Consider the following 56,240-nt stretch of genomic DNA (forward strand, 5'->3'; position numbering starts at 1 on the left):
GGATTGCCACGTCGTTCCTCCTCGCAATGACGCTCGTAGATAATTTTCGCCCCCGGCATCCCTCTCTTCGACTGCGGCTCCTTCTCTCCACGCGTCATTGCGAACGCAGTGTGGCAATCGCCGAGTAGCAGGGCCGCTCTGTAAGTAGGGGATTGCCACGTCGTTCCTCCTCGCAATGACGCTCGTAGAAAATTTCTGCCCCCTCTTTACGCCGCAGGTGAAGAGAGGGATGTCGAGCGAAGCGATGACAGGTGAGTCGATTATGCGCTATGCAAACCAGGTAGGCTTTCAATCCCAAACCAACTTTCACATTTATATCCTAAATTTGCCGCACAATAAATCCGAATTCGAACATCCAAATCCGAAATATAAAACATGTCAACAATCCTCATCAAATCAGCAACTGTAGTAAACGAAGGCCGGCAATATGTAACTGATATCCTGGTAAAAGATGGTTTTATTGAACGGATAGATTCAAACATTGATACTCCTGCCGATGAGGTGATCAATGCCGAGGGGCTGCACCTGCTACCCGGTTGTATCGACGACCAGGTGCACTTTCGCGAGCCGGGCTTAACACACAAGGCCAATATTTATTCAGAGTCGCGCGCGGCAGTAGCCGGGGGTATCACCTCCTTTATGGAAATGCCTAACACCGTACCCAACACCTTAACACAAACTTTACTGGAAGATAAATATGAGATAGCTTCGCGCAACTCGCTGGCTAACTACTCATTTTTTATGGGTGCATCCAACGATAACCTCGACGAAGTACTGCGTACCGACGCGGCCAATGTGTGTGGGGTGAAAGTATTCATGGGTTCATCAACCGGGAATATGCTGGTGGATAATCCGCGTACGCTGGATAACCTGTTTGCGCAATCGCCCATGCTGATAGCCGTGCATTGTGAGGATGAGGCCACCATCAAAAGCAACCTCAACCATTACAAACAGCTGCTGGGCGATAACCTGCCGGTGAAGCTGCACCCCAAGATCAGGAGCGCCGAGGCTTGCTACTTATCGTCATCACTGGCGGTGGAGCTGGCCAAGAAGCATAACACCAGGCTGCACATCCTGCATATTTCCACCGCGCTGGAAACGCATCTTTTCACCAATAAAATCCCGCTGAAAGATAAACGCATTACCGCCGAAGCCTGCATACATCACCTGTGGTTTAGCGATGCTGATTATGATACCAAAGGCAACTTTATTAAGTGGAACCCGGCTGTAAAAACAGCCCAGGATCGTGATGCTGTTTTAGAAGCCGTGCTCGACGGTCGCATAGATGTGATCGCTACCGACCATGCCCCGCATACGCTGGAAGAAAAGGAGCAGCCCTATCTGCAGGCACCATCCGGCGGGCCACTGGTTCAACATGCCTTACCCGCCATGCTGGAGCTGTATCATCATGATAAAATAAGCCTGGAACAGATAGCCGAAAAAATGGCGCATAACGTGGCTACCCTTTTCCGGATTGATAAGCGCGGCTTCATCCGCGAAGGCTACTGGGCCGACCTGGTACTGTTGAATTTGAATAAACCCTGGAACGTGAACAAAAGCAATATCTTATACCATTGTGGCTGGAGCCCTTTTGAAGGAACCACCTTTCGCTCGCAAATTGCCTATACTTTGGTATCGGGCAATATAGCTTACAGCAATGGAAGCTTAACTGAAGGTAAAGCTGGTAAACGTTTGAATTTTAATTATTAATAAAATTTATATTTTTCAAATACAGAACTTTCTGTAGAGGAAATAGGAAATAAAATACAAAATCCGTCATTGCGAGGAGGAACGACGTGCAATCCCCTACTTACAGAGAGGCTCTGCAAATCGGGGATTGCCACACTCCGTTCGCAATGACGCGTTGAGGTAAATTCCGGGTTCAGGTTACCTACTCCACCGCTACATAGATCTCAACCCGTGCATCTTCCTGGTTGCAGCCACTGCAACCGTATACGTCAAAATCGGCGGTGTACTTACGGTTAAGCGGTTTGTTCCAGATGTATTGCCAGGTTTCGGCTACGCGATTGGGCAACCAGCTTTTAGCCGTGAATTTCACATAGGTACCGGGGGCTACCGCCAGACTTACCAATCCCTCCGGAACATTATCCAGCGAATTTACCTTGCAGCCCAGTACCGCGGTATACGGCCCGGTATGGTCTGTTTCGTAATCTGTGTAAATACAATGCACCTCGTCGCTTACCCGGTCTTTGATCTGTGGTAAAATGTTATCGTCCATAAAGCGGCACCAGAGGTCGCCAATGTCTTTAGCCGCCTGTCCGCCCTGATTGGTTGTACGTGTGGAAATTCCCAGCAAAAAGAACCCAATCACATCTATCTTGTCCATAATTCTAATTATCACTATTTGTTATACCGGTATATAATTAATTTTATACCAAATTTTTATAACGTTTATATAAATTATTTATTTAATAAATAATTACTCGATCATTTTGCGTAATCCGTCAAAAACACCTTTCCAATTTTGCGCCGAATGCTCTTTGGCGGCTTCGTCTTTGATATTATCCTGGGTGATGGCGAGGGTGGTTACACCATCTTTTTCACTCAGGCTGTAGGTAATATCGGCATAATTTTCGGGTTTATCTTCGGTGCCGCCCATGCTGCTCCAGTAATTATATTTCACATATCTGCCCGGGTCTATCTCCAGTATGGTACCGTGATCGCGGTAGGCCTTGCCATCCCATTCGCCGCTGAATACAATAGGCTCCCCTACCCTCCAGCTCGATTCCAGTTTGGTGCCAAAAAAGTATTCTTTTACCATTTCCGGATCGGTAAGCCCCTGCCATACTTTGGCCATAGGCGCTTTAAATGTTAGCTCGATGCTTAATGTTAAATTCTTCATGATGTGAGTTTTTAATGGTTTATATCACCTCTCTTTCAGAGATGGCGGTCTTTATCATTTGCTTTTTGATCAGTTCAAAATCATGTTCGCCTATTTCCAGGAAACCAAAACGAAAGGGGTAACCCCATGATTTTTTGTTGATGATAAAATTAAGCTCATCAACCAGCGGGATGATGGGCGCCTCGGTGCTTTCATAAAACCTGATATTGCGGCGCCAGGGTATAAAATCATCAAACATTTTATGCTGATAGATCTCCTCGTCAGCGGCCTGCCCGATAGCTGTAAAAGCCTTGCAAGGCTCGGTACCGTTCATGGTTTGTTTAGGCGAATAAAATAACACCCAATCACCGGCATGTACCCTTTTTAGTGCAGCCTGCTTACCATGATTGGCCTGCATAAATCCGCCGGCTATGCCACGGGCTATATGATCTTTTGATGCTACAGTTATCCAGTACTTCATAATTAGTGAATTAATGATTTAGCGAATTAGTGATTTCATGCCTTTGTAAAAAACCACAAAAACACGACCATAAAGCCAAGTAAAGCCTTGACGTCACAAGATCTGTTCTCTTTTTCAACTCAGAATTTAAGACTTTCGACTAACGACTTTAACCTGATGGTTAGGCAAAGTAAATACGGGGGAATGACAACCTTATGTCAACAGGAAAAGTTAACGTTTAATTATTTTTTTGAACAATGGCCGCGGCTATGGTTTTAACCTGATCAATGAGTTCCTGGGGTTTTACAATTTCGGCACAATCGCCATACATCATAAACCAACGGGCAAAGCCCTCGATAGACCGCGTCAGGAAAGTCATCTCGATCTTATTGCCTACCACTTTATCGGATACAAAACCGCTGTAATATTTTTGGTAATCCAGATGGCGGGCTATCTCTTTATCTACCCGGATCAGCACCGTTTCCAGTTGCTTTTCTTTGGCCGTTTGTTCAATATAGGCTTTCAGGGTAGGATGCTTGCTATGGTTGTAAAAGGCATCGGCTATCACCGCCTTGCGCATCCTGTCGACCCGGAAATCGCGGTAATCATCACGTAAGCGGCAAAAGGCGATCAGGTGCCAGAAACCATCCGCAAAAAAAATACCTACCGGCTCTACATTTCTTTTGGTGGCCTCCTGGCTATGTGCAGCAAAATAGTCGAGCGTGAGCAGTTTTTTTTGCGCGATGCTATCCAGTATGGTCTGGATATGATCAGTATTGGCCGAGGGCTTGTGGTACTTGTTTTTCAAAACCTCTATGCTGCCATCCAGGTTTTCGAGCATATCCTTTTCAGCCGTTTTCAGAATAGCCCGTACCTTATACATGGCCGACTGATGATGCTTCATGGTGCTGGTATCCGTCATCTTCTCCACAAACTTTTCGGCGGTTAAAAAGGCGGTGGCTTCCTCGCGGGTAAACATTACGGGAGGCAAGCGGTAGCCATCCATAATGGAATATCCCACACCGGCCTCTCCCATGAGCGGGATGCCCGCTTCTTCCAGCGTTTTCACATCGCGGTAAACCGTACGCAGGCTGATATTAAAGCGCTCGGCAATATCAGAAGCTTTTACTACCCTGCGCGATTGGAGCTGTATTAAAATAGCCGAAATACGGTCGATGCGGTTCATAACTTCAAATTAAGCAAAAAACAAGCTACCTTTGATAGAATAATTCACTAAAAGAATCAAGATATAAGAATCAAGAGTCAAGATCGAACCAAAAGAAGCAATCATCCTTAGTTTTTTTCTTGATTCTTATATCTTGATTCTTATATCTATTTTAAAACCATGGCCAACCCTACAGATGATAAGATCATAACCCTCGAAACCTATTACGATGTAATGCTGGCACACCTTATGCGCACCAAGCTGGAAGATAATGGTATCCCCTGCTTTATTGCCGACGAAAATACCATAGGTGCCAATCCTTTTTATAACCAGGCTATTGGCGGCGTAAAGCTTAAGGTTTTTGAACGCGACCTGGAGCGCTGCCGCGAGATCCTGGCCACCGAAGGTGATCTGCATGACCAGGACCATATAGAAATTGATGAAGAAACCAATAACATGATCATCTGCCCGTTTTGTGCCTCAACAAACATCGGCCCGGCAGATCCGGGTAAGTTTTCTACTTTCCTTTCTGCTGTTTTTCCATTTTATAATACCAAAGCCTGGCATTGTTTTAATTGCCAGCAGGATTTTGAATAGGGGCTGGATCGGGGTGCGGGTGCGAGAGCATGGGGGGTAGGTGTGTATGAATGGTGACAGATTAGGGCTATAATACTCTTATCTGGAATATAACTTCCGCACCCGATCCGCGCAACACGATCACGATCCCCAATCCCACACCCGACTCTCGCACCCCGATCCTCGAATCAGCCTCCCGCTCTCACACTTCACTCTCGATCTCCGCATCCGGCTCCCGCACCTCGATCCTCGATCCCCGGCTCCCACACCTCACTCCCGCACTCGCTCCCACTCTCCACACGTACCCAAGTTTTTTATATATTAGCAGCATGTACAACCGTCGTAAGTTTATCAAAATGTCGGCCGCGGGCGCTTCGCTTGCCGCATTATCCAACTCCGCTGTAGCTAAAGCCATTTCGTCAACCACCGATACCAGTTTACCCGTGGTAATATCTACCTGGGATTTTGGTATCATCGCCAATAAAGGGGCCTGGAAAGTGCTTTCGGCCGGCGGTCGCGCGCTGGATGCCATTGAGGCCGGTGCACGCATCCCCGAAGAACAGGATATTACCAACCATACGGTTGGTCGTACGGGTTTGCCCGATCGCGATGGCCATGTAACGCTGGATTCCTGCATTATGGACGAGAACGGCAATTGCGGTTCGGTAGCCGCTATGGAAAACATAGCCCACCCAATTTCGGTAGCCCGTTTGGTGATGGAAAAAACCCCTCACGTGATGCTTGTAGGCGAAGGTGCCACCCAATTTGCGGTGGAGCAGGGCATGAAAAAAGAAAAACTATTGACGCCGGAGTCTGAAAAGATCTGGAAAGAATGGCTTAAAACAGCCAAATACAGTCCGGTAATGAATATCGAGAACGGTAAAAAACCGGGCGATAAATACAATCACGATACCATCGGCATGCTGGCTATTGATGCCAAGGGCAATATATCTGGCGGATGTACCACCAGCGGCATGGCCTTTAAACTGCATGGCCGTGTGGGCGATAGTCCCATCATTGGCGCGGGTTTATATGTAGATAATGAAGTAGGCGGCGCCACCTCAACCGGTGTAGGCGAAGAGGTGATCCGCAATGTGGGTAGCTTTTTAGTGGTGGAGCTGATGCGCCAGGGCTATTCGCCCGAGGATGCCTGTAAAGAGGCCGTTAAACGCATCATCAAAAAGAAACCCGAAACCGCCAAGCAGATCCAGGTAGGCTTTTTAGCTATCAACAAAAAAGGCGAATACGGTGCATACGCCATACAAAGCGGCTTTTCCTTCGCGGTTTGCAACGCGCAGCAACAGGATTTGCTGATTAAAGGAAAGAGCTTTTATTGATTTGATAGTTCATGGTTCATAGTTCATGGTTCATGGTAGGAAATTTATCCGTAGTTCATGGATCATAGTAAATTTAAGCCGGTCAGGGGTACTCCAGGTACTATGAACCATGATCTATGAACCATCAACTATGGACTATAATACACGACTAACGATAATCTTAACCAACTATGATTAAACCCGTTACTCTTGAAGTTTGCGCTAATTCGGTAACATCGGCACTGGCAGCCCAGGAGGGCGGCGCTGTGCGGGTAGAGCTTTGCGAAAATTTAAAAGAAGGTGGTACCACTCCCTCGCATGGGCAAATACTAATGGCCCGCAGCTTACTGCACATTAAATTATATGTATTGATCCGGCCGCGGGGCGGCGATTTTCTGTATTCCGACCTGGAATATCAGATCATGATGGCCGATATCCGGTATTGTATCGACGCAGGCTGCGATGGCGTAGTGATCGGCATACTGAATGCCGACGGCTCTATCGATACCGAACGCTGCCTGGAAATGGTACGCCTGGCACGCCAATGGGGCTTAGGTGTTACCTTTCACCGTGCTTTTGATATGTGCGCCAACCTGGATAAAGCACTTGAAGAGATCATCGAAATGGGCTGCGAACGCATCCTTACTTCGGGCGGTAAAAGCACCGCCATGGAGGGCGCTACGGTGATCAATCACCTGGTACAAAAAGCGGCGGGTCGTATCAGCATTATGCCGGGCAGCGGTGTAAGCGAGGCCAACGTGGCCGATCTGGTACACTTTACCGGCGTAACCGAAGTACATTCATCGGCACGCACCAGCGTACAAAGCAAAATGCAATACAAAAACGACCATATCCTGATGAGCAACGAACCCGGCGATGAATACAGCATTGACCTCACCAGCGTTGACAGGGTAAAAAAACTGGTAGAGCTGGCCAATAGCTGAGGGGATGGAATCATGAGGTTAGAGGCAAGAATTAAGATAAAAATATCACTGTCCTTGCGCTCATTGGAAGACATAAGCCCGTTGTCATTTCGAACGAGGAACGAGGAGAAATTTTATAAAATTTGTAGTTAAAGCTTTGCATCGCGTATAAGATTTCTCTTTCGCACAACGCTCAACCCTGTCCCTGCTCTATCGAAATGGCTTTTTTATATTTTTTTGAAATCAAACGAAGCATTTCCAATTCCTTCCCCACGGGAAGGGCGCGATCAGCATAAGCCTAAAGGCAGGGAGGGGTTTAACCGCTTGCAAAGAAACCCCTTCCTCCCCTTCCCAAGGGAAGGAATCGCACAGGCTCTGGCTTCTTCTTCAAACCCAAAAATGCTTTTTTCAGTTCCCCTCTTGAGAGGGGGCGCGTAAGTTTGTGTAATGGCAGGGGTGTGTTCATGAAGCGAAAAAACCCCCGCTCCCGCGAGTTTTCAACTCGTGGGTTACATGGCTCAGCTTTCAGCTGATTGGCCAAAGGAAGCTGAAAGCTTCAAACATGCATCCCACGGGATACACTACGTTAATCCCGCAGTAGCGAAAAGGGGAATCACACAAAGCACTGGCTTTTCCTCAATCACTAATTCACTAACTCACTAATCCACTAATTAAAAAAACGTCACCGGTAAAACCAATTCTATCCTATTCCTGCCCGTGCCGCCGAAAAAGTCATCATCCAATAACCTGCTGTACCTGATGCCAAACGAGATGCTGTTCTGATTAAAGAATTTGGTATCAAAAAACACTCCAGCTCCGGTCGACCGGAAGTTTTGTTTAAAGCTGGCGCCATTAGTAAAAAAGTTATCGGAAGTGGCCCGGGTATAGTCAAAAAACAGCTGTCCCCGTAAACGCAGCAGGTATACGATGTTGCCAAAACCAGCGTCGGGATAGGCAAAAGGAAAATGGTAATTAAGCCCAACCTTATTCATATCATCCAGGCTTTCGGCAGTGTAACCCTTACTGAATGGGAAATCGTTCGAGAAACCGATCACGTTATTCTTGCCTTTTTGCTGATGCGCTACATTGACTACGAAGCTGTGATTGGTTGCCAGTCCCGGGAAATAGAACGAACCCTGCGCCAGCAATTGGGTGGCCGCCCCGCCTGATACCCCGGCTTTATAATTGAGGCTGATGCTTTGTGCCAGCATGGGGTATATATTTTGCCTGGCCACCAAACCCTGGTTGCTGAAGGAGATATAATTGTTCAGATAAGCATAATCCCTGTCCTTGAACCGAACGGCATTACCCTGCTGAAAGCGTGTTTGGTTATAATACAGGTCGCTGCCAAAAGTAAGGCCGGTAGTATGCTTGCCCGCGCTGAAGTTGAGCGGAACTTGGAGCCCACCATGTATGGATGTTTCATTCCAGTACACATAGCTGCCCTTATAAAACTGACGGCGATCAAGCGTGTAATCAACCCCGGCAGATATATAAGGATATAAAGCGCCATAGATGGCCTCGAAGCCAAATTGCTTATAGCCCTCGTTACGGTTATAATCAAAGGATATCTGCGACTGGAAAGTATTCAGCACGTTTTCGCCGGTAATAGCGAAGGAATAATTCGGGTCGCTGATGTTGGGGATGATGCTGTGGAAATTAAACAAACCATGCCCTTTGGAATAAGGTGTAACCGGCAGCGGCTTATCCACCACCTCGGCCAGCATATCGGCCGATGAATCGCGGCCCAACGCGCTAATCCCCATCGCAGGCAAATGACGTACATACTGCGGACCGGCATCAATCCATTTCAGTTCCTTTTTGTTCACCTCGTTAATCTGGTAGCCAAACGCGGTAAAACCAACCCAGGCCAGTTTGCTATTACCTACCGCAGGCTGATAATGACCTATGCCGGTATCATGACCGGTAGGCAGCAACTCATAGCATTGGTTATTCTTTAGTTTCAATACAAACAGGCGATCGTTCACATCCTCGGTTTGGGTAAAGTATACATCGTCATTTTTAACCGTGGTAAAACCAATAGGGCGATAACTGAAAGGCACCAGGAATTTAGCGCTCCCGGTGGCGATATCGATTAGCGCCAGCGTCATTTTACCCTGCGGGTCACGTACCGCGGCAATCAGCTTGTCATCGCCATAAAATTGCGGGTAGGTATAAAACAAATGCTGCGGATTGGGCAATACTTTGATCAGTTCGCCATCGGTGTTTAACAAATGCAGCTCGCTTGCCCCCGAAGTAGCCACCTGCGACACAACAATACGTTTACCATCGGGACTAAAAGCGGGCGAAAAATATTTTGTTTTTCGGGTGATGCGATGCTCCTTGCCGCTGGCAATATCCAGGATCATCAACTCGCTGTAATTGCGGTAACCCCAGCGCGCATCCGGGCGGTAAGTGGCATAAACCACCTTGCCGTCATGATAATTAAAGTAATTATCTAACGATGACGACCGCGTGCTGATCTTGCGCTCCCGGTTACCCGTACGGATCACAAAAGCCGGGATATGATCATACGGGCTTTTCATGTAAATGAGCGTACTATCATTAATATAGGCGGGATACTCCCTGTCGGCATCAAAATGTTTGGCTTTGGTGGCTGGCGTTTTATCATCATCCTTAAACACCTCTTTAAAATGATTGAGCCCGTTATTGGTAAAAGTTTTAAAATCAGTACCGGTGTATTTATTGATGGCCCGTTGAAAAGGATAAAATCCTCCTTTAAAAGCTGCGGCATCATGCGTTACCTTTTTCCAGAGGTTATCGCCATATTTTTCGCGCCCGTAAGATACCAGCATATAACCCAGTGGGTAATGATCGGGCGTATAATCAAGGTACGATCCATTACGCAGCTTCATGAAGCTGTAATCACGGTCGGCCGCCCAAAGGGCCCGGTAGCCATTAAAAAACCAGGGCAGCCGCCCACGGCCCTGTCCGCTTACATGAGTTTCGTTAAATACGGCATCACCCTCAAAAAACCAGTTGGGTACGCTCAGGTCGTTGCCCAGTGCCTGCCCGCCTTCACCAAAAAGAATATGCAGCACATGCGAAACACCCACATTAAAATTATTATACTGCTGCACGTGCCTAAACTCGTGAATGGCCAACTGTTGTGCCCAGGGCAAACTGCCAATATCAAAGCTATTTTGCTCGGGCGTTAAAAAAAATTCGCTCCTAAAAGGCGCTAACCCCACATAGCCATTGGCAATAGTGGTTTGGTTTTGCAGCACAATGCTTACCTGCTTTTGCTTAGCGCCAATGGTAGGCTTAATAAGCCCGTTCATTTGTTGTATGATGTTAGCCACCCTCAACCCCGCCGAATCCATCCCCGTCGGGAAAATAATGCGCGCCGCCGGCGTATTTACCTGCTTCCACTTGATCGATGGCGGATTGCCCCCAAACTCCTGCGAGCGGGCAACAGTAGCGGTAAATAATAGCGCAGGCAGCAGTAATATTTGTAAGTTTTTTTTAACGGCGGGGTAGTTTTTCATAGGTTGGCTCAAAGTAAGCACAATTTGCAATTTAAACAACAGCCTCACCCCAACCCTCCCCAAAGGAGAGGGAGCTAAAAATCTGCATTTGTCATCCTGAGCGCAGCGATGGATCTGTCTTAACCATGATTCATTTGCGCTTTTGTCTTGATTCTTGTCTCTTGGTTCTCGCCTCCAAATAATGGCGTTACCTTCGGCCCGCGCTATCCGCTCATACGCCACCAGGCCTTAGCCATGGGCCGGTATCCGCTGCTATGGCTAACGCTTTTTTAATTATTGAATTAGTGAATTAGTGATTTCTGAACCTTGATTTTTCGGATTAAAGGATTACATGATTTCTTTTATTTTCTCCGTCAGCAGATAAGCTTCGGGCGAAAGCGGACAGAACAATGGTGGCCCGGCGCGGTTGCAAGGGCATAGCGAACCTTACCCGAAGCCTGGGTAATGTGAGCGAACGAAGTGGAGGTAAGGTTTAGCAGTCCGTGGTTCTGCCCGGTTTGCAGAGCAAGGGCCATGTGCGGCAAAGAAGCATTTCTGCTGACAGCCTTTTTGGTTACTTGTGGCGACAAACGGCGAAGCCTTCTTGAGTACCAAAAAAAACAAACCACAACGAAAAACGTGACTGGCCCTCCCGCGGCCAAGAGCGAGTATACGATAAGCCAAGTCTTTTGACGTCAATTTTATCCCTCCAAAAAAAATCGTTATATTTGTATACACCACAGCCCGGTTTCCCGAAATAAAGAGGAACCGGGCTGTTTATTTAACGGAAAAACAAGCCCAAAAATCAATAGTTTTTCATTTAGTTATTTGAAAATCAATAATCTAATACTTTTTAAAGTTTCAAAAACACGTCAAAAAACGCGCTAAAATTTGTTAAAAAGTGTTAAAATGAGGTTTTTTTGATCAATTTTAAGCTCTTTTCACCCCGTTTTGAGCAGAAATTTGTTAAAATTTAAGGTTTAAAAAGTTTTTTGGCACCACTATTTATTTTCCTAAAAATAATTTAAAATGTTTTTAACACTCAATCGTCTTTATCTTTAAAGGAGTGAAAAAAATTGATAACCGCCATAATGCCCGACGATAAGAACAGCCAAATTATACATACCATTAAAGCGTATGGTAAAAGCCTGTTGGGTTTTATTCGCCGGAGGGTAAAGAACGATGCCGATGCCGAAGACATTCTGCAGGATGTCTGGTACCAGTTTAGTTCGGTGATCAATTCAGAACCTATTGAACAAACCAGCGCCTGGCTTTACCGGGTAGCCCGCAATAAAATAACCGATAAGCATAAAAAAAAGACGGAAACCCTGCTGGATGATATGCTTACCGGCGGCGAGGAAGATGAAGAGGGCACAGCCGATTTTAAGGCTATCCTGTTCACCGAAACCAGCACCCCCGAAACGGAATACCTGCGCAACCTGTTTTGGGACCAGCTATTTATTGCGCTTAACGAGCTGCCCAACGAGCAAAAAGATGTATTTGTATGGCACGAACTGGACGACATGTCGTTCCAGGAAATTGCCGACATCACAGGCGAAAAAATGCAAACCCTGGTATCGCGCAAACGATACGCGGTGCTGCATCTGCGTAAACGCTTACAACAGTTGTATAAAGAAATAACAGAATATTAAAGGGTGACGTGTATAATACCCGTCGCACAAAAAAATTAAAGATTAAGAAAATGAGAAAAGTATTTTATAGAGGGCGTTTTATATTTATCCCACTGGCAGTCGCCGCCTTCCTGTCGCTCATCAGCTTTGTAGTGATGCAGTTGTGGAACAATTTATTACCCGATATTTTACACCTGGGTACTATTACCTTCTGGCAAGCCATGGGCATATTTATTCTATGTAAACTATTGTTTGGCTTTGGCAAAGGAGGTGGACGCCCTGGCTGGGGTGGCGGTGGCGGATTTATGAAAGCCCGCATGGCCGAACGCTTTAAAAATATGAGCCCCGAGCAACAGGAGAAATTCAAAGCCAAAATGCGCGACCGTATGTGCAACTGGAATGATCGCGGCGGCCCGGGCTTTGGAAAATTTGACAGTGAATGGAACGACTTTAAAACTGAAGAGGAAAAGAAGTAAATGGTGAATAGTAGTGAGTAGTGAGTGATCTCAAATTGATAGAAAACAATTTACATCCATTCACTACTCACCACTTACTAATCCACTAAATCAATAATTCAATAATTAAAAAAGATGGATGTACTGGTATTTTCAACAAGCGTTAAGGAACAAAAACAGGTAAGCAAAGTAGGTACCTTGCTTACCAAAATTCCGGCTATCGCTCAATGGAGTTTTGATCTGGAAGACTGTGATAATATATTGCGAATAGTAGCCAGCGGCATATCTCCCAAATACGTTGAAACGCTTTTGCAAAAGGCAGGCATCCAGTGCCAGGAACTTACCTACTGAATAACTCAATCATGACAAACGCACAGGAACGAAAGGTTATCCGGTGGATACATATTATTCTGAGCATTCCGGTAGTTGGTTATATCTACGGTCCTGTAGCTTCACTTCCCCATGCTTCAGCAGCGGTTAAATGGATCTTTTTTCCAGTAATTGTATTGTCGGGCTTTTGGTTGTGGAAGGGGCATTGGTTTAAAAAACAGCTTAAAAAACTTTAAGATCCCTATTTCGACTTTGCCGGGCTATTGATCTCTATCCAATATCCGTCAGGATCCTGAAAATAAAGTTGCAGTACACCATCAGGCCGTAAAGTTGGTTCCTTGCTATCACCCTTCCAGTTACCATAAGGAATATGTAACTCATCAAGCTTTTTGGCAAACTCTTTAACGGAGCCTACAGCAAAGCAAAGATGCTCGGTGATGTCATGTTTATAGCTGCAATTACCTTGTATAGCATGTAGTTTTACATGATTACCCAGGCTGTACCATTGGTGCAGGGTATCGGCAAAAGGATTGGGTACCTTTTGCAGGTGCATTACCTCGGTATAAAAGGCGGTACTTTTTTTAAGGTCGCGTACGCAAATGGCAATATGGTCAACTACCGGGGCAGCGTCCGTTGCGGTTTGAGCCTGGCAAAAACAAGGTAAAATAAATGTTGCCAGCAAGATTGCCCATTTTAACCTATCTGCTATAATGCCACTTAAATTCAGAAAAATGTTCATGTGAAGTTTTGGTTTTAGAGCCTAAAGATATAGGTTTAAACGAAGTGACGGCTAAAGTCAGCAAATTGTTACTTAGCAGGATACCTGAGGATTAAAATCACGACAGGGTACATAATACACAGAATTGTTGCGGTTCCAGTCCTCTATATCGATCAACCCGGAGCGGGTCTGATAATGCCTGTCGTCATTAGGACATTTAACCACATACAAGCCCGCCTCGGCAGCCTTGATCACCGGCCGTGCCCCGCATACCTTGCAAAGTTTGCAGTGGATAGATTTAGGTATGGTCAAATAGACATTCATAGCGTTTTTACAGGCAATATCCTGATGCAGTTACGTTCGTACTCTAATTTACAGCATAAAATGGATTATAGTGGAAAGCATTTTATTCATTTATTTGACTATTGCAATTACGCTTTGTTGAAATGTGTTTGGGCATCACTTTCTTTTATTATATTTAAAATCATTTAAACTTTATGCAACCCTCCTTAGAACAATTAGCGATTACCTATAAGAACCTACCCGCCGATAAACTTATACGTCTGGCAGTTACCGATGCAGCCGGCTTAAGACCGGAGGCCCTTGAATTACTAAAAGCCGAAATAAAAGGCCGTGGACTGGATGATGGTATTCTCCGGGGTATAGATGTGCAGCTAAATCATATAGATGACAGCCAGTTAAATAACTACCTTGCCCTTGTACGTAATCAGGCCTGCCCTACCTGCGGTGATCAATCGCAACAACTTAATGCAGTTTTAAGCACTACTGTTATTAGCGCTATTATATTCACACACTACAAAAAAGCATTTTCAATTGGCTGCCCTACTTGTTTAAAAAGGGCAAATCAGAAGGCGACTTTAAAAACAGCGTTGTTAGGCTGGTGGGGGCTTCCCTGGGGAATTATACGTACGCCCCAGGCTTTGATATCTAACACAAAGACCAACAAACGAATAAATACAGGCGAACCCACACCTATTTTGGTGGACTTTATAAAGAATAATATCGGTATTATTGAAAGCATCAAAAACAACGATCAATCTTTACAGGTTATGCTAACTAACCTGAACAACAAACAGCATTACAATAAATAGCACATCATCAAACATGGAGCAAACCGCCACCCAATACCAAGCCGGTAAACCTGCAAGCATTTACGCAGCAGGTGCAGGATTAGTTGTATGGTTTGCATTGATCTTACAGTTTAGTATATCGGTACCAGCTTATATACAAACAGGTCATAGCTGGGCAGGTGCTATTATACAAATACTTAGTTTTTTCACTATTCAAAGTAATCTGCTGGCTGGTGTTTGTTTGTGGGCCTTATTATTACAACCATCAAACACGCTGTACATTTTTTTTTCAAGAGGGTATGTTATAGCTGGTATCTGTCTGTATATCATCATAGTTGGTCTGGTATACAATATCATACTGCGCAGCCTATGGCACCCCGCCGGTTTATTTAAGTTGGCCGATGAGCTACTGCACTCTGTAAATCCATTATTATTTGTTATTTACTGGTTGTTTTTTACACAGAAGACAAAGCTAAAGTGGACACAGTCGGTAAACTGGCTTTTGTTCCCATTTATATACCTCATATATACACTTAGCCGCGGAGCAATAACGCGGTCTTATCCATACCCTTTTATTGATGTGGTTAAACTGGGATATGGCCGGGTGCTTATTAATTCTGTAGTACTATTAATTGTTTTTTTAGCACTTGGTCTCCTGCTCATTTTTGTAACCCGGCTGTTCAAACGTCGTATATGAACCAATACTCACCAAGTAACATTAGTATGACTAAAGCCTGATATTTAAACATTTACAGATTGGGAGTGTTGATTTTATAACACCTATTTAAAACGTAAGTATTATGAAAACTTCCATATCCAGGTCTATAGCGCTGCTTATATTAGCGGCAATGGCCTTTACCAGTTGTTCGGCTGAATATCGTGAAAGAAGAAGGCACCGCCATGATCATGATGTAGTTCATGAACGTGTTATTTACAGAAACTAATGATATATGTATAAAAAGGAGAAGCCCGGCTTGATAGCCGGGCTTCTCCTTTTTATGGTGTATTAACTTTTAAAATTTATATTAAAATATGGGTGTTTAATCGTTCCATAGATAATTTTTATGTACCGATTTAGCCAGTTTATTTTGGATAAAAAAATCTTCTTTTTGTAAACACTCATTGGTGTGTATATCTTCGTCGGCGTTAATTTTTATTACGCTGCCTGCTACTTGTTCAACTATACTTGATAAAGTATGTACTTCGTTGTCGGGGATCTGAATTGTTAATATGGCCATAATAGTAGATGTTTGATGTTGATGTTTGATATTCAAAAATATGCAATTGCTATTTAGGCAATGTTTAAAAAAAGTAAAATTAGAGCCATAATTTGATGACAATTTTACATTTTTTGCATTTTATAACTCAAACGTTCCATCCAAGGCATGTATTATGTTTGCTGCAACTTTGTTACCCTTCTTTAACAATTTTTAACAACAAATTACTCCTTACCCGTGGTAACCAGCACCCAATCAACAAATACTTTGGCCTGGCCAGCTTTTATCTTGTCAACGGTACTTGCAGACATCCCATAATAGGGTTTGGTAACCTTATTATATCCGCCCGGATATCCTCCACCCAAAGCAAAATTAAGGATGATGAACTTTTTGTTATCAAAAGCCCAGCGGCCATATTTTTCGACCATAGATTTAGTCACAGTATAAGTTACTTTACCGTCAACTTTAAACACCAGGCTGGATGGACTCCAGTCAACAGAATAAATATGCCATTGCGTAACATCTGTACCACCCTCAAAATGTGCCCGATAAGCCAACGGCGTATTACCAAAATAGTTGGGACCGTGTAAGGCATGGCTCACCCAACTGGAATCTCCCACGGTTTCCATCATATCTATCTCACCGCAATCGGGCCATTTACCATTACCCAATGCCCAAAATGCAGGCCATAAGCCGGCGCCGGCGGTCATTTTCATCCGTGCCGAAGCAGTACCATAGGTAAATTCCATTTTGCTTCGTGTATTTATCCGGCCCGATATAAAATCATACTTTTTTTGCTCCTTGCTGGTAAAACCGGGTTTGTACAAGGCTTTAAGCACTAATGCTCCGTTCACCGCTCCCTCCGCATCCTTCCCTTTTACCATGTATATAGTAGCAGCCGAATCAACATAAGCTTGTTGTTCGTCATTTACGGTATGGCCGGTAACCTCCACATTCCATTTGCTCCTGTTGAGACTTTGTTCATTAAAATCCTCAAAAAATACAGTGTCAGTTTTAATTTGCTGGGCGTTGGCGTGCAAGGCCATCGACAGGCCGGCCAATAGTAGATAATATAATTTCATTATGCTGTTTAATTAAGGCTAAAATACTGAGTTAGATTCAAGAGACAAGGATCAGGAGTCAAGAAAAAAATATTAGTTTTTGGTAATGTCATTGTATTGATTCTTGGCTTTTGCTTTTTGATTCTAATACTTTGGCCCTTAATTCTTGATTCCAATCCACTTCTTTTTTTAAATTGCAGGCTTATACCTATTTATATGCACGGCAGCGGTTTCTTAAAAGTATTTCTTATTATTTCGGCCATCAGTTTGTTGTTCGATTGGTATATTTTTTCCGGCCTTAAAACACTAAGCTCCGATTGGCAATCGCCGCTATGGCGTAACATTATGCTGTTTGGCTACCTGTTCATTGCAGTTGGTGTTGTCGCTTTATTCCTCATCGGTTTTGGCAGTTTTAGCACGGCCAACGGTATGCGCCCCTTTCATGAGTGGATACTGAGTTTGTTTCTCACATTCTTTATAACCAAGCTTGTATTTGTTATAGTTTTATCCCTGGGCGATCTGGGGCGGTTTATTATTGGCCTGTTTAACCTTGCCAGCCGTTCTGGTCGTGAACCTGCATTCCCTGCCCGTCGTAAATTTATCAGTGAAATAGCCGTGCTGGTTGCCGCAATCCCCTTCTCGTCTATGTTTTATGCCATGTTTAAGGGTAAATATGACTATAAACTTCACCGCACCACGCTTTACTTTGACGATCTGCCGGATGCTTTTAATGGCTTTACGATAACCCAGCTATCAGACATCCACTCTGGTAGTTTTGACAATACCGAAGCCATGCAGCGGGGTATTGATATGGCCAAAGCTCAAAAAAGCGACTTATTTGTTTTTACCGGCGATCTGGTTAATAATGCTGCCTTTGAAATTGAACCTTACATTGACCGTTTTAGCCAGATCAAGGCGCCGTACGGCCAATTTTCGATACTGGGAAATCACGATTATGGCGATTATATCCACTGGGATAGTGAGCAGGCGAAAGCTGCCAATCTGGATAAATTAAAACAACATCACCATACGCTAGGTTATCGCCTGCTATTGGACGAGAATGTAACCATCGAAAAAGATGGTCAAAAAATATCGCTCATTGGCATACAAAACTGGGGGCGCGGTTTTATACAGATCGGCGATCTGAACAAAGCGCTGCGAGGTGTACCCAAAGATGCTTTCAAGATATTATTGTCTCATGACCCAACGCATTGGGAAGAACAGGTTAGATATAACGAAACCAATATTCACCTCACCCTTTCCGGTCATACCCACGGAGCGCAGTTTGGTGTCGAAATTCCGGGATTTAGATGGAGCCCTGTAAAATACCGCTATCTGGATTGGGCAGGCCTTGCAAACGAAAAAGACCGGTATTTGTATGTAAACCGTGGTTTTGGCTTCCTGGCATTCTCGGGCCGATTGGGCATATGGCCGGAAGTTACCGTTATTGAATTGCGAAAAAAGGCATAGGCAAATCCGACGCTATTTCTTACCGGGCCGGGACATACTTTTAATGGCCCCTATTATCAAAGATATACCTAAACGCATCTAAACCTGGTTAAAAAAAAGACAAAGGCATCAAAATATAATAGCTAAATATTATTAGCTACTCGATAAAACCTTCGGTGAAAACACCGTGTTACAACACGCAAAAATACGGTGTTTTCACGGATTGACTCGTGATCATATATTTCAGAGTTTTAATAAATCAAACCCTGATATTATTTAACGATGCCCTTACAAATAACCGGAGTGAACAGCACGATTGGTGAGTATGATAATCCTTACCTGGCTATTAACTCATTAGTGTGGATAGACGACTACACTCAAAATCGCGGAATTACCACAAGAGATGTGCTTTTTGACTGGATCAATGACAATGGTACAGCCTATGTTTTAGACGAAGAAGGGAATAAAGCCAAACTACTTACTGCAACCACCAAAAGTGGCTACAAGTATGTAAAAACAGCTTTTGATGAAACAAAACCTGATAAGTTGCTAAAACTGCTGGCTACAAAATAGTAAAATACCTTAACCTTATCGTACTTGCACCCGTCACTCAACAATGATGGGTGTTTGTTTTTTATGGGCATCCCGAATTCCATGATTCCAGCCCCTTTCTTCTTCAATAAATTATCACTACTACATACCGCAAGTTTCGGGTTTAATACCCAGCTTCAACAGCATAATTTTGAATAAAATAACAAAATACAATTGCTTATTTATTCGATGTTTTTCAAAATAAAAGTCGGATACGCTCATGTTTACCCGCTATTAAATCCGTTTAAGCTAAACTTTTAGCAGACACTTTAAGTGTAATTCACATTTGAACGGTCAAAATACACGTTTAAACACTAAATAGATACTTTTGTCGAATTAAATTCATTTTTTAATTATTATATTGAATTTAATTCATAAATTATATAACATTACAGAATGAACAGTGAAACAGAAATAATTTTAGATAAAACAGACCTGCACATTTTACGCCTGATGCAGGAAAATGCCCGAATATCAAATGCCGATATGGCCCGCGAATTGGGCATGGCGCCATCGGGCGTGCTGGAGCGGGTGAAAAAGCTGGAGCAAAAAAACGTGATCCAACAATATACTACCCGTATTAATCCAGCTGCCTTACAGCAAAAACTGCTGGCCTTTGTATTTATGAAAGCAGCCGACGGACCAGGTTATAGCGGCGCGACGCTGGAGCTTGCCAAAATACCCGAAGTACAAGAAGTGCATCATGTGGCTGGCGATGATTGCTGCCTGGTAAAGGTTCGCACTTACGATTCTGCTTCATTGATGAGCATTATGCGTAACCAGTTTAGCAAAATACCCAACATCATCAGTACTCGCACCACCATAGTGCTGGAAACAGTAAAAGAAGAACAACAGTTAGTTATACCCGAAAAATAAATATCATCATGGCCTTAACACCTCAAAAATCCGCATCACCATTAATGGTTATCATCGCCTTTGCAACAGTTTATATTGTTTGGGGCTCGACGTACTTTTTTATAAAAATGGCTGTCGATGGGTTTCCACCGTTGCTGTTAGGCGCCCTTCGATTTCTTACTGCCGGCGTTTTGCTATTAACCTGGTGTAAAATTAAAGGCGAACAAATCTTTATTAAACGCAATATTGTTCACGCTGCTGTTACCGGCTTTTTACTGCTGGTAATAGGTAACGGCGCCGTGATCTGGGTTGAACAAACACTCCCCAGCGCCATGGTGGCCATTATGGTATCATCGGCACCTATTTGGTTTGTACTGTTCGACAAACAAAACTGGCGTGTAAATTTCAAAAGCACATCTACCATTGTTGGTTTAATCATAGGCTTTGCCGGTGTTATTTTATTATTCAGCGAGCAAATACGCGGCTTGTTTGATTCTTCCACCGGGCTTGCCAAATTGCCGGGAATGTTATTATTACTCATAGGTGCCATGTCATGGGCGTCGGGATCATTGTATTCCAAATATCATAACACACAGGGATCGGCTTCGGTAAATACTGCCTGGCAGATGCTGGCCGCTGGTTTTATATTTTTACCATCGAGCTTTTTAAATCACGAAGTGCAAAACCTGCAATGGCAAAACATTCCAAGCCATAGCTGGCTGGCTCTACTTTACCTGATAATTTTTGGTTCAATAGCCGCGTTTAGCGCTTATGTATGGCTTTTGCAGGTTCGCCCTGCAACGCAGGTAAGTACTTATGCTTATGTAAACCCTGTTATAGCGGTTATACTCGGGGTGGTGTTTGCGCACGAAAGCATAACACTTTTACAGGTAGTTGGCTTGGTGATCATCCTGGGCAGCGTATTGCTCATCAACCTCAGCAAATACCGCAAAGAGAAACAGGCTAAGTTGGAACTGGCATAAACTGAGAGAGTCAAGAAATAAGAATCAAGAGTCAAGAAAAAACAAATGAGGTGATCTAATACCCCCTCTTGATTCCTGATTCTTATTTCTTGCTTCTCTTTTACCCCTCCCATTTCCCAAATTCAAAGTACTTATTGATATTGATACTAACCTTACTCCCTTTGGGATATTTGCCCCTATCGTAATTGGTTACCCGCAGGATAACGCCCTCGCGTTCAATAATTAGCTCCTCATAAAAACCTTTGAACAATACCTGCGTCACCAGCCATTTACTGCCCAAACCACCTATCCTGACGTGTTCGGCATAGATAACCACTACTCCGCGCCTGCTTTTGATACCGCAAACCTTGGCCTGGGTTGATGTAAGCTGACTGCAACTAGCCAGTATCTGCGAGGTATATAGTAACTTAGGCGAATGATACAATTGCTCCGGACTACCGTTCTCTACAATCTCCCCCTCTTTCAATACGATCAGTTCATCAGCCATGGACAGTATTTCGGCAGGGTCATGCGATACCAGCACCACCGTAACTCCCCAGGCTTGCACTATGTAGCGGATATCGTGCTGTAAACCTTCCCGATAAGTAGCATCAACCTGGTTGAAGGGCTCATCCAGCAATAATACTTCCGGACGACTGATCAGGGCCTTGGCAATGGTTACCCGCTGTTTTTCGCCGCCGCTTAATTTACCGAAGGGCTGTTCTTTGAGTTGATAAATATGAAGCATATTCAAAGCTTCAGTCACTTTTTGTATAGTAAGGCTTTTATCTTCCTCTTGCAGTCCGGCACTTACCGTGTCCCAAACAGATAATTGCGCATCCATATCAATTCCGTTTTGGGTAACCAGGCGCATTACCTTGTGGGCGTGCTGCAATCCATGTTCCCGGCTTAAAACCTGCTCTTCCTTAAAAAATACCTCCCCATGATCGGGTTGCAAATGGCCGTACAGCAAATTGAGCAGGGTGGTTTTACCGCTGCCACTTTCGCCTACAATGGCGGTAACTTTACCTTTGGGTATAAATATGGTTATGTTGTTAACACCGGAAGATTTATTGCCAAAAAAGTTTTTGGTAACGGATATAGTTTCCAGTATCAGGTCATTATTCATTTTGCAGGGGCATTTTAATTAGCTAATTAACTCTTATACAGACTAATATATCGTCATGAATAAAGCATCTAATCTATAAAAAAGTTCAGGTTCAAAAAATGCTGATATGGGTATATTTTAAAATGAACAGTATGTCGATCCGGGGGGATAATTAAAACTTTTTAAACCTTAAATTTTAACAAATTTCTGCCCAAAAACGGGGTAAAATGGGCTAAAAATTGATCAAAAAACCTCATTTTAACACTTTTTAACAAATTTCAACATGGTTTTGAGGCATTTTTGAAGCTTTAAAAAGTATTAAATTATTGATTTTCAAATAACTAAATCAAAAACTATCGATTCTTGATCTTGTTTTTCCCTTTAACTAAACAGCCCGGTTTCCTTTTGATCGGAAACCGGGCTGTGGTGTATACAAATATAACGAAAATTTGGGAGGATAACAAAGCTTTTCTGCTGGGTTCATCTCTCTACACCTCATTGTGAGGTACGAAGACAACCGACCGGAGGGAGCTCATTAATACCTATAAAACAAACAAAACATTAATAATCTCTATACTATACAGGGAGAATAATGCAAATTTTAGAGCGCTCAATTGCCGCTGAGGCTGTTACTTTGTATTAATACAAAGTAACCAAGACCGAGCGTAGCGAGATAATGAGCACCAAAAAAAGCAACAACAGCGAATAAATCAAGTCATCAGAAATGCTTCTTTGCGCTCATAGCCTTTACCCCGAAAAGCGGGTAGAACCAGGGCTGCAATTATTTGCCCAACTTCGTTCGCACAAAGCCTTGACATAAACTTCAATCGAAATCAAGGTAATCCCGGCATCCTATAAACGGCGTAGCGCTCTTGAGTGCCGTTAAAAACAATGATCGATAAATCAAGGTTCAGAAAAAATCACTAACTCACTAATTGGTCCCGCCTATTCCAGCAGCAAGGCATCTTCATCATCGGTGAGGCTCAGTTGTATGGAATCGCTGCCGGCAATGCCTTCTACGCTACCTTTGATGTGGGCGGCGTTCAACAATACCTTATCCAGCTGTTTCTCGCGCGACTTCCACATTTTTTCCATCGCGTCGCGTTCTTTTTGTATCGACAGGCGCATGCTCATATAGCCTTCGCGGATGGCTTTCCATTGTTCAGAAAACTCGCTGCTGGTTAAATAATCATACAGCAGGTGCATTTTATCGCCTTTATTGTCTTGCGAGCGGGCCTGATTGGATAATTTGATCACCCCGTCGCGCAGGATGTAGGATACGGCTTTCACTTCATCAAAACTACAGATCCAAACCCCATCTTTTTCGCCAAAGCAGTCCATCCCTTTCGGGTAGCACTGGGTAACAATAACGGCAACATCCACACCTATGCTACGCATATCTTTTTTCAGCTTCTCGATCCAATCGGCACCGAAAGTGGCTGTGCGTTTACTTTCATAAATAATCCGTCCGCATTCCTGCCCAAACTGGTTGCGCACCGTTTGGATACAATCGGCCCCGCGCACGCCTTTCCCTACCTCACTGATCATATCAAACGGGAAATAATTACGCAGCAATTCTTCCAGGATCAGCTCCTGCGCCTCGCCCTGTAGCTGCATAGAGCCTTGTTCGGCCTTGCGTTTCATCTCTTCGGCCAATTTTTTCTGATCGTCGAGCTGTTTTTCGAGCTCCTTTACCTTCAGCTGGTATTCGGTATCTTTTATACTGTAGCGTTCGTTTTCCTGCTTACGAATCTGTTCGCTCAGCTCGTTACGCTGTTCCTGCAGTTTGCGCTGCAGGGCCAATTCCATTTCTTCTTCTTTTTGCTGCAGCTGTTTTTCGCGCTGCATAAATTCCAGCTCTTTCTGGCGCGAGAGTTTTAGCTTTTCTTCGGTTTCCTGAGCCGATGTTTGGAGCATCAGCAACTGATTCTCGTAATCCTGACTAATGGATTTACGCAGATTTTGCTCCATAGCCAGTTGCAGCTGTTTTTTTTCGTCAATTAGCCGCAGCTCAAAAGCTTCCTTTTGCTGGCGCTCCTTGGTTAAAAATTCTTCGTCTTTTTTACGGTATTCCTCCTCTTTTTGGCGGGTATAATCCTGCATTTTAAGCCTAAGCTCCTTCTTATACTCCTCTGCCATCACTTCCTCTATAGGGAAACCAAAACCACAACTGGGGCACTTAACTTCTGTAGCCATATTATCAATACTGCGAAAAATAGTTCTTCAGATCAAAGATAATGATTTTTGGAACAAGGATTTTTGGAACAAAGAGCAAGTACCTTTAGAACAGATTTTTTTGGAACAACGGGTAAGGATTCTTGTTTGAGTTTGGAAAACCCTCGCCAATGCTGGTGTTGTCACCAACAACGGCGAGGAGAGCAAGGGTTCTTATTTTGGTTTCAGGAAATATGTTTTGTCCCACCTTTCCAACGAAATAGCAATGTCATTATTTAAGAATACTTCGTAGGAGTAAAAGCTTTGTAGAAAATAAACAACAAGCATTTAGCATGCCGTAGGTATGCAACCTGAGTACAGTACCTACGGCACTGAATTTGAACCGACCTTTTTCTACAAGACTTTAACCCCGATGGGGTTTGCAAAATCGCTTAACTTAATGACATTGCGTGAATTGAGAGAGAGAGTTGTCAACACCAAGCAATTTTTGGCTAAAATTTTGATTAGCTTATACACAAAATGCCATGGTTGCAGTTATCAATTATAATGTCGAAATTTAAACGATGCAAATTTTACAAATAGGGAAGGCAATGTGGAGCTATGATCATGAAATTGCAGCATGCACATTAATTGACGCGGCTGGAGGGCTTTTTGCGCTCACTCCGCCCCCACACCATCGCGAAGGCGAAATTATATTAACCCCGGGTACCCTGGTTATTGATGGGTACAACTACTTAGATATTCCCTTAAATCAGTTGGAACAGGTTTACCTGGGCTTTGATGATGTGTACAAACGTTCCCTCATCAAAAACAATGGTACATTTTGGCAGCCACTACGACTTCGTTATAAAGTTGCCGACGGACACCATACCATATACCTCATGATAGACAATAGCTTTTTCGGCACCAAAAACCAGCTTTGGTTTGATACGCTGAAACAATTATTGGCCGATGAGGACATCTGATTTTTTAGACCAAAGATTTTGGAGCAATGAACAATGATTTTTTCCTGAAACAAAGATTTTGGGAACAAGGACTTTTTTTGAACAAAGCTATTGGGAGCAAAGAACAAGGATTCTTGAAACAATGCAAAAACCTTCGTAAGCAAGTCCTTGCTGCTTTCTCCAAAAAACCAAGCTCAAAAAACAAGGATCTTTGAAACAATACCAAACACCCTTTTTAATCGGTCTTTGTTCCTTGCTCCAAAAATCCTTATTCTATCATCGAAACAATGCAAAAAACCTCCCTGAGTTAGTCCTTGCTCCTTGTTCCAGGAATCCTTACTCCAAAAAATTATTTTGCTTTAGCGAATTCGCCGTTAGCTTTAATAGTTACTTCGTCGCTTAACATAGCAGCGCCAAATTTACTACCGAAATTAAAGTCAGAACGTTTGATAACACCGGTTAACTGGAAACCTGCATCATCGGCTTTACTCATTGGGTTGGTGATAGTACCACGGTACCATAAATCAAAAGTTACCGGTTTGGTAACACCTGCTAAAGTAAGGTTACCTTTCAGCGCGTAATGTTTATCAGATGTTTTAGTGATACCTGTGCTGGTGAAGGTAAGTGTTGGCTTATTGGCCACGTCAAAAAAATCGGCACTTGAAAGGTGTTTATCGCGATTCTCGTTTTCGGTACTTAAAGAAGCTGTTTGTACAGTAAAAGAAACTTTAGCATCGCTAAAATCGGGTTTTGCAGCAACTATAGTAGCATCGTAGTTTTTAAAAGTACCGTCAACATCATTTACCAGCAAGTGAGTAACAGTAAATTTAACGTTTGAGTGATTTTTGTCAACCGTCCAGGTTGTTTGTGCCGATGCAGCCGTGTACAAAAATGCTGAGGCTAACAGGATAAAGATCTTTTTCATTGTGTTAATTCTTTTTAAATTTCTTTTGTTTATGTACCAAAAGTATATATTTGAATTGATCTTTTTTAAAATAAATGTTTAAACATCTTTTTATTGAAATTTAATGACAAAACTCTACCATTTTAGTGGACTTTATGTCGATACATATCAATAAGGAGATAACTCATAATTGACTCAGCCCCTTTCTGCACAAGCTTAAAGATTATATTTTTTTGTCATCCTGAGGAACGAAGGATCTATTCTGCAATTGAAAAGTTCAACAATAGATGCTTCACTGCGTTCAGCATGACAGATCTATTTTCATATCCCCTTTTCAGTGCAGGGGCAGAACAGGCCGGTTTGCTCCGCTACTTTACTATTCATCGGCAAAATGCTCATCAATAGCCATCCCAATCTGCTCCAGCGGTATAACAGCCGACGATGGCTCATGCTTAATATAAACCCAGTTACCGGCATCTGTTTTTCCGATGGTATAATTGATCTTTTCATTATAAACATCAAACAATTTGGGGAATGATGAATGAAGACCCACCTGGTAATCTATATTATTAACGGTTACTACAAAAGATTCCATAGTAATTGGGGTTAAAGCTTATACTAAGTTAGTGTTTTTTACAGCTTTGATAAAAATTAACGGCTTACCACTTCCGGTACAACTTATATGACTGCGTACAGTATCCAAAAAGCACGATAATGTTCATAAAACGACAATAAAAATTACTCTTTATGAAAACTTTTTACGCGTAGCAACGTTAAGTTTGCGATAATTAACTAAAAAACTAAAAATTTGTAAACTTAAAAAGTTACTATGAACATCAACAATTATTATACAAAAGCAGTAATGCTGGTTATTTCATTAGGATTGATCACTGTGCTACAATCATGTACTAAAAGTAGCGAACTCCCTGATGCTACAGACGATACCAACCTGTTAGGCGCATGGAAAATGACTATACACCGGGCCCCAAAGGGCGATAGCGTACAAACCGTTTCTTTTTATGAAGGACAGTTTGCAACCTTTCAAACCGATGTTTATGCCACTCCTTTAACTACCAGTGCAACCAGCACACTTTACAAAGCAACGTATAATACCAGCGGCACTGTACTTTATGTTAATTTGAATCAGCAATTAAGTTCCTTAGATCCTAATAGTAGCGGTACGCCTGTAAACCAAACCCTTTTTAACAAGCTTCCGTACAAAATAAGCGCAAGCCAGGATACACTTACGGTTACTTCTGGCAGCAACGCATTGAAGTATGTGAAAGTGAAGCAATAAAACACATTCCATTTTAAACAAAAAAGCCGGACCATAAAGGTCTGGCTTTTTTGTTTAAACGATACCAATATTTAACTTATCTGCCCTCCAGGTTATCTCGGTATTGTTTCAGTGCTCTTAAAATAGACCTGGCTATTTCAGTTTGGCCCGAGCTTGAATTTAGATATTCCTCGTCAGATGCATTATTGATAAAACCGGTTTCAACCAATACAGCGGGCATACCACTTTGTGCCAGTACCAATACCCCCTGCTCCTTTACCCCATGGCTGCGACGGCCATCCGTTTTTTTAAATTCATGATCAACCAGGTCGCCAAACTGAATGCTCTGCTTACGGTACTTTTGCTGAAAGGCATTCAGCACAATGGTATTTACCACCGCATCGCTGCCGTAACCATTATATTTATCCTTGTAATCCTTTTCAATATATATAGAGGCGTTTTCGCGCAGGGCTTCGCGCTGTTCCTGGCTGCGGTGAAAACCATAAACCAGCAGCAGGGTTCCCCGCTCGGTACTGCGTTTTTGAGGCGATGAGTTGCAATGAATGGATATAAACAGGTTGCCATGATTGTCATTGGCAATGTCGGCGCGTTTATGCAGCTCTACAAAAACATCGGTACTGCGAGTCATTACTACCTTAACGCCGCTCATTTCGTCGTTAATCAAATCGCGCAGCTTTTTGGCAATGCTGAGTGCCACATTTTTTTCTTTAGAATAAGCACCATGCGCGCCCGGGTCTTTACCGCCGTGCCCGGCATCAACAATTACCGTTTTAAATTTAAACGTGCTGTGGCTGGTAGCATCCTGTGCAAAAGAGCTATTAATGCAAAACAAGCCAGCTATAAAAAACAGAATAAAAGCTATATAATTACTTTTTAGGTAAATGGCAGGCATGAATATTATATTGGTATAGGTAGTAAAACATTTCTTTTTAATTACATTATTAGAGTATTGTTTTACGTGTTTAGTTTAAAAGTATTTAAATTAATATGGCAAAGGTAATATTACTTAACGTGTTAGCACAGCTTTTTATACTTTCGGTTATTAATATATTTCAAGTAATCATACATTTACGGGGTCGGCGCCATCATTGTATGTGCCGATTACAACTCTTATTTTAACCTTTATGAAACTATCATGAACTAAATGTTCACAAACCGGAATGAGTAATACGGCTCATGATAGCTTCATTACCTTTAAAAAACAATTTACGCTAATGAAAATTCAAAAATCACGCTACCTATTATTTGCCTGCTTATTAGGAATATTTTCTGCAAGCAATGCCCAGGTAAAAACACCCTATGGTGATAACACCGCGGCAGGGAAATACTATGATGTACGTGGCATAAAACTGTATACCGAAGTTTACGGCAGCGGTAAACCACTACTGCTGATACATGGCAACGGGGGCAGTATGGGTAATTTTGCCGGTACCATCCCCTATTTTGCCAAAAAATATAAGGTTATTGCTGTGGATAGCCGGGCGCATGGCAAATCAAAAGATAGTCGTGATTCTTTAAGTTTTGAAATGATGGCCGATGATTTTGCAGGTTTGCTGGATGCGATGCATGTTGATTCGGCCTATGTTATTGGCTGGAGCGATGGGGGTATTAACGCGCTTGAACTGGCCATGCGCCATCCTGATAAAGTAATTAAACTGGCTGCTACCGGCGCCAATTTATGGCCCGATTCTACCGGGCTTATCCCCTCGTACTGGAAACAGGAACAAAAGGATTACGAAGCCAAAAAGAATACGGTATTTAAAACTGCCAAAGAAAAAAACGACTGGAAGGTATTTCTGCTCGATTGGTTTCAACCCAATATTAAGCTTGCGGAGTTAAAAGCAATTAAATGCCCCTCACTGATCATCGGTGGCGATCATGATCTGATACCCACGCAGCATACGGTACTTATTGCACAAAACATTCCCAATGCTTATTTATGGATAGTGCCCAACTCAGGCCACGGTACACTGATTGAGCACCGGGATGAGTTTAACCAAAAGGTTGATGAGTTTTTTACAACCCCGTTTAAGAAGCGATGACGCTGTATTTAAAATTTATAAACAAGCGAAGCTAAGCCGGTAACCGAGGTATAAAATGTACCACCACTGTTGTTCGCTTTTTTTAGCGGGGCATAAAAATTATAGGTCGATTCCACACTTACACCAATGTGATCGCTAATGCCAAAGATCAAGCCCAAACGGGGAGCTACATAAAAATTCTTACGCTCGGGAGTCACTACGCTACCTCCCTGATCGCTATTGGGGTCAAAAATCAGGTAGGAGTAATCGGTATAATAGCCACCCAGGTTAGCGCCGCCATACAATCTTGCTCCATCGGCTATATCAACGTTATAAACAACACTTGCATAACCCGAGAATACCCTGTAGTTGGAAAAAACAGTAATTGGGCCCTGGTCCGGGGTGCCATTATCTTGCTCGTTCGCAATTTCGATGGTTATTTTTTCGGGATTAAAAGCGTCTTTAGGCTGATAATTATGATAGCCCACGTTAAGGCTTATGGTAAATTTATCCATAAAACGTGCCACCCCTAAATTAAATGCCGCGGAGGGTTTATAAATATCCTTGAAATAATTCAGAGGGGCGTCAATACCGGCACCAAACGTAACAGCATAGCCCGATTCAAAATTATTGCCACCGCCGCTACCACTGCCGCCGCCCCAGGTTAACGCTTCGTGCGATCGGTGCTGCCCCATAACCTTCCCGAAAAAGCAGGTAAACATTAAAATTAACACTGTTTTTAAATAAGGCGCAGCTTTAAACGGGTTCCTGTTAAGGCGCATAAAGCCAACGGTGCAAGGGTTAAATTGATCAAGGTTCATTACAGTAAAAATATAAAAAAACCTTAATTCATTACTATAAGTACAAATATTACCTCATTTAACCGTGGCAACAAAAAATAAAGCCCGGCTTAAATATACCGGGCATAAGGGTATCAAATAATATAGGTTTATAATTGGCTTATATTTTTATAGCACCAGCTATGCAAATTTAATTTATCCCTAAAACGGGATCAGACTCCTGCGATACCTGTACATTGTTACTACTCCGCTCCTGCCTTTGATGGTACCAGATACCTATTGTGCAAATGGCAACAGTTAATAATAAAAAGCCCTCTACATACAGATGGGTTGGGGAGATCCGCTTCACCGGGAATATAAATAGTGATGAAAGATCCGGAATAAGTAATCCCAGCAGCGGGAAACTCGAGAATATTCTAAAAATCGCTATTTCCTCCATAACTAATAATTTGATATCCCTAATCTACACCTTTTGGGAATACGATGCAAATTATTTTGCTTAAAAAGTAAAATAATATTTCAAACAGGTTAATTTTACATCGTTTTATCGAAATATTTTAATTATTTACGAATAAAACTTGCGTAAATATTTCCATTTTGGCATTATTATTACACGTAAGCAGTCCAAATATTCATTATTTTGAATATAAATCGATTTATTTAAAATATCATTAAAAATGATACGGCTTAATCAGCATCAAAAAGGCATGGCCCTTACCAATTCAAACACATTATTGCGTACGGCCGGGTCGTTATCTATAATTTGCTCCAGTTCCGTATCTGACGATACATACACAATAATAAAATTACGGGCCTGGTTCCAAAAATTACCACTTAATAATACTTTACCCATATTTTTAAGGTTTTCATAATAGTTAATACGTTAATTTACAAAAGCGTGCTGTGTGTTTGCAATTTCTTTCTCCTGAAAAAACAGCATAACATGGTGGGGTGCTTTATAAGCCGATGCTTCTACCATAAGATGAAACAATTTAAATTTTTGATTTAACTTTCGATTAATTGTTACACGTGGCAGGTAACTTCTGTAAGCAAATTTCCGGGCGCGTTAAAGTAAAAACCAAAGCTGCCACGTAAACTACCGGGCGGATGCTCCGTAGCATATCCACCGGCAATCAGCCGGTTATATATATTTGTTACCTGATCCCTATCGTCAACAAAAAATCCGATATGGAAGGCGTCGGGATAAGCGGTGTTACCATTGCGGTTAAAGCTATTGGCCATTAGTACCAAAGTAAAGCCATCCGCGCCCTGTAAAACGGCTAACAGGTTATCGCCCTTTACTTCAACACATTTAAAATTAAAATACTGCTCAAAAAAGCTGATGCAGGCGGCTACATCGGTTACGGGCAGGTTTATATGATTTAGTTTCATGGTTATTAAAATTATAAGTGAATGTTCATTTATTTATATAGCTAAATTTTTTAAGGTTTTAGCGCCTTTAATACCAATTGAAGGGTTTGCATAAGTAAAGCTTCCGTAAGTTCAAATTTATTATTAACGTAGCTATTACCCTGGTGATGGTATTTTACCAGCTGGTATAATGGCGCAAATGCTATGGACCAGTATACCTCAAATGGCAATGGTATCAATTGCTTTTTTTTGATGGAGTTTTCCATAAATGGTCCTAAAATCGCCCCAAAATTGGTAGTAAGCGCCTTGCTTACCTCCTGGTAATAATGCGTGTACCGCATTATTTCAATAAACTCCATTTCGGCCGGAAACTTTACAAAGTAATCCATCCTGTTTGTCCATTGTATTTTAAGGCCATCGGCAAAATCCATTTCCGGCGAAAAATCTTTAAAACTAAAATCCATCATTTTACCGGCCACATCAATACAAAGCCTAATGATCAGATCATCTTTATCCTTGTAATAAATGTAGATAGTAGCCGGTGATACACCCGCAGCCTTTGCCAGTTTGTGTACACTAAAACCATCAATTCCATGAGCTACTATGATCTCAATGGCTTTTTGGCGTATTAGCTGTTCCTTATTTTCGTCGCGTGGTCTCATATTTTCATTACAAATATAAATGAACATTCATTCATTTAAAAATAAATTTGAAAATATTTTTCCTCCCCTTATTCACTCCCTTTTCATACTCTAAAAACTTTTTTAAAAAATTTGAAAACTTTTTTTTATCTGGATTGTAGTACGAATTAGTTTGTTTTTTTATTTAAATAATAATGATTTAATGCGTACCTTAGCATTATCATACTAAATGTTAATAATTATGGAGAAATTAATAATATTAAGAATGTTCTTTTGTTTTCCATTATTTGGATTACTCCTGCCAGATGCAGGTATTTTGATCTCCAATACTCCGGGCCATATCCCCCTTATTCATTTTATTATTGAAATTTTTGCTATTTCCTGTATTCTCATTTGCACGGCATTTATCTTTTATAATAAAAGACGCGTCCAAAACCACGCAGACAAAACAAACGAAGCATCCTACTTCTAAGCTCCACCCTGCTTACCTATAGGTTAATTACTCCTGTCGAATATTGTCTCAAAAATTAATTCTGGGGTTTTTATACCCCAAATACGCTTAACTCAATGTTATAAACCGTTTTTAAAACTCTATTTTAAGCGTTTTTATTTTCGGTATGGCCTTTGTTGTGTGCTGTATTAGTTTTACTGAAACTTGAAAACCGGTATTCATCAATGAAAAAACTTTTACTCCTTATCCTGTTCCCTTTTGGCGCATTTGCCCAAACGGCAAATACCTATATACAAAATGGCAATGCCCGGGCCAATGCAAAAGATTACAATGCCGCCGTACAGGAATTTACCAAAGCCATACAATTGAACGATGGTAACAATGAGGCTTATTTTTACCGTGCAAATGCTTATGGTAACCTTAAAAATTATGAGGCCGCCATTGCCGATTATACTAAAACCATAAGCCTAAGACCAAATTTCGCTACAGCGTATTATTACAAGGCCAATGCCGAAAGCAACTTAGGCAGTTACCACAATGCTATTGATGATTTTAATAAAGCCATCGCGCTTGAACCGCAGAACGCGAAAATGTTCCAGTACCGTGGCAGTGCCAAATCAAATCTGCAGGATTACGCGGGTGCCATTGCCGATTTTTCTTTTGCCTTAAAACTTAATCCCAATAATGCCGAGCTATATGAATACCGGGGCCTGGCCAAAAACAACAAAGGTGATTTTACCGGCGCCATTAGTGATTATACTACGGCTATAAAACTAAACCCGCAAAAAGGCGACTTATACAGATACCGGGCAGACACCAAGGCAAGCATCAATGACTATAACGGGGCTGTGGCCGATTATACTACAGCCTTAACTGTTAACCCTCAAAATGCTGAAGCTTACCTTTACCGGGCAAACACCAAAGGAAACCTTGGCGATTATAAAGGCGCGGTTGACGATTATAAAAAAGCAGCGGCACTGAATCCTAATCTCAAAAACCTGTTCTTTTACATGGCCAATGCCGAAAATAACATGGGCGACAGCAAAGGGGCGCTTGATTACTTTAATAAAGCCGTTACTCAATACCCCAACAGGGCCGATGTATATTTATACCGGGGACTGGTAAAAAGCAACCTGAAGGATTACAACGGTGCTATGGACGATCTGGACCATGCTATAGCACTCGATCCTAAAAATCCGGATGCTTACCAAAACCGCTCTGCCGTTAAACTGGAGCTTAATGATGGTGAGGGCGCCAAATCAGATGCGGATAGCGCCATATTGTTAAACCCGCAAAGTTTAAAGGCTTATATAAGCCGCAGCAAGGCAAAAATGGCTTTAAAAGATACTGCCGGTGTAATAGCCGATCTTACACAGGCTATCAATATCAATAACAAAAGCGATGAGGCATACCTGGTGCGTGGCGATGCCTATCGTAACCTGGGCAACAGGCAGGCTGCTATACGTGATTATACTACGGCCATACAGGTAAACCCCAATTATACCTATGCCTATTTAAACCGGGGCATCGAAAAAGATAAGACTAATGACCATGCCGGAGCTGTAAAAGATTTTGAAAAACTTTTATCCATTTCGCCGCAGCGCCAGGACGTTTATACACGCCTGGGCCGGGTGACCGATTTTTTCAAATACACTACAAAAGGTGTGTCGTTGTTTACAACAGCCATTAGCTTAAACCCAGCAAACTCCAATTTTTATCTTTTCAGGGGCGAAGCGAAGGCTGCCGCAGGCGACATGCAAGGCGCCATGGCCGATTATGACGCCGGAATTGTTAAAAACCCTAAAAACATTTCTATACTGTTAAAACGCGGCCTTAACCGTGCCGACCTCCTGGATAACAGTGGCGCACTGGCCGATTTTAGCGCGGCTATAAAAATTGATTCCATTTCTGATTCTTCGGCAGTGGTATATCAAAACCGCGGGCATATCCAGTTCAGGTTAAAAAACTATAAGGCAGCCCTCGCCGATCTGGATAAAGCGGTGGCCATTTACTCTAATGACGAAACTTTTCTGTTCAGAGGCGATGTTAAACTAGCCTTGAAAGATTATGCCGGGGCGGCAGATGATTATCATAACGCTACTTATATCAATAACAATAATGCCAAAGCCTATGCCCATAGCAGTATTGCCAAAAGTAAACAGGGCGATGAGCAAGGCTCAACCGAGGATTTTGACAACGCCTTAAAATTTGGCGACGGCGCCTACGTATATACCGATCTGGCCGAGTTAAAACTTGACCTTGGTGACGCGCAAGGCGCGCTTAGTGATTGCGTTACCGCTATAACCCTAAACACTAAATATGCGGGCGCCTATTTACAAATGGCACTCACCAAAATAGCCCTAAACCAAAAAGCAGAAGCCTGTACCAATTTTAACAAAGCCGTTGAACTGGGTTTAAAAAAGGCAACTATCATAGCTAGCCGCTATTGCCGGTAAAAACCTCGCAATAAAATAAAAAGGCCATCCCTTACAAGGATGGCCTTTTTATTATTTCAATTTTTTAACTGTAAAACTATCCGGCTTTTTTATCCACCTGTAAATGATCGCGCAGTTCTTTGATCTCCATTTCGTAGGCACGCATACGGGCATGTAAAATATCTACTTCGGTGCGCATCATCTGGATCTCGGTAATCAGTTTAGCCGATTCGGGCTTGTCTATCTTTTTTTCGCCGGTACCTAAAATAAGCCACTCTGGCGAATATTTTAGTTGAAAGCAAAGCTTACGGATCAAATAATAGCTGATATCCTGCTTTTGATTGATCACTTTACTGATAAAACCCTGGTCAACCCCTATGGCACCTGCAAGGGCCAGCTGCCCGCCATGCTCCTTTACAATCACTTTTAACCGTTTTATTATTGCTTCGTCAGACATATGCAACTGCAATAATAAACAATTTGTTTATTTGGCAAATATTTATTTACTTTTTGATATCACCGCCCACGCCAATGCTCAGGCATCCTATAAATAATCATCGCTACTCCATCCTTTTCAGCAATTCATTAAGCTCATTATTATAGGCTTGCATGCTTATTTGCCCACGATTATAATCGGCAGTTATTTTTTTGAGTTGATCGCCCATTTCACTTTTGGCCGAATGCCGGGTTATCACCTCATTCAAGCGGTTAACCTTTTGCTTTAAACTTTCCATGAGCAGCAGCGGCTCCACATCACTGATTTTTTTTAGCAGCATTTTTTGCTTATGGCGTTGCTGTTTATCAAATTTTAAAATAAGATAAACCACCAGCGAGCCTACGATCAGAAAAAAATAAAAAAAACTCATCACATCAATACATTTATATATCACCTGTTATTACGACATTTTTAATCAATAGGTTACCTTTTCTTTAACCACATGTAAAAACCGTGGTTTAATCTTTACTTAACCATTGCATAATTTATTCGTGATATTTTTCAATTGCGGTTTAAAAAGCGGTACTTTGTCGTGTATTATGGCTGCGTGTAAAATAAAACGCAACTCAAATAGCATATACGATCATGAAACCAGGAGACAAGGTAATTTGCGTAAATGATAGGATAGATCCTGAGAAAAGCGAAGAAATAAGAAGGGATTTTGAGATCTGGATAACCAAGGACAAGGAATATACCATCCGCGAAATATTGGATAATAATGGTATAGTAACCGGCGTATTATTAGATGAGGTACACAATTTTCCCAAATTTTTTAAGCTGATTAACCGTTTCCAGGAACCGGCTTTCGCTCAATGGCGTTTCCGCAAGTTGAACTACGCCAGCCAGCCAGCCGAGGCCATCAGTGAGGTTGAGGAATTAGTAGAGGTGGAAAAAGAAGAGAAACAACAGGTAAGGGTAAAATAACCGATCGCTGCAGGGCGATATCAACCTCTGTAATTTCACACATTATATTTAAACCAAAAAGCGCCTTAGATAAGGTTATTTCCTTCGCTAAGACGCTTCTTTTTACTATGTAAAATATGCTATTTGGCATAATAAAATACATAAAAACGAGCTTAATCATAAATACGGGCAGCTTCGGTTTCAACAAGCTGGGTTAGTATCGTTTTTAACACAGCTTCGCGGGCCCATTGCTGCTCAATAACGGCAGCATCGTTCTGATACCATTTAAGCGGGGTGTTTATTTCAATACGCGCCTGGTATACAAAGTTTTTAGTTGGGTGCATTTTACTGCCCTCATAGCTGTTCAGCCCTTCGCTTTTGATTATTTTGGCAAATTCACGTGCCCTAATATCTACCTGCAGGCACTCATCGAGTGAGTTTTTGTAGTCCTGCTTATCTTCCAGCCAAAGGGTAAGCGTATCATCATTTAAATCATGGTCGGCAATGGCTATCCGGCTGTAATTATAGTCCACTGATATAATAAGCCACCATAATTGATCTTTTAGTTTCTGTGCGATTTTTATCATTGTATTGTTTTTTTGTTTACTGAATAAGGTGTATTGTGTTGGGCGATGAGCTATCGGAAAGCGGGTGTCCAGCCGGGGATATACTTTTGTATAGCAGCTATTTCATTACTATACTTTGCGCAAGTTTCGATATACGCCTGGTAGCGTATAACACGTTCATGATTGGGGGGAACGGTGGAATTTTGCTGTTGCTGATCATCTTGTTTTTGAATGGCGGAGTAGGCTATATACATGGTAAATTTGTTTACAATTCTGGTATTCTTGAAAGTTGATTTCGATAATTGAATTTTTCTGTAATAAAAATTCTTTAATTTCTTTACTAAATATGTTTGCAATTGTAAAAAATTGCCGTACTTTAGTAGAATCAACAGAACAAATATACAGAATAATCTTTATTTAAATAAAGAAATATCTTTAAAAAGTTATCAACATGGACGAGACCCCAAAAGCCAGCAAAATCAAAACCATACGCCCGGAAACACTGGAGTTTATTATACTTTATAATCAACTTAAGGGAAAAGCATTTATAGGAAATGCCCAATTATCCGAAGTTCTTGGGTTTAATTCGCCAAGCTCCATTACCGAGATTATAAAAAGCCGCCAGAACATCGATCCAGAAAAACTCAGAATATTTAAAGAAACATACAGCGAATTCATCACGGGTTCAAAAGCAGGTGTTATTCAAGAAAAAAATACAGAGAAAAAAACAGAAGACGGCATCCCTATGTATGAGATCTCGGCTACCGCATCAGGGGTTGAGGTTTATAATGATATTAATGATTCCATGCCGGTTGGCCGCATGAATTTTCCGGGAATTGAGGATTGCGACTTTGCTTTACCCGTTTGGGGCCACTCTATGTACCCCTATCTGGAAAACGGCTGCTGGGTAGCGCTTAAGGTGATACATGATAAAAAGATACTTCCGGGCGAGGTATACTATATTGAATGGGGCGAATACCGCATGTACAAAAGACTGCTGGCCGGCGATAGCGCAGAAGAAGTAGTTGCCCATTCAGATAACACTACAGAAATGATTGGCAACCGGCTCAAATACGCTCCGTTTATCATCAAAATAGCCGACATTAAAAAACTTTGCCTGGTGAAAGATATTCATAAAAAGCACAATCATTAATGTTTAACATCATAAGCCTGTGAGTGTAAACCCCGCGCTTATGATGTTTTATACTACACTATTAAATAAGTGGCTTGTTTCCCTGCTCAATCCGGAAGATCATGCAATCTAAATCTGTTTTTATATTTTCAAGAACCTCTGCCAGGTTTGCCTTGGACAAATCATTTCTAAATTCATCGCGTTTAGTGTTGGCAATATATTGCAGGTATGTTGTAATCATAAGCGCATGTTTATTATCCAGGCGGGCACCGTCATACGCTATTATTTTAAACAGCTGCTCCAAATGGGTGTAATAATTACGTATGGTCAATTGCTCTAACCCCTCCGACTCACGTTTAAGCCATTTTAAAAATTCAACAAGGGTCATGGTTTATGTATTTAAAGGAATTATTTTGCCGTTCGATAGTAAATATATAAACAATGAGCGATATCATGTGTTCAACTGTCGCAGCTTTATATCAATATATTAGCATCAACATAAAATCCTGCGCGTTTTGAAGTATAAAATTACTATTTTTGAAACTGTAAAATACTGTATAACAAATAAATAAAACCTAACCGATCTTAACACACTACAATTGACATGCTGGCTAAAGCCCTACATTCCATCGATTGCGCATTTAGTGTTGGCAATAAGCTACAGAACATCGCATTTTATAGCATAGTGTTGCTGATGATATGGATAATTGTTGTACAGTTAAAAACCAGGCAACGCAAACCTTATAAATAGCCGGAATTTAACTCCCTCACTATCAATAACTGTCCCTCGCATATAATTAAAAACTGGCCAATTGCAGGTATATATTAACTAAAATTGAGTGATCTAAAATTCTATTTTTATAATTTGGCGGCCAATTACATCGTAAACATTTTATGCTGATCCGCCTCGCTACGCTACAAGACATCCCTCAGATCATGGAACTTATTGCCGAAGTTGTACCCGCCATGATTGCTTCCGGTAACCTTCAATGGGACAATAACTACCCTAATGTTGCCGTATTCACAGATGATATTAACAAAACCCAGCTTTGGGTAGCCGAGGCCGAAGGACAAATTGCCGGTATTACCGCCATAACAACCGACCAGGAGCCTGAATATACCAAAGTTGGCTGGGATATAACCGAAGCAGCCGTGGTTACGCATCGCCTTGCAGTAAGCTCTCAATATCGTGGATTGGGGATAGCGGCTGCGCTATTGCAGCAGGCCGAAAACGAAGCACAACGCCGAGGGATTAAAACATTACGCGTAGACACCAATGCCAGCAACCAGGCCACACAAAAGTTATTTCCTAAACTGGGCTATATATATGCCGGCGAAATCGAGCTCGATTTCAGGCCCGGATTAAGATTTTATTGTTATGAAAAACGACTTTAGATTCTTGTAAAAATATAAGTGTGGTATCTTATTCGCGAAAAAAATAAGTTAATCAAGTAGGCATAAAACACAAAAACATGTTTCATTTTTTTAACTGAGAGGCAAAAATTGGATATTTATCAACATTTCCCTGATTTATCAACATTGTAGTAATAAGTAACATATAATACTCATATATTTATTTTAATAATTGCTGCTCATTTGAAGCAACAATAACCCAATTAGAAAACTAAAAAGATGGAACCTGTAATGATGTTTGTAATTACCGCTATTATTGCTGCGATACTTTTAGTTGTATTTAACAAACAACAGGAAAGTAAAGTAAGCAATCACCTGTACACCAATGAGGTACAGAAGATTTATCTGCTTGCCGCTGCTGAATACAAAATTAACATGCTGGAAGAGAATCAGCAGCAATTAAATAATATTACCACTGAACTGGGAATAGCAACCCCAAATATTTCGGCAGAATTAAATCTACTTACTACCGCGCTTGAAAGTGGTGAAATACCACTAAACGAATTAAATTTAAGACTCGACCATTTATTGGATACCGTGAATATACATAGTTCATCCATGGTTCAGGCTTTTTAATTGCAAGGGTTTATTATAAAAATAATAAACCTTCAAACAAAAAAAGCCGGAAAATCCGGCTTTATCAAAAAAGAATAACTTTTAGCTTATCGGTTAATTACGTTTAAACCCGCCTTTTCCGGCTGCGTTACCGCCACCATTAAAGCCCGGCCCCTTGTCTTCTGCAACATTAACAGTAATACGACGACCATAGTAGCTTGCACCATTCATGCACCTTATGGCTTCTTTCGCCTCATTATCGTTAACCATCTCTACAAAACCAAAACCCCTACTCTCTTTTGTTTCGCGATCCTTAATGATCCTGAGCGATTTAACTGGCCCAAAATCACCAAAAACTGCTGTTAATTCGGCCTCATCTACTTCTAAAGGAAGCCCTGCTATAAATACTTTCATTAATCTCCTTAAAATTTGCGTAAAGGTACTAAAAATAGGCCACATTTTGGTCAGGGATGCAAGTATAAGTGCGATATGTTAGTCTTTTTTACCTTTAAATTACGCAATAAAAATTATTAAATGATTATTGAAAAATAAGGAGATGAATTATGGAGGAGTTAAATTATTTAAGCTGGAGTTCAAAACTACCTTCAACTTTGTAAAATGGGGAATTAGCTTTATCGTCCTTAGCTAAAAAGGTAAAGAAGGTACCTTTAGCAATCAGATTATCATTGTTATACTTTTCAATACTGATAGTTCCGAAATCATCCTTACCTCCGTATTTGGTTAATGTATACTGTAATACAGGGCTTTTATCATCTACTTTGAAAAGAAACTGGCTGCCTGCTATTTTATTAACTGTATTAGCCGCAGCAAAACCAGCAGAGCTGATACCAAAGCTCATGGTATGCGCTTTATTTATAGCCGTGATACCAAAATACTTACTGTCGCCGCTATGTACATTGATAAAAGCTACGGAGTCTTTAGCCGCGTCAAAAGTGTAAGTAGAATCTTCAATGGTGATCTTCAGTGTTCCACTGCCTGCTAAAAAGTTTCCAGGGGTATTAACACTCAGGGTTGAGGCGCTATCGGCAGCAGCGATTGACTTATTGGAATCCATACCCTTTACATTCTCATCCTTCTGGCATGACGAGATAGTCACCAGGATGAGCAAAAGAGCAGAGAATAACCATTTAGTAAACCGAATACTGTTCATAGGCTAATAGATGGCTAAATTTAATGATAAATAGTTTTAATTTTATCAATTTGACGACTTTAAGTGAAAATTTAACATTTTTTTACATTTAATCGCCATTATTATTAACCTCGCAAAAAATATGATATTAGTGCATCTATAAAAAAGATAATTATAAAATAATATCTTTAAAATACTTCGCCAACATTAATGAACAAGCCCCTGGATCCTTCGCGACCGAAGCCATAATCGATGGCGATGTTGGTTTTGGATACTTTATTGAGTTTGATGCGCAAACCAGGGCCAAAACCAGGCTGTATACTTTGCAATCCGGAGCCGGGAGCTGCCGAGAATGACTGCGCGTTCACAAAGGCCACTCCTCCCAATAATCCGTTACGGGTGATCTTAAACCTATACTCGCTCTCCAGGTAAACCATCTGCGCTCCCCTGAATCGCCCCTGGATATAGCCACGGCCGGTAGTGTTGTTGGGATCATAACCTGTTGCCGGCAGATCGAGATAAGCTGGACGCCCATTGATCACCAGCCAATCGTACGACCAAAAAGCCAATACGTTATCAGACTCTGCCGGGAGTTTGTAATACTTGCGTACATCGATAATTAAGGAGCGCCACGGACTTGTACTGCCCAGGAACGAATAGTTATCGCGGTATTGCATCGAGGCGTAAAACCCGCGGGAAGGATTTATGGGGTTATCGCGGCTATCAAACAGGGCATTAAAGGTGATACCTGTCGAAATAGAACGGTTAATGGGCCCGTATCGCCTGTAATCCGAAACCTCGCCGTTAAATTGTCCCCGCTCAGACATGTTCCACCGATCATCAAAAATATAACCCAGGCCTGCGTAAAAATTACCGGAAACCTGCTTCAGCACGGTTTCGGCGAAGCGAAAAAACGAATAATCAAGCGGATTTTCATCGGCCAGATTAGAGTGGCTCCCCAGGCCGTAAGTACTCTGCGGATATTTGTAAAATCTAAGCTCGCCAATAAAGTCAAAATTATTGTCCTTAGTCCAGATGTTTGATAGTAAAGGTATCATTACCTGCTTTTTTTGCGTGTAAGCCGGATTGATGGTAATGGTAGATATACGCGTATTTGGAGCTGTGCGAAAAATAACATTGCCGGATAAAGTACCCGCCAGGTTGGTTTGCAGGGTATACCCTATTGCCGGTACAATGGAGAACACGGGTTTGGTGGTAACAGAGTCGGCCTTAGTTTGCTTGTAGTTTTTATCAAATAAAGATTTAATAACATCAAAAATATCTTTATCAAAGGTAGTATCGGGATGAACAACCATTAAGGTATCCTTATACTTGGGATGCCCCAACGGGATATATCTTTTATCCTGTGCATGTGCTTTTTCATTACCGAAAAAGAAAACTGCTAAAGTAAAAGTAAGAACAAGTATTTTTTGTATACGCATTATGATAGTACCAGGGGTAGATAAATGGTTATCAGGTGCAAAAGTAAAAATAATAAGCCGAAACCTGGTTTAATAAACTAATGTGACCGGCATCAAACAAAGCTCCTGGCTAAATTTTATTTTCACAATCCCTATTTACCTTCGTTAAGACTTATAAACACCTATATAGTTACAAAAGTTTTGTTTCGCCCCTGATAACAGCAATCGTTTCTGATTAACAACCAATCACTTATACTAAAATACCAAAATAATTAGCATTTTACATTTTTATTTCCGATATTTGCTATTGATTATTCCATTCGGAATTTAATTCATATTTTTTTCGAGCAAGGATTTAGGAAACAAGGAGCAAAGATATTGCTATGTAAATTGAAGATTTTCATCGGCCCTAATTTTACTGACCTTGTCCCTTGTTCTCAAAATCTTTGCTCCAAAAGTCCTAGCTCCAAAAATCTTTGTTCCAGGAGTCCTTACTCCAAAAATCTTTGTTCACTAATTCATTAACCTATGAAAATACATGCCTATTATTCAAAATCAGCGGCGATATTAGCCCACCGTATCGATAAGTACTTTAAGTACATTGATGGTACATTCCATATGGAACAAAAAACAACCAGCGGAAAAGATCCGGCCCTAACCACACAAAAGGTGTGGGATCGTGAGCCCGAAACTGCCACCATAGCTGGTATGGCCCTTTTCCTGGGCTTTAGCAGCAAGCAGCAGTTTGAAGCTTATGAAGTTAGCGGCAAACATGCAGATGTATTAAAACGCGGGCGCCTACGCCTGGAAGCCGCCTATGAGTCGCGTTTATATCAAACACCTACGGGTGTTATATTTGCCCTTAAAACATTGGGCTGGAATGATAAACCAGAAATACAAAAGCCCTCCAAAACCGGCAAAACACTCCAGGTAGAAATCCGGAACACCGGCCTCATACCCGCTGGCAGCGAAAAGGAAGTGATGCTTTGATTTCGGATTTGGGAATTGAGATTTCGGATTCTGTCTGAACCGTGATTTCCCTGATTATGGGATTAAAGGATTTTACCGTCAAACAGAAATCGTGGTCACCATACAATCCTAAGAACGGCGAAGCCCTCTTGAGTACAGTTAAAAAACAATAATCGAAAAATCATGGTTCAGAAAAAATCTCAAAATACATTTTGAATTAACTAATTTTTTTAGTATTTTTGAATTCATTTATGCCAACTGGCATTTTAAACACATTAAACATAACGCTTTCCTGCGCCATGTTTACAAGATCACTTTCTTAAATCTATACATCATGATGAATGATATCAATGCGCCTCCGTTTAGCGGCCTGGGAGGATCGGTACTTTTTGGGCAAAATTATTTCTCCCGCGCTCAGATAGTTGTAAATCAAGGGGGCACCAGTTCGGGCAAAACCTATGCTATTGAACAAGTGCTCTTTTGCCTGGCCTGCCAAACTGCTAAATTGGTAATAACCGTAGTGGCCCAGGATGTGCCCAACCTCAAAGCCGGTGCCCTGCGCGATGCTTTAAACATCTACCAGCAATCAGAAGCTTTACAAAACGCGATGAAAAATTTTAATAAAACCGACAGGGTATTTGAGTTTACTAATGGCAGCATTATCGAGTTCAAAAGCTACGATAATGCGCAGGACGCGAAATCCGGGAAGCGCGACTATCTGTTTGTTAATGAAGCCAATGGCATAAGCTGGGATATTTACCATGAGCTGGCTTTGCGCACCAGGCAACGTACAATCGCGAAGTTACTACGGGCTTTCTACCATCGACTATGCTATTTATGCAAGCTCGACGGGAAGAAGCCGATAATAGTCGCCCTGGAGCCGACGAATATGGCGGACTAAACACACCATCGCAACTGGAAAAAGACCTCGGTGCTTTCCAGGGAACAAAAAGTGCTCAGAAAATAATTGTTATTGAGTACGAGGATGAAAACACAAAACCGGAGTTTAAAGCCTACCCTATCCAGAATAATGACAAACTGTTTGAAACTACAGAACGGTCGGTTGAGGCGCGTATCATTAAAGGTTTTTCTGTACCCAAAGAGCTCATCAACTCTGAGAAATCATCAGGACTGAGCAACGGCAGCGAGAAAAAAGAGGCTATTATTGAATTTAATGACAATACCTCAACCGACAGACTGGAACTTTCCGAAACCTTTGCCGAGCTATTCAGTCACTTTCATATCAATATTAACCCGGCCGATAACTGGAACATCATACCTGTACCAACTTTAATTGCCGATGACAATATTGGTGTTAAAGCAGGAAGCAGTATCAATGATCTGTTGTTATCAAATATCCCATCTAAAAACAAAATAGCAACCCTGGTACATGCATTTGGCTTTAAACAGGCAGAAGCCGAAGCCATGTGTCTCTCTTAAATGTTCATTGGTTTATTAGGCATTCTCAATGACCATAACAAACCATTCAACAATGAACCAGTGAGCCAATGAACCAATAAACTAACAAACCGATGATCTATCTTATCAACAAAACCACTTTTCAGCAATACGAGGATATTACTGTAAATATAAAACCCGAGCGTCTCAATGTGTTCATCAAAAAGGCTCAGGACCTGGATTTGAAACCCTTCCTGGGGCATGCGTTCTATTATGATTTCCTAACTTATTTCGATGCCGATGGCAGTTTGAAAGATGAAACACCGCAGCAATATAAAGATCTGCTGAATGGCGCGGAATATCTTGATCAATATGGGCATATTGTATTTTACGAGGGATTGATCCCGACACTTGTTTATTTCACCTTTGCACGCTTCATTGAAAACGATGCTATACACTATACACCTACCGGGCCAGTGATCAAGCACCATGAAAACGGCGATCCCCTTTCGGCATCCGCCATTGTAAAACTGGTACAGCAGCAACGCAGCACAGCCAATGCTCATGCCAATGAGGTGGAGAAGTTTTTGTGGGAGAACAAAGAGAACTTCCCGCTTTGGCGATATAATGAAAAGAATAACAGTGCCAGGCAAGCCGGCCCACGCATCAGAGGGATCGATAAAACAGATTTTAACTACCCCGGCACGTACAACAACTATAAGTTATCTATAACCGAATTTTTAAACTGATGGCAAGCGATAAAAAAATAAGCGATTTACCAGTAGCGTCGACCATTAGCGCGAACGACAATTCAATCTTGATAAAAAACGACACCGATTATCAATTCGCGTTTGAAACACTGTTGCAATTTATCAGTTCGGAATTAGCTGTTGGTGCTAACATTACTTTTGGCGTTACGCTTCCTCCCAATAATACGGGTAAAAATGGTGATATGTTTATCAATACCAACAACGGATCCTTTGCACAAAAGCTCGCTAACATCTGGACAGTTGTATACACTTTACCGCAGGGGAATAATACTACAGATGGAACTGTTTTATACGGAAACAGCAATCCCGGATCTTCCACTGGCAGCAATAATGATACGTATATCAATACAACAACCGGCATTTTCTTTAAAAAATCGGCAGGGGTATGGAGCCAGGTATTTTCGATGCAAACTGGTCCGGCTGGGCCGCGGGGTAATAGTGTACTTAACGGCTCGGTGGACCCTACGGCCGCCATCGGCCAAAACGGCGATTTTTACTATAATACCGCAACGCAGTATATATTTGGCCCAAAAACAACCAATGCGTGGCCAACCGGTGTCCGCCTGAAAGGTGCGAACGGTAATACGGTATTACACGGCTCAACAAATCCATCAAATCTTACCGATGGCATTGATGGTGATTTTTATATCAACACCACTACATACAACCTATCCGGCCCCAAGCAAGGAGGCATATGGCCCGCACCAATCGCCCTGGTATATGATCCGGGTTACATCCCCGAAAACCCTGCAAATAAAAATCAGCCAAATGGCTATGTGGGGTTAGACAGTTCCGGGAAAGTTACCTCATCTCAACTACCCAGTTATATAGATGATGTGTTGGAATTTACCAGCTATGCAGCATTACCATTAACCGGCGAAACCGGCAAAATTTACGTCACTCTGGATACCAATTTTGAATATCGTTGGAGCGGATCTACTTATATCCAGCTCGTAGCATCACCAGGCAGCACGGATAACGTACCCGAAGGTGCAACGAATAAATATTTTACGGCGGCCAGGGCCATTGCAGCCGCATTAACAGGTCTGGGTGTTGGCGATTCCAGTGCCGTAACCGCAGCCGACAGCATTGTAAGCGGCATAGGTAAACTACAGGCACAGATCAATGCGTTGCCATCCGGCGGTAGTGATTACACCCTACCGGTGGCTACTCCATCCGTATTGGGGGGTGTAAAACAAGGTTCGGGTGTATTAATTCACCCCGATGGTAAAATTGATGCCGATGTAAAGGAGACTGTTTTTAGACAGACGGGGTCGATACCTGTACATAATGTAAAACATTATTTAAATTTTGGTGATAGTATTGCAGATGCATTTGGAGTTCCGGAGGTTGGCTTTCCGTATGTTAAGCAAATTTCCGGCCTTTTAAGGGATGCTGATTTTAATCGTTTAAGCTACAGTGGTACTGGATCACTTCTGGTTGCTACAGCGGCGAATATAAATATTCCTGTTGGTGCTGGAGATCACCTTCTTACGTGTTTAGTCGGGATAAATGATATTAGGAATCATGGGACGGGCCCTAAAACATTATCTAAAATAAGAACTTGTTTGAGTGCATTTGTGGCAAATGCTATGTTATTTAATGATACCTCTATAACAGGTTCGTCACCATACGCAGCTAAAACTGGAATGTGGGATACTATAGATACATCTATTTATGGTGGTAAATCTTCGTATTTCCAGTACAACCCACTTGGCGCAAAATCTAATGTTGCAGGTTCCACTTTGTCAAGTAATTTCCATTCAGGATCAAGTGAATTGGTTATAGGAACATTTACTGACGATGGCCAACCGGCAAATGCATTGGGAGCCTTTGAGGTTCATGTGATAGACAATTTGGGTAATGATGTTTTGGTCACAACCTTTAATCCAACAGGCAAAAATGATGGTTGGGTTGTTGATCCAGATTCAGGAGGATCAAAACAGCAGGGCCGTATGCCAGTAGTATTCAGAGTAAAAGGCTGTGCTCAGTCAACTATAAAGATTGTCACGCTTACTAATAATGATACCATTATAGATTTCATTGGTGTTTTAAATAACCCGAGCTTATGTTCATCTGTAATCATTAGCTTAATACCTTATGTAACTGATTCAATTTTAGCCTCAGGCCCAATCCCTATGACTCTGGCCGATATTGATACGACAAATGCAGTCATTCAAGATGTGGTGAGTGAATGGGCTGGCTATCCGATATGTGCAATAGACCCTAATACAAAATACGATCCATACACAATGTCTGACGATGGGTTACATCCTAACTATATTGGGCATACCGTTTTAGCCGATCTTTTTATTAGTAAGTTTTTAGGCGGAGGAAAGTTGTTTGTTGACCCGCATAAGGATCAAGTCTTTAACAACATAACATTTGGACAGGGGCCCGTAACTAACATAGATGATAATCTGTGGGGTGTTGTTATCGGCCACAATGCCAATCTTAATAGTAAGGGAGCGCCCAATAACGTAATGCTTGGTGGCCATACGGGTTCTACTTGGAGTGCCGGGAATATTGGTGACCAAGTTTGTGTAGGTTCATATGCCGGTAACTCCAACCATAGAGGAGGGATTTATATAGGTTCAGGTGCTGGAAGTAACATTGTTAATGGTTCATATGGTAATATTATCATTGGGGTTAATGCGACACTCCCCCATCCAGATAATGCTAACGTGATACAGATTATATCTGGAGAGCAAAAAAGTCAAATTCTTATAGATGATTTAGGCTTAGCTATAAAAGCGCAAAATGCTCCTTTAGTTGCAGCCGCGGATATTGCATCTACTCATAAGATACCATTTACATATAATGGAGTTTCTGGTTATTTGTTATGGAGTAGTGTTTAAATATTAAAAAATTAGAGTATCCCCAAATACGCAATTCACTATATAATTATATGCTTTTATATATTTGGGGATATATGTTAGAAAAGGACACTAATAAGGATATTTTGATATCTTGCCTAGTACGCGATCAATATTACAACTCTCTTAACGGCTTTAGGGGTATTTCAATTATCCTTGTAGTATGCTATCATTTACATTTATTTACAGGCACTGTTACTAATTACATATTTAATGGCCGATTAGGTGTTGGTATTTTTTTTGTTTTAAGTGGATTTTTAATAACAACTCTTTGTTTAAAAGAACAGGAATTAACAAAAAATCTTTCGCTAAGTAACTTTTACGCTAGGAGAATGTTAAGAATATTTCCGGTGGCTTACTTGTATCTACTAATAATTATAATTCTCAATGAAATTTATAAATTAGGTATTCCACGTTTTCAGTTTGCTGGAGCGACTCTTTATCTAATGGATTTCAGCTATTTTAGAAGCCATTCATTTACCCAAATCCTTTCTCATTACTGGTCACTTGCTGTTGAGGAGCAGTTTTATATTTTATTCCCATTTCTTTTAAAGCTAAACCGCAAACTGTTTTTATATAGCATACTTTTTATTGTATTTGCGTTACCTGTAATTTATACTGTTCAAGAAGCTTTCCCTGTAATTAACTACGGTCCATTATATTATTTTACACATTTCCTTATTAAGTTTCAATGTATAGCAGTAGGCTGTTTATTTGCGTTATTAGCCTTTAGTAAAATTTTTGATGGTGAATGGATTATGAAAACGAAACTCTATGGCAATGGATTAGCTGTATTTTTGATATTCTATCTTAATTTTGATGATTTCTATACCGTTAAAACAACCTATGTAAACCTGATTATATCCATTTTAGTTGGCTATTTAATAATCACAAACCTTATGGTTAAGAATGATTGGATATTCCGTGTTTTGAATACTAAAGCTCTTTCATTCGTAGGCATTTTATCATACAGCATTTACATATGGCATATGTTATTTGCTTCATTTGACCCCAAACTACCCGATGTGTTTTCAAGGATACCCTACAATATTCCAGGGTTAATTATTGTGCCGCTTTTATCCTATTTCCTTTTTGAAAAGTATTTCTTAACTCTTAAAAAGAAATTTAGCAGGATTAAATAAGCAATATAAAAACAACCAGACTTTTTTAATTACATCCACTTTTTACAATATTATCAAAGTGATATTAACTACCTAACTCAGCCTGTAATCAACATCATTATCTCTTTAAATTGATACACTCAAACTAAGAGCCTACCCTCATTTCCTAAGTAAATCCATCAAACTCAATCACCATGAAACGATATATCATTTTTATCGGGGGCCTTGTCGTGCTCTATTCTTGCGTTGGCCGACGGCAGCATAAACTGGAGCATGCGGCTTTGGATAGCGTACGAAAATTCAACGCTGCTGGTGCTATAACTGATAGTATTTACATCACCTTAGAAAATAAACCATGCAAAAAATAACTTCAAACTTTTTAAGTCTAAACACTCAAGATTTTATTAAAGGCCTAATTGTAACCATAATCAGCGCGGTGTTTACGCTTGTTGCGGAATCTGTTCAGCAAGGTCGGTTTACATTTGATTTCACTACCATATGGCATACCGCATTTGCGGCAGGCATTGCTTACCTGGGCAAAAACCTATTCACAACAGCTAAAACCATAACACCGGTATCATGATGAAGATTAGCAAAAATGGCATTGCCCTCATCAAAAGTTTCGAGGGACTGGTACTGCATGCCTACAAAGACATTGCAGAGGTATGGACTATAGGCTATGGTTCCACCAGATATCAGAATGGTGAGCCAATAAAACCGAGCGACAAGCTGAACAGCGAAGAACAAGCTAACCTATTATTACAAAACACGCTTGGTAAATACGAGGCTGCGGTGAACAGCTATGTACTTGTTCCGCTTACACAAAATCAATATGATGCGTTGGTATCTTTTACCTATAACCTGGGTACCAATGCACTGTTACATTCTACCTTATTAAAAAAGCTCAACGAAAAAGATTATGCCTCGGCGGCCGATTGGTTTGCTCCGTGGAACAAAATAACAGATCCCGAAACGGGTAAAAAAATAACAAGTGACACATTAACCAAACGGCGCGCCAGGGAGAGCGCTTTATTTAAACAATCATGACAACTATAGAACATCGCGAAATCAAAGGCATTACCCTTAAAAATATCCTGGTAACTGTACTCAGTACCATCAGTATAGTTATGTCTGTAATGACAACCTATTTTCAATTAAAAAGCGACATTAAAGATGTCCGCTCCATTCAGGAGACGCAAGCACGCGTCAATGAAATAAGATTGAAAATTTTGGAGGGACAGGTAGCCGTATTGCAACAAGACGTAAACAAACTTAAAGAAAGCAGAAAACGATGAGCTTAAACACCTTTTTAAAAAAGATCTGGAATCAGATTGCAAGTCTTTTTGGAGGGCTTCCATCAGAGATCAAAACAGCATTACAAATCGGGATTACGATAACAGAGAATATCAAAAACTTTGTCGATTCTCCTCTTGCGGATATTTTCACTTCCATTATACCAGGAAACATTGATGATGTTATCAAAAACAAACTCAGGACATCTCTCCCTATATTCTTAACCGAATTAAAACTTGTGGAGGGTTCTTTAAATTTAACTCAGCCCGATCTGATCGTAAAAGCCGCGATCTCGGTTATACAAACCATGGATAAAAATATTAAACCGGGCATTCTTCATCAGCTGTCTATACTGGTGGTGCAAATTGCAGCAGATGGTAAACTAAGCTGGAGTGATGGCGTACTTTTATCCCAGTGGTATTATGAACATAAGTTCAAAACAATTGAAGAATAAAATACGGTTAGTGTTTGATTGTGCCCAGAACGAGATTCGAACTCGTACATCCTTACGAATGCCACCCCCTCAAGATGGTGCGTCTACCAATTTCGCCACCTGGGCTTTTCCTTAAAAAAATAGTAGCCTTAAATAATTACTTAAGGCTACTCAATCAAATCAGGCGTGCCCGAAGAGAGACTCGAACTCTCAAGAGACAATTCTCAACGGCTTCTGAGACCGCAACGTTTACCAATTTCGCCATCCGGGCTTATCGCTTTGATGCTTCAGGATTTCATCCGCATCAATTAATTAACAAGCGTGCAAATATAAACGTTTCCATCAAATTGCCATCTAAATAATATAAAAATTGATAAATATTGTCATTTGTAGCCATTTAAATTAATTTCGGATAAAACTGCATTCTTTTATCTGATTTCATGAAAACAAAATATCAACTCATTACCAGCATTTTATTCTCACTTCTATTTATATCATCAATCGCACGATCACAAAGTATTACGCTTTTACAGCAAGATAAACCTACTAGTATTCGGGGGTTATCTGTTGTTAATGATCAAACAGCGTGGATAAGTGGCAGCAAAGGATATATAGCCATAACCAATGATGGAGGCAAAACATGGGACTGGCAGCAGATAAAAGGTTATGAAAAAGCCGAGTTTAGAGATATTGAAGCATTTTCAGACAAAAAAGCGGTGATCATGAGCTCCGGTACACCGTCATTAGTACTAAAAACTACCGACGGCGGTAAAACCTGGCAGGAGAAATATCGAAAAACCGATACCACTTATTTTTTTGACGCCATGGATTTTGCTGATGAACAGCATGGATACATTCTTGGAGATCCCATTAAAGATAAATTTTTGTTAATGGAGACTAACGATGGCGGTGAAACCTGGACTAATATGTCCAACCCTCCCACTGCGTTACCAGGCGAAGCTGCCTTTGCCGCCAGTGGTACCTGTTTCAGGGTATATAACAAAAGCTTATTTATTGTATCTGGAGGGAAAGCCAGCAGAATGATCACCGCTATCAATGGAAAATCTGAATATAACTATGTCGATCTTCCACTCACTCATTCAAAACCCAGTCAAGGAGCATTCTCTTTGGCTATCAAAAAAAACAAGATCATAGTAGTTGGTGGCGATTATGAAAAGGATAAAATAACAGATTCGGTTGCCACCATTTTTACAACTCCCCCGCCTGCGTTCAACGCTCCGGCCCAAGGCCCCGGAGGATTTCAATCAAGCGTAGAATATATTAAAGATGATACATTTCTTTCTACGGGTACCTCCGGAACCAACATAACGTTGGATGATGGTCGCACCTGGAGACAGATAGACAGCACCAGTTTTAACGTTTGCAGCAAAGCGAAGCATGGAAAAATGATTTTATTTGCTGGGAACGGAGGAAAAATAGCAATTTTAAAAATGTAGTTTATTGGCAATGAATGCCTTAAAAAATACTTGCAAATTAATTCAAAAAAAGACTTGCGGCATATATCAAATACTCCTATATTTGCACCACTTTAAACGGAAACGATAACACAATCGAAGAAGTTAAAAGAAAGATTCCGTAGCTCAGCCGGTAGAGCATAACACTTTTAATGTTGGGGTCCTGGGTTCGAGTCCCAGCGGGATCACTGAAAATCACCATAACTCCCTGTAAGTCAAAAACTTACAGGGAGTTTTTTTATTCTGGTAAAACATAGGTAAAACAAATTTTTTACCTATAAATGAGATGCAAAATCTATTTATACTGGGATCGCCCAAAGGATCGTGCGTTTTTCAGGTAAAACATACTGAACAGTCACAAATTGTTCAGTCCCAATTACATTATACAATACCTCTCGCTATTATAAGGCAAAACATATCAATTCGTTTAGGCTGCTCAATCAACCAGCTTTTGGGACGTTATTAAAATTAATATCACATTTTTTTTATTTAACCCAATAGTTATGACTTCTATCAAAGTGTTTCCCAAGCTGAATAAGATTAACAAATACGGACTTGCTCCCGTTTATCTGCGTTTAATTAAGAACCGCCGTGTCAAATATCTGTCAATGGATGTTTATATAGATCCAAAAGACTGGAATGATAAGACCGGCAAAATGAAACAAACTGCCACTAATGCCGAGCAGATCAATAATTTTTTGGCCATAAAAAAATCAGAGGCTGAAATGACCGTACTGGAAATGGAAAGCAAATCGAACTTTGTTAGTGCCCATGACCTCAAAGCGAAAATGGCAGGTGTATGCATCGGAGATTTTTTTGCTTTCTTTCGTAAAAGACTACGCGAACGAAATGACGAACTCAGCATTGGAACTTTAAGGCGCTACAAATGCGTTTTGAATAAATTAAAAAGTTTCTGCGGCAAAGAACAATTATTTTTTGATGAATTGAACGTTACGTTCTTAAGAAACTTTAAAAGCTACTTACAAAATGATGTGAGTAATCATACTAACACTATTCAATCAAACTTGAAAGTGATCAGAACATTAATTTATGACGCTATTGCAGAGGAGTTAATACCTCTCGAAAAAAATCCTTTCAGTAAGATTAAAATCAAATACGAAAAAACATCACGCGAGTTTTTACTGGATCCTGAGCTGGTACTATTAGAAAAGTTAAAATTAAAGGATGATACAACTATTTTCCATCACAGGAATGTGTATATATTCAGTGCTTATTCCGCTGGTATTAGAATATCGGATCTGCTTACTATGCGGTGGAAGAATTTTGACGGGGAACATCTTTTCTTCACCGTCCGAAAAAACAAAGAAGAGATCAGCATCAAACTTCCCAATAAGTCTTTGGAAATTTTAGATTATTACAGGTCTTTGGCCGAATTGAAAAGTGGCAAATCTTATATAGAACCTGAGAATTATATTTTCCCATTATTGAAAATTTCTCCTAAAGAAACTGACAGGCTGGCTATTCACAATGGGATTTCAAGTGCTACCGCCCATGCAAACAAAAGTTTAAGATCCCTCGCAAAAAAGGCAAAAATTCATAAAAATATATCCTTTCATACAGCAAGACACAGCTGGGCGGTAAGGGCTTTACAAAAAGGTATGCGAATCGAGTATGTTTCCAAATTAATGGGCCATGCATCCGTGACGCATACCGAAGTTTATGCGAAAATTTTAAATCAAGATCTCGACAAGGCAATGGAAGTATTTAATAATCCGACTGAAGCGTCAGCCTGAAAATATGAAGAAAGCAAGCCTTGCGAAGCACCTGTCCGACTGTCAATATAAGCGACTAGCTAAGGTGTGAAGTAATAAATTTGAGCGACTCCAAACATTAAACTCCTGTTTGTTGAGGGAAAAGCTTTTGTAGAAATTGATTTGTTACAAATGTAAAGGTCCACCAACAAATTGATACCTTTATTATTCTTGAACGTTATCATGGACACCAATAAAATAGATCAATTACAACTGGTTCTTGGAGAAGTTAAACGCTTGGCAACTTTGCCTTCAGTTGCATTGGATCAATTAAAAACAGCCTGCCATTTACCCACAAATAACATAGTTCAACAGTTTGTGAATGCTCCGAAAGTTTATGAACTGCTAAAGGGCTATGCCACTCCTGGTAATCTATTGAATGATGACGACCTAACAGTTTCCATACAACTATTCCGCCTGCTGCTGATCCATTTTAGTTTAGCTGAAACAGAGGTAGCATATGGCACTGTTGCCGAACTTAGAAGTTATGTCCAGCAGAATATTTTTTTAAAACCCTATTTCAATATCCGGGAAGATCTTGCTTTGTTTATCATTTATCTTGAAGGAGTGCAAAAATCCAGTTGGGAACATTTCGCCTCCCATTCAGAAGGCTTACAATCAGAAATACCCGTTTTGAACGCGAGCCTTCCATTTTGCAAGGTTGATCTTTATACACTCCTTTCACTGATAAGCAAAATCAAGGAGCAGTACCCTGTCAGCGCAAGCTATCGAATATTGATTGCGAATTCCTTGTTAAATATGAAAGGTGACGAATCTTTACGAAAAGCCGTTTTGACATCTATCGACACTTTTTTTACAAAGCCGGAGTGGCTGGAAGTCTTTCCCTATTTTTTACGAGGTGCCATTAATAACGAACTGGAATTGTTTCAGGAACAATTTCAAATAATAGTAACGTATGAAAAAAATCATCCGCTTGCTGAATGCCTTTACGCGCTTGCTGTTGCCTGCCCGGAGGATGAAGCCGCACTCGATTTTTGCTACAACAACATTAAAACGAAATTTGACGAAAAAGCAATGACCGCTGCTGATTATTTAAAGACGATCATCGCAAGAAACTGGATCAATGCCGAAACCATTGCCTATCTTTCAATGCTTTCAACAACTTCCCGGGACAAACAAGAGCTTGTATTTCTTTCTGATATCCTGATCAACAACCAGGAACTTCATTACCAGAAGGAATGGTATAGGAAAATCATTCA

General features: G+C 41.2%; 63 protein-coding genes and 3 tRNA genes (1 of these 66 running past the window's edge). 37 read left to right on the forward strand and 29 right to left on the reverse strand.

From position 1 onward, the window contains the following. The first annotated feature begins 375 nt into the window (after window positions 1-375). A complete protein-coding gene (locus tag ACTJKG_RS27210; RefSeq protein WP_172336670.1) occupies window positions 376-1,710 on the forward strand; it encodes a dihydroorotase in 1,335 nt (444 codons plus the stop codon). Window positions 1,711-1,891: 181 nt separating this feature from the next. On the opposite strand, the gene ACTJKG_RS27215 is transcribed toward ACTJKG_RS27210, so the two are convergent. From ACTJKG_RS27215 to ACTJKG_RS27230, 4 genes are all read right to left on the reverse strand, one after another. Beyond that, window positions 1,892-2,347, reverse strand: coding sequence for a GyrI-like domain-containing protein (locus ACTJKG_RS27215; RefSeq protein WP_172336669.1), 456 nt, complete (start codon window positions 2,345-2,347; stop codon window positions 1,892-1,894). A gap of 93 nt (window positions 2,348-2,440) precedes the next feature. Next, window positions 2,441-2,863, reverse strand: coding sequence for an SRPBCC family protein (locus tag ACTJKG_RS27220; RefSeq protein ID WP_172336668.1), 423 nt, complete (start codon window positions 2,861-2,863; stop codon window positions 2,441-2,443). A 19-nt stretch (window positions 2,864-2,882) separates the two neighbouring features. Then, window positions 2,883-3,323 carry an EVE domain-containing protein gene (locus tag ACTJKG_RS27225; protein WP_440740982.1) on the reverse strand — a complete coding sequence of 147 codons (441 nt, stop codon included), beginning with the start codon at window positions 3,321-3,323 and terminating at the stop codon, window positions 2,883-2,885. A 217-nt stretch (window positions 3,324-3,540) separates the two neighbouring features. Further along, window positions 3,541-4,488, reverse strand: coding sequence for a helix-turn-helix transcriptional regulator (locus tag ACTJKG_RS27230; RefSeq protein WP_172336666.1), 948 nt, complete (start codon window positions 4,486-4,488; stop codon window positions 3,541-3,543). 159 nt (window positions 4,489-4,647) lie between these two features. On the opposite strand from ACTJKG_RS27230, the gene ACTJKG_RS27235 reads away from it, so the two are divergent. From ACTJKG_RS27235 to ACTJKG_RS27245, 3 genes are all read left to right on the forward strand, one after another. Next, window positions 4,648-5,064, forward strand: coding sequence for a putative signal transducing protein (locus ACTJKG_RS27235; protein WP_172336665.1), 417 nt, complete (start codon window positions 4,648-4,650; stop codon window positions 5,062-5,064). 308 nt (window positions 5,065-5,372) lie between these two features. Then, window positions 5,373-6,380 (forward strand): N(4)-(beta-N-acetylglucosaminyl)-L-asparaginase, encoded by a 1,008-nt coding sequence (locus ACTJKG_RS27240; RefSeq protein WP_172336664.1) that lies wholly within the window; start codon window positions 5,373-5,375, stop codon window positions 6,378-6,380. Window positions 6,381-6,550: 170 nt separating this feature from the next. Beyond that, window positions 6,551-7,303, forward strand: a complete 753-nt coding sequence (locus tag ACTJKG_RS27245; protein WP_172336663.1) for a copper homeostasis protein CutC — start codon at window positions 6,551-6,553, stop codon at window positions 7,301-7,303. A 650-nt stretch (window positions 7,304-7,953) separates the two neighbouring features. Here the strand turns inward: ACTJKG_RS27245 and ACTJKG_RS27250 are convergent. After that, the gene (locus ACTJKG_RS27250) at window positions 7,954-10,791 is read right to left on the reverse strand and encodes a TolB family protein (RefSeq protein WP_440740983.1); all 2,838 of its coding nucleotides are present in this window, start codon (window positions 10,789-10,791) and stop codon (window positions 7,954-7,956) included. 1,055 nt (window positions 10,792-11,846) lie between these two features. Between ACTJKG_RS27250 and ACTJKG_RS27255 the strand changes: the two genes are divergently transcribed. The 4 genes from ACTJKG_RS27255 to ACTJKG_RS27270 all read left to right on the forward strand — a co-directional run bounded on the left by ACTJKG_RS27255 (window position 11,847) and on the right by ACTJKG_RS27270 (window position 13,422). Next, window positions 11,847-12,422 (forward strand): RNA polymerase sigma factor, encoded by a 576-nt coding sequence (locus ACTJKG_RS27255; protein ID WP_440740984.1) that lies wholly within the window; start codon window positions 11,847-11,849, stop codon window positions 12,420-12,422. A 50-nt stretch (window positions 12,423-12,472) separates the two neighbouring features. Further along, on the forward strand, window positions 12,473-12,877 hold the full coding sequence (locus tag ACTJKG_RS27260; protein ID WP_440740985.1) for a hypothetical protein: 405 nt from the start codon (window positions 12,473-12,475) through the stop codon (window positions 12,875-12,877). Between the two features lie 114 nt (window positions 12,878-12,991). Then, window positions 12,992-13,207, forward strand: coding sequence for a hypothetical protein (locus ACTJKG_RS27265; protein WP_440740986.1), 216 nt, complete (start codon window positions 12,992-12,994; stop codon window positions 13,205-13,207). An 11-nt stretch (window positions 13,208-13,218) separates the two neighbouring features. Then, a complete protein-coding gene (locus ACTJKG_RS27270) occupies window positions 13,219-13,422 on the forward strand; it encodes a hypothetical protein (RefSeq protein WP_172336658.1) in 204 nt (67 codons plus the stop codon). A gap of 5 nt (window positions 13,423-13,427) precedes the next feature. On the opposite strand, the gene ACTJKG_RS27275 is transcribed toward ACTJKG_RS27270, so the two are convergent. Together ACTJKG_RS27275 and ACTJKG_RS27280 are read right to left on the reverse strand one after the other, a co-directional pair. Then, window positions 13,428-13,925, reverse strand: a complete 498-nt coding sequence (locus ACTJKG_RS27275; RefSeq protein ID WP_172336657.1) for a VOC family protein — start codon at window positions 13,923-13,925, stop codon at window positions 13,428-13,430. 72 nt (window positions 13,926-13,997) lie between these two features. Continuing rightward, window positions 13,998-14,228: a hypothetical protein gene (locus tag ACTJKG_RS27280; RefSeq protein WP_172336656.1), complete on the reverse strand. Its 231-nt coding sequence runs from the start codon at window positions 14,226-14,228 to the stop codon at window positions 13,998-14,000. Window positions 14,229-14,401: 173 nt separating this feature from the next. Here ACTJKG_RS27280 and ACTJKG_RS27285 point away from each other — a divergent pair, with 173 nt between their 5' ends. From ACTJKG_RS27285 to ACTJKG_RS27295, 3 genes are all read left to right on the forward strand, one after another. After that, the gene (locus tag ACTJKG_RS27285) at window positions 14,402-15,016 is read left to right on the forward strand and encodes a hypothetical protein (RefSeq protein WP_440740987.1); all 615 of its coding nucleotides are present in this window, start codon (window positions 14,402-14,404) and stop codon (window positions 15,014-15,016) included. A gap of 13 nt (window positions 15,017-15,029) precedes the next feature. Continuing rightward, entirely contained in the window at window positions 15,030-15,692 is a 663-nt protein-coding gene (locus ACTJKG_RS27290; protein ID WP_172336654.1) for a Pr6Pr family membrane protein, read from the forward strand. 103 nt (window positions 15,693-15,795) lie between these two features. Beyond that, window positions 15,796-15,939: a hypothetical protein gene (locus ACTJKG_RS27295; protein ID WP_440740988.1), complete on the forward strand. Its 144-nt coding sequence runs from the start codon at window positions 15,796-15,798 to the stop codon at window positions 15,937-15,939. A 96-nt stretch (window positions 15,940-16,035) separates the two neighbouring features. On the opposite strand, the gene ACTJKG_RS27300 is transcribed toward ACTJKG_RS27295, so the two are convergent. Further along, complete coding sequence (locus ACTJKG_RS27300; protein ID WP_090466280.1) at window positions 16,036-16,233, reverse strand: hypothetical protein; 198 nt, start codon at window positions 16,231-16,233, stop codon at window positions 16,036-16,038. Between the two features lie 203 nt (window positions 16,234-16,436). Next, window positions 16,437-17,294, reverse strand: coding sequence for a glycoside hydrolase family 16 protein (locus tag ACTJKG_RS27305; RefSeq protein WP_172336652.1), 858 nt, complete (start codon window positions 17,292-17,294; stop codon window positions 16,437-16,439). Window positions 17,295-17,489: 195 nt separating this feature from the next. Between ACTJKG_RS27305 and ACTJKG_RS27310 the strand changes: the two genes are divergently transcribed. The 4 genes from ACTJKG_RS27310 to ACTJKG_RS27325 all read left to right on the forward strand — a co-directional run bounded on the left by ACTJKG_RS27310 (window position 17,490) and on the right by ACTJKG_RS27325 (window position 21,151). Continuing rightward, a complete protein-coding gene (locus ACTJKG_RS27310; RefSeq protein ID WP_172336651.1) occupies window positions 17,490-18,743 on the forward strand; it encodes a metallophosphoesterase in 1,254 nt (417 codons plus the stop codon). Window positions 18,744-19,004: 261 nt separating this feature from the next. Then, complete coding sequence (locus ACTJKG_RS27315) at window positions 19,005-19,295, forward strand: DUF3892 domain-containing protein (protein ID WP_090466287.1); 291 nt, start codon at window positions 19,005-19,007, stop codon at window positions 19,293-19,295. Between the two features lie 414 nt (window positions 19,296-19,709). Beyond that, entirely contained in the window at window positions 19,710-20,189 is a 480-nt protein-coding gene (locus ACTJKG_RS27320) for an Lrp/AsnC family transcriptional regulator (protein ID WP_440740989.1), read from the forward strand. 8 nt (window positions 20,190-20,197) lie between these two features. Continuing rightward, window positions 20,198-21,151, forward strand: a complete 954-nt coding sequence (locus ACTJKG_RS27325; RefSeq protein WP_216650627.1) for an EamA family transporter — start codon at window positions 20,198-20,200, stop codon at window positions 21,149-21,151. Between the two features lie 100 nt (window positions 21,152-21,251). Here ACTJKG_RS27325 and ACTJKG_RS27330 read toward each other — a convergent pair whose 3' ends face one another. After that, window positions 21,252-22,259 (reverse strand): ABC transporter ATP-binding protein, encoded by a 1,008-nt coding sequence (locus ACTJKG_RS27330; protein ID WP_440740990.1) that lies wholly within the window; start codon window positions 22,257-22,259, stop codon window positions 21,252-21,254. A 924-nt stretch (window positions 22,260-23,183) separates the two neighbouring features. Beyond that, window positions 23,184-24,434 carry a DUF2130 domain-containing protein gene (locus ACTJKG_RS27335; protein ID WP_440740991.1) on the reverse strand — a complete coding sequence of 417 codons (1,251 nt, stop codon included), beginning with the start codon at window positions 24,432-24,434 and terminating at the stop codon, window positions 23,184-23,186. A 542-nt stretch (window positions 24,435-24,976) separates the two neighbouring features. Between ACTJKG_RS27335 and ACTJKG_RS27340 the strand changes: the two genes are divergently transcribed. After that, window positions 24,977-25,378 carry a hypothetical protein gene (locus ACTJKG_RS27340; RefSeq protein WP_172336647.1) on the forward strand — a complete coding sequence of 134 codons (402 nt, stop codon included), beginning with the start codon at window positions 24,977-24,979 and terminating at the stop codon, window positions 25,376-25,378. 328 nt (window positions 25,379-25,706) lie between these two features. Here ACTJKG_RS27340 and ACTJKG_RS27345 read toward each other — a convergent pair whose 3' ends face one another. Both ACTJKG_RS27345 and ACTJKG_RS27350 read right to left on the reverse strand, forming a co-directional pair. Then, window positions 25,707-26,282, reverse strand: a complete 576-nt coding sequence (locus ACTJKG_RS27345) for a YceI family protein (RefSeq protein ID WP_172336646.1) — start codon at window positions 26,280-26,282, stop codon at window positions 25,707-25,709. 355 nt (window positions 26,283-26,637) lie between these two features. Then, window positions 26,638-26,856 carry a hypothetical protein gene (locus ACTJKG_RS27350; RefSeq protein ID WP_172336645.1) on the reverse strand — a complete coding sequence of 73 codons (219 nt, stop codon included), beginning with the start codon at window positions 26,854-26,856 and terminating at the stop codon, window positions 26,638-26,640. 234 nt (window positions 26,857-27,090) lie between these two features. Here ACTJKG_RS27350 and ACTJKG_RS27355 point away from each other — a divergent pair, with 234 nt between their 5' ends. Next, a complete protein-coding gene (locus tag ACTJKG_RS27355) occupies window positions 27,091-27,558 on the forward strand; it encodes a hypothetical protein (protein WP_172336644.1) in 468 nt (155 codons plus the stop codon). A 76-nt stretch (window positions 27,559-27,634) separates the two neighbouring features. On the opposite strand, the gene ACTJKG_RS27360 is transcribed toward ACTJKG_RS27355, so the two are convergent. Beyond that, the gene (locus ACTJKG_RS27360) at window positions 27,635-28,450 is read right to left on the reverse strand and encodes an N-acetylmuramoyl-L-alanine amidase family protein (RefSeq protein WP_172336643.1); all 816 of its coding nucleotides are present in this window, start codon (window positions 28,448-28,450) and stop codon (window positions 27,635-27,637) included. A gap of 322 nt (window positions 28,451-28,772) precedes the next feature. On the opposite strand from ACTJKG_RS27360, the gene ACTJKG_RS27365 reads away from it, so the two are divergent. After that, window positions 28,773-29,600, forward strand: a complete 828-nt coding sequence (locus ACTJKG_RS27365) for an alpha/beta fold hydrolase (protein ID WP_440740992.1) — start codon at window positions 28,773-28,775, stop codon at window positions 29,598-29,600. An 8-nt stretch (window positions 29,601-29,608) separates the two neighbouring features. On the opposite strand, the gene ACTJKG_RS27370 is transcribed toward ACTJKG_RS27365, so the two are convergent. From ACTJKG_RS27370 to ACTJKG_RS27390, 5 genes are all read right to left on the reverse strand, one after another. Next, window positions 29,609-30,301, reverse strand: a complete 693-nt coding sequence (locus ACTJKG_RS27370) for a hypothetical protein (RefSeq protein WP_440740993.1) — start codon at window positions 30,299-30,301, stop codon at window positions 29,609-29,611. 268 nt (window positions 30,302-30,569) lie between these two features. Beyond that, window positions 30,570-30,818: a hypothetical protein gene (locus ACTJKG_RS27375; protein ID WP_172336640.1), complete on the reverse strand. Its 249-nt coding sequence runs from the start codon at window positions 30,816-30,818 to the stop codon at window positions 30,570-30,572. A gap of 258 nt (window positions 30,819-31,076) precedes the next feature. Further along, the gene (locus tag ACTJKG_RS27380; RefSeq protein ID WP_440741006.1) at window positions 31,077-31,259 is read right to left on the reverse strand and encodes a YciI family protein; all 183 of its coding nucleotides are present in this window, start codon (window positions 31,257-31,259) and stop codon (window positions 31,077-31,079) included. Window positions 31,260-31,402: 143 nt separating this feature from the next. Beyond that, complete coding sequence (locus tag ACTJKG_RS27385; RefSeq protein WP_172336638.1) at window positions 31,403-31,771, reverse strand: VOC family protein; 369 nt, start codon at window positions 31,769-31,771, stop codon at window positions 31,403-31,405. A gap of 50 nt (window positions 31,772-31,821) precedes the next feature. Further along, the gene (locus ACTJKG_RS27390) at window positions 31,822-32,412 is read right to left on the reverse strand and encodes a TetR/AcrR family transcriptional regulator (RefSeq protein ID WP_172336637.1); all 591 of its coding nucleotides are present in this window, start codon (window positions 32,410-32,412) and stop codon (window positions 31,822-31,824) included. 654 nt (window positions 32,413-33,066) lie between these two features. Here ACTJKG_RS27390 and ACTJKG_RS27395 point away from each other — a divergent pair. Further along, window positions 33,067-35,298, forward strand: a complete 2,232-nt coding sequence (locus ACTJKG_RS27395) for a tetratricopeptide repeat protein (protein WP_172336636.1) — start codon at window positions 33,067-33,069, stop codon at window positions 35,296-35,298. 76 nt (window positions 35,299-35,374) lie between these two features. Here the strand turns inward: ACTJKG_RS27395 and ACTJKG_RS27400 are convergent, their stop codons facing one another. Together ACTJKG_RS27400 and ACTJKG_RS27405 are read right to left on the reverse strand one after the other, a co-directional pair. Then, window positions 35,375-35,734: a helix-turn-helix domain-containing protein gene (locus ACTJKG_RS27400; protein ID WP_172336635.1), complete on the reverse strand. Its 360-nt coding sequence runs from the start codon at window positions 35,732-35,734 to the stop codon at window positions 35,375-35,377. Between the two features lie 103 nt (window positions 35,735-35,837). After that, complete coding sequence (locus tag ACTJKG_RS27405; protein ID WP_172336634.1) at window positions 35,838-36,143, reverse strand: hypothetical protein; 306 nt, start codon at window positions 36,141-36,143, stop codon at window positions 35,838-35,840. A gap of 215 nt (window positions 36,144-36,358) precedes the next feature. Here ACTJKG_RS27405 and ACTJKG_RS27410 point away from each other — a divergent pair, with 215 nt between their 5' ends. Further along, window positions 36,359-36,697, forward strand: coding sequence for a hypothetical protein (locus tag ACTJKG_RS27410; RefSeq protein ID WP_172336633.1), 339 nt, complete (start codon window positions 36,359-36,361; stop codon window positions 36,695-36,697). 152 nt (window positions 36,698-36,849) lie between these two features. Here the strand turns inward: ACTJKG_RS27410 and ACTJKG_RS27415 are convergent, their stop codons facing one another. Both ACTJKG_RS27415 and ACTJKG_RS27420 read right to left on the reverse strand, forming a co-directional pair. Then, the gene (locus ACTJKG_RS27415) at window positions 36,850-37,263 is read right to left on the reverse strand and encodes a hypothetical protein (RefSeq protein ID WP_172336632.1); all 414 of its coding nucleotides are present in this window, start codon (window positions 37,261-37,263) and stop codon (window positions 36,850-36,852) included. 50 nt (window positions 37,264-37,313) lie between these two features. Next, on the reverse strand, window positions 37,314-37,496 hold the full coding sequence (locus ACTJKG_RS27420; protein ID WP_172336631.1) for a hypothetical protein: 183 nt from the start codon (window positions 37,494-37,496) through the stop codon (window positions 37,314-37,316). 197 nt (window positions 37,497-37,693) lie between these two features. Between ACTJKG_RS27420 and ACTJKG_RS27425 the strand changes: the two genes are divergently transcribed. Continuing rightward, window positions 37,694-38,395, forward strand: a complete 702-nt coding sequence (locus tag ACTJKG_RS27425; protein ID WP_172336630.1) for a S24 family peptidase — start codon at window positions 37,694-37,696, stop codon at window positions 38,393-38,395. Window positions 38,396-38,456: 61 nt separating this feature from the next. Here ACTJKG_RS27425 and ACTJKG_RS27430 read toward each other — a convergent pair whose 3' ends face one another. Continuing rightward, entirely contained in the window at window positions 38,457-38,762 is a 306-nt protein-coding gene (locus tag ACTJKG_RS27430; RefSeq protein WP_172336629.1) for a hypothetical protein, read from the reverse strand. Window positions 38,763-39,268: 506 nt separating this feature from the next. On the opposite strand from ACTJKG_RS27430, the gene ACTJKG_RS27435 reads away from it, so the two are divergent. Together ACTJKG_RS27435 and ACTJKG_RS27440 are read left to right on the forward strand one after the other, a co-directional pair. Further along, window positions 39,269-39,769, forward strand: coding sequence for a GNAT family N-acetyltransferase (locus ACTJKG_RS27435; protein WP_440740994.1), 501 nt, complete (start codon window positions 39,269-39,271; stop codon window positions 39,767-39,769). 237 nt (window positions 39,770-40,006) lie between these two features. Continuing rightward, window positions 40,007-40,363, forward strand: a complete 357-nt coding sequence (locus tag ACTJKG_RS27440; protein WP_172336627.1) for a DUF2489 domain-containing protein — start codon at window positions 40,007-40,009, stop codon at window positions 40,361-40,363. Window positions 40,364-40,456: 93 nt separating this feature from the next. Here ACTJKG_RS27440 and ACTJKG_RS27445 read toward each other — a convergent pair whose 3' ends face one another. The 3 genes from ACTJKG_RS27445 to ACTJKG_RS27455 form a co-directional block, all read right to left on the reverse strand. Continuing rightward, window positions 40,457-40,756, reverse strand: coding sequence for an RNA recognition motif domain-containing protein (locus ACTJKG_RS27445; protein ID WP_172336626.1), 300 nt, complete (start codon window positions 40,754-40,756; stop codon window positions 40,457-40,459). A 163-nt stretch (window positions 40,757-40,919) separates the two neighbouring features. Then, on the reverse strand, window positions 40,920-41,513 hold the full coding sequence (locus tag ACTJKG_RS27450) for a hypothetical protein (protein WP_172336625.1): 594 nt from the start codon (window positions 41,511-41,513) through the stop codon (window positions 40,920-40,922). 167 nt (window positions 41,514-41,680) lie between these two features. Next, complete coding sequence (locus ACTJKG_RS27455; RefSeq protein WP_440740995.1) at window positions 41,681-42,934, reverse strand: BamA/TamA family outer membrane protein; 1,254 nt, start codon at window positions 42,932-42,934, stop codon at window positions 41,681-41,683. Window positions 42,935-43,441: 507 nt separating this feature from the next. Between ACTJKG_RS27455 and ACTJKG_RS27460 the strand changes: the two genes are divergently transcribed. The 10 genes from ACTJKG_RS27460 (at window position 43,442) to ACTJKG_RS27505 (ending at window position 51,794) form a co-directional block, all read left to right on the forward strand. Then, a complete protein-coding gene (locus ACTJKG_RS27460) occupies window positions 43,442-43,903 on the forward strand; it encodes a terminase small subunit (RefSeq protein WP_440740996.1) in 462 nt (153 codons plus the stop codon). Between the two features lie 313 nt (window positions 43,904-44,216). Then, entirely contained in the window at window positions 44,217-44,783 is a 567-nt protein-coding gene (locus ACTJKG_RS27465; RefSeq protein WP_440740997.1) for a phage terminase large subunit, read from the forward strand. Then, the gene (locus tag ACTJKG_RS27470; RefSeq protein WP_440740998.1) at window positions 44,720-45,322 is read left to right on the forward strand and encodes a hypothetical protein; all 603 of its coding nucleotides are present in this window, start codon (window positions 44,720-44,722) and stop codon (window positions 45,320-45,322) included. The genes ACTJKG_RS27465 and ACTJKG_RS27470 overlap by 64 nt, the downstream gene beginning before the upstream one ends. Window positions 45,323-45,414: 92 nt before the next feature. Further along, complete coding sequence (locus ACTJKG_RS27475) at window positions 45,415-46,029, forward strand: DUF6712 family protein (protein ID WP_440740999.1); 615 nt, start codon at window positions 45,415-45,417, stop codon at window positions 46,027-46,029. Continuing rightward, window positions 46,029-48,908 (forward strand): hypothetical protein, encoded by a 2,880-nt coding sequence (locus ACTJKG_RS27480; protein ID WP_440741000.1) that lies wholly within the window; start codon window positions 46,029-46,031, stop codon window positions 48,906-48,908. Before ACTJKG_RS27475 ends, ACTJKG_RS27480 begins: the two co-directional genes overlap by 1 nt. A 74-nt stretch (window positions 48,909-48,982) precedes the next feature. After that, the gene (locus tag ACTJKG_RS27485; RefSeq protein WP_440741001.1) at window positions 48,983-50,068 is read left to right on the forward strand and encodes an acyltransferase family protein; all 1,086 of its coding nucleotides are present in this window, start codon (window positions 48,983-48,985) and stop codon (window positions 50,066-50,068) included. A 334-nt stretch (window positions 50,069-50,402) separates the two neighbouring features. Then, complete coding sequence (locus tag ACTJKG_RS27490; RefSeq protein WP_172336600.1) at window positions 50,403-50,630, forward strand: hypothetical protein; 228 nt, start codon at window positions 50,403-50,405, stop codon at window positions 50,628-50,630. Then, window positions 50,627-51,094, forward strand: a complete 468-nt coding sequence (locus ACTJKG_RS27495; RefSeq protein ID WP_216650626.1) for a lysozyme — start codon at window positions 50,627-50,629, stop codon at window positions 51,092-51,094. Before ACTJKG_RS27490 ends, ACTJKG_RS27495 begins: the two co-directional genes overlap by 4 nt. Further along, on the forward strand, window positions 51,091-51,342 hold the full coding sequence (locus ACTJKG_RS27500; RefSeq protein ID WP_172336599.1) for a hypothetical protein: 252 nt from the start codon (window positions 51,091-51,093) through the stop codon (window positions 51,340-51,342). Before ACTJKG_RS27495 ends, ACTJKG_RS27500 begins: the two co-directional genes overlap by 4 nt. Then, the gene (locus ACTJKG_RS27505) at window positions 51,339-51,794 is read left to right on the forward strand and encodes a hypothetical protein (RefSeq protein WP_440741002.1); all 456 of its coding nucleotides are present in this window, start codon (window positions 51,339-51,341) and stop codon (window positions 51,792-51,794) included. Before ACTJKG_RS27500 ends, ACTJKG_RS27505 begins: the two co-directional genes overlap by 4 nt. Before the next feature lie 21 nt (window positions 51,795-51,815). Here ACTJKG_RS27505 and ACTJKG_RS27510 read toward each other — a convergent pair. Both ACTJKG_RS27510 and ACTJKG_RS27515 read right to left on the reverse strand, forming a co-directional pair. Continuing rightward, a tRNA-Leu gene (locus ACTJKG_RS27510) sits at window positions 51,816-51,899 on the reverse strand. Between the two features lie 61 nt (window positions 51,900-51,960). Continuing rightward, window positions 51,961-52,044, reverse strand: a tRNA-Leu gene (locus tag ACTJKG_RS27515). Window positions 52,045-52,213: 169 nt separating this feature from the next. Here ACTJKG_RS27515 and ACTJKG_RS27520 point away from each other — a divergent pair. From ACTJKG_RS27520 to ACTJKG_RS27535, 4 genes are all read left to right on the forward strand, one after another. Further along, entirely contained in the window at window positions 52,214-53,230 is a 1,017-nt protein-coding gene (locus tag ACTJKG_RS27520) for a WD40/YVTN/BNR-like repeat-containing protein (RefSeq protein WP_440741003.1), read from the forward strand. A gap of 133 nt (window positions 53,231-53,363) precedes the next feature. Next, window positions 53,364-53,436 (forward strand) — tRNA-Lys (locus ACTJKG_RS27525). Between the two features lie 315 nt (window positions 53,437-53,751). After that, window positions 53,752-55,002, forward strand: coding sequence for a tyrosine-type recombinase/integrase (locus ACTJKG_RS27530; protein ID WP_440741004.1), 1,251 nt, complete (start codon window positions 53,752-53,754; stop codon window positions 55,000-55,002). A 201-nt stretch (window positions 55,003-55,203) separates the two neighbouring features. Further along, on the forward strand, window positions 55,204-56,240 hold the 5' portion of the coding sequence (locus ACTJKG_RS27535) for a hypothetical protein (RefSeq protein WP_440741005.1). 502 nt of this gene lie beyond the right edge of the window; only the first 1,037 of its 1,539 coding nucleotides appear in the window; the start codon lies at window positions 55,204-55,206; its stop codon lies off the right edge, out of view.

Source organism: Mucilaginibacter sp. 22184 (genome assembly GCF_052045695.1).
Lineage (GTDB): Bacteria > Bacteroidota > Bacteroidia > Sphingobacteriales > Sphingobacteriaceae > Mucilaginibacter.

Coding starts and splice junctions, on each gene's coding strand:
- ACTJKG_RS27320 (WP_440740989.1), top strand. CDS start 19,710: ATGAACAGTGAAACAGAAATAATTTTAGATAAAACAGACCTGCACATT.
- ACTJKG_RS27355 (WP_172336644.1), top strand. CDS start 27,091: ATGAACATCAACAATTATTATACAAAAGCAGTAATGCTGGTTATTTCA.
- ACTJKG_RS27340 (WP_172336647.1), top strand. CDS start 24,977: ATGCAAATTTTACAAATAGGGAAGGCAATGTGGAGCTATGATCATGAA.
- ACTJKG_RS27365 (WP_440740992.1), top strand. CDS start 28,773: ATGAAAATTCAAAAATCACGCTACCTATTATTTGCCTGCTTATTAGGA.
- ACTJKG_RS27490 (WP_172336600.1), top strand. CDS start 50,403: ATGCAAAAAATAACTTCAAACTTTTTAAGTCTAAACACTCAAGATTTT.
- ACTJKG_RS27475 (WP_440740999.1), top strand. CDS start 45,415: ATGATCTATCTTATCAACAAAACCACTTTTCAGCAATACGAGGATATT.
- ACTJKG_RS27480 (WP_440741000.1), top strand. CDS start 46,029: ATGGCAAGCGATAAAAAAATAAGCGATTTACCAGTAGCGTCGACCATT.
- ACTJKG_RS27235 (WP_172336665.1), top strand. CDS start 4,648: ATGGCCAACCCTACAGATGATAAGATCATAACCCTCGAAACCTATTAC.
- ACTJKG_RS27270 (WP_172336658.1), top strand. CDS start 13,219: ATGACAAACGCACAGGAACGAAAGGTTATCCGGTGGATACATATTATT.
- ACTJKG_RS27220 (WP_172336668.1), bottom strand. CDS start 2,863: ATGAAGAATTTAACATTAAGCATCGAGCTAACATTTAAAGCGCCTATG.
- ACTJKG_RS27310 (WP_172336651.1), top strand. CDS start 17,490: ATGCACGGCAGCGGTTTCTTAAAAGTATTTCTTATTATTTCGGCCATC.
- ACTJKG_RS27390 (WP_172336637.1), bottom strand. CDS start 32,412: ATGAGACCACGCGACGAAAATAAGGAACAGCTAATACGCCAAAAAGCC.
- ACTJKG_RS27425 (WP_172336630.1), top strand. CDS start 37,694: ATGGACGAGACCCCAAAAGCCAGCAAAATCAAAACCATACGCCCGGAA.
- ACTJKG_RS27275 (WP_172336657.1), bottom strand. CDS start 13,925: ATGAACATTTTTCTGAATTTAAGTGGCATTATAGCAGATAGGTTAAAA.
- ACTJKG_RS27445 (WP_172336626.1), bottom strand. CDS start 40,756: ATGAAAGTATTTATAGCAGGGCTTCCTTTAGAAGTAGATGAGGCCGAA.
- ACTJKG_RS27520 (WP_440741003.1), top strand. CDS start 52,214: ATGAAAACAAAATATCAACTCATTACCAGCATTTTATTCTCACTTCTA.
- ACTJKG_RS27420 (WP_172336631.1), bottom strand. CDS start 37,496: ATGTATATAGCCTACTCCGCCATTCAAAAACAAGATGATCAGCAACAG.
- ACTJKG_RS27215 (WP_172336669.1), bottom strand. CDS start 2,347: ATGGACAAGATAGATGTGATTGGGTTCTTTTTGCTGGGAATTTCCACA.
- ACTJKG_RS27455 (WP_440740995.1), bottom strand. CDS start 42,934: ATGCGTATACAAAAAATACTTGTTCTTACTTTTACTTTAGCAGTTTTC.
- ACTJKG_RS27375 (WP_172336640.1), bottom strand. CDS start 30,818: ATGGAGGAAATAGCGATTTTTAGAATATTCTCGAGTTTCCCGCTGCTG.
- ACTJKG_RS27500 (WP_172336599.1), top strand. CDS start 51,091: ATGACAACTATAGAACATCGCGAAATCAAAGGCATTACCCTTAAAAAT.
- ACTJKG_RS27210 (WP_172336670.1), top strand. CDS start 376: ATGTCAACAATCCTCATCAAATCAGCAACTGTAGTAAACGAAGGCCGG.
- ACTJKG_RS27435 (WP_440740994.1), top strand. CDS start 39,269: ATGCTGATCCGCCTCGCTACGCTACAAGACATCCCTCAGATCATGGAA.
- ACTJKG_RS27250 (WP_440740983.1), bottom strand. CDS start 10,791: ATGAAAAACTACCCCGCCGTTAAAAAAAACTTACAAATATTACTGCTG.
- ACTJKG_RS27530 (WP_440741004.1), top strand. CDS start 53,752: ATGACTTCTATCAAAGTGTTTCCCAAGCTGAATAAGATTAACAAATAC.
- ACTJKG_RS27260 (WP_440740985.1), top strand. CDS start 12,473: ATGAGAAAAGTATTTTATAGAGGGCGTTTTATATTTATCCCACTGGCA.
- ACTJKG_RS27460 (WP_440740996.1), top strand. CDS start 43,442: ATGAAAATACATGCCTATTATTCAAAATCAGCGGCGATATTAGCCCAC.
- ACTJKG_RS27240 (WP_172336664.1), top strand. CDS start 5,373: ATGTACAACCGTCGTAAGTTTATCAAAATGTCGGCCGCGGGCGCTTCG.
- ACTJKG_RS27265 (WP_440740986.1), top strand. CDS start 12,992: ATGGATGTACTGGTATTTTCAACAAGCGTTAAGGAACAAAAACAGGTA.
- ACTJKG_RS27325 (WP_216650627.1), top strand. CDS start 20,198: ATGGCCTTAACACCTCAAAAATCCGCATCACCATTAATGGTTATCATC.
- ACTJKG_RS27280 (WP_172336656.1), bottom strand. CDS start 14,228: ATGAATGTCTATTTGACCATACCTAAATCTATCCACTGCAAACTTTGC.
- ACTJKG_RS27305 (WP_172336652.1), bottom strand. CDS start 17,294: ATGAAATTATATTATCTACTATTGGCCGGCCTGTCGATGGCCTTGCAC.
- ACTJKG_RS27485 (WP_440741001.1), top strand. CDS start 48,983: ATGTTAGAAAAGGACACTAATAAGGATATTTTGATATCTTGCCTAGTA.
- ACTJKG_RS27450 (WP_172336625.1), bottom strand. CDS start 41,513: ATGAACAGTATTCGGTTTACTAAATGGTTATTCTCTGCTCTTTTGCTC.
- ACTJKG_RS27330 (WP_440740990.1), bottom strand. CDS start 22,259: ATGAATAATGACCTGATACTGGAAACTATATCCGTTACCAAAAACTTT.
- ACTJKG_RS27345 (WP_172336646.1), bottom strand. CDS start 26,282: ATGAAAAAGATCTTTATCCTGTTAGCCTCAGCATTTTTGTACACGGCT.
- ACTJKG_RS27385 (WP_172336638.1), bottom strand. CDS start 31,771: ATGAAACTAAATCATATAAACCTGCCCGTAACCGATGTAGCCGCCTGC.
- ACTJKG_RS27430 (WP_172336629.1), bottom strand. CDS start 38,762: ATGACCCTTGTTGAATTTTTAAAATGGCTTAAACGTGAGTCGGAGGGG.
- ACTJKG_RS27230 (WP_172336666.1), bottom strand. CDS start 4,488: ATGAACCGCATCGACCGTATTTCGGCTATTTTAATACAGCTCCAATCG.
- ACTJKG_RS27315 (WP_090466287.1), top strand. CDS start 19,005: ATGCCCTTACAAATAACCGGAGTGAACAGCACGATTGGTGAGTATGAT.
- ACTJKG_RS27350 (WP_172336645.1), bottom strand. CDS start 26,856: ATGGAATCTTTTGTAGTAACCGTTAATAATATAGATTACCAGGTGGGT.
- ACTJKG_RS27225 (WP_440740982.1), bottom strand. CDS start 3,323: ATGAAGTACTGGATAACTGTAGCATCAAAAGATCATATAGCCCGTGGC.
- ACTJKG_RS27440 (WP_172336627.1), top strand. CDS start 40,007: ATGGAACCTGTAATGATGTTTGTAATTACCGCTATTATTGCTGCGATA.
- ACTJKG_RS27465 (WP_440740997.1), top strand. CDS start 44,217: ATGATGAATGATATCAATGCGCCTCCGTTTAGCGGCCTGGGAGGATCG.
- ACTJKG_RS27295 (WP_440740988.1), top strand. CDS start 15,796: ATGAAAACTTCCATATCCAGGTCTATAGCGCTGCTTATATTAGCGGCA.
- ACTJKG_RS27415 (WP_172336632.1), bottom strand. CDS start 37,263: ATGATAAAAATCGCACAGAAACTAAAAGATCAATTATGGTGGCTTATT.
- ACTJKG_RS27360 (WP_172336643.1), bottom strand. CDS start 28,450: ATGCCTGCCATTTACCTAAAAAGTAATTATATAGCTTTTATTCTGTTT.
- ACTJKG_RS27495 (WP_216650626.1), top strand. CDS start 50,627: ATGATGAAGATTAGCAAAAATGGCATTGCCCTCATCAAAAGTTTCGAG.
- ACTJKG_RS27370 (WP_440740993.1), bottom strand. CDS start 30,301: ATGTTTACCTGCTTTTTCGGGAAGGTTATGGGGCAGCACCGATCGCAC.
- ACTJKG_RS27400 (WP_172336635.1), bottom strand. CDS start 35,734: ATGTCTGACGAAGCAATAATAAAACGGTTAAAAGTGATTGTAAAGGAG.
- ACTJKG_RS27410 (WP_172336633.1), top strand. CDS start 36,359: ATGAAACCAGGAGACAAGGTAATTTGCGTAAATGATAGGATAGATCCT.
- ACTJKG_RS27335 (WP_440740991.1), bottom strand. CDS start 24,434: ATGGCTACAGAAGTTAAGTGCCCCAGTTGTGGTTTTGGTTTCCCTATA.
- ACTJKG_RS27300 (WP_090466280.1), bottom strand. CDS start 16,233: ATGGCCATATTAACAATTCAGATCCCCGACAACGAAGTACATACTTTA.
- ACTJKG_RS27405 (WP_172336634.1), bottom strand. CDS start 36,143: ATGAGTTTTTTTTATTTTTTTCTGATCGTAGGCTCGCTGGTGGTTTAT.
- ACTJKG_RS27395 (WP_172336636.1), top strand. CDS start 33,067: ATGAAAAAACTTTTACTCCTTATCCTGTTCCCTTTTGGCGCATTTGCC.
- ACTJKG_RS27470 (WP_440740998.1), top strand. CDS start 44,720: ATGCAAGCTCGACGGGAAGAAGCCGATAATAGTCGCCCTGGAGCCGAC.
- ACTJKG_RS27285 (WP_440740987.1), top strand. CDS start 14,402: ATGCAACCCTCCTTAGAACAATTAGCGATTACCTATAAGAACCTACCC.
- ACTJKG_RS27290 (WP_172336654.1), top strand. CDS start 15,030: ATGGAGCAAACCGCCACCCAATACCAAGCCGGTAAACCTGCAAGCATT.
- ACTJKG_RS27505 (WP_440741002.1), top strand. CDS start 51,339: ATGAGCTTAAACACCTTTTTAAAAAAGATCTGGAATCAGATTGCAAGT.
- ACTJKG_RS27245 (WP_172336663.1), top strand. CDS start 6,551: ATGATTAAACCCGTTACTCTTGAAGTTTGCGCTAATTCGGTAACATCG.